Annotated in this window: 48 protein-coding genes (2 of these 48 cut by a window edge); 34 read left to right on the top strand and 14 right to left on the bottom strand. The window is 37.2% G+C overall.

The window, feature by feature from the left end; all coding sequences use genetic code 11:
- The 11 genes from J3U73_RS08610 to J3U73_RS08560 form a co-directional block, all read left to right on the top strand.
- Positions 1–81, top strand: the 3' end of a protein-coding gene (locus tag J3U73_RS08610; protein WP_220220259.1) for a universal stress protein. 387 nt of this gene lie to the left of the window's left edge; only the last 81 of its 468 coding nucleotides appear in the window; its start codon lies beyond the left edge, outside the window; it ends in the stop codon at positions 79–81.
- Positions 82–584: 503 nt separating this feature from the next.
- The gene (locus J3U73_RS08605; RefSeq protein ID WP_267410194.1) at positions 585–1,514 is read left to right on the top strand and encodes a phosphate/phosphite/phosphonate ABC transporter substrate-binding protein; all 930 of its coding nucleotides are present in this window, start codon (positions 585–587) and stop codon (positions 1,512–1,514) included.
- A 315-nt stretch (positions 1,515–1,829) separates the two neighbouring features.
- A complete protein-coding gene (locus tag J3U73_RS08600) occupies positions 1,830–2,759 on the top strand; it encodes a phosphate/phosphite/phosphonate ABC transporter substrate-binding protein (protein ID WP_267410178.1) in 930 nt (309 codons plus the stop codon).
- Positions 2,760–2,777: 18 nt separating this feature from the next.
- Positions 2,778–3,551, top strand: a complete 774-nt coding sequence (gene phnC, locus J3U73_RS08595; RefSeq protein ID WP_220268607.1) for a phosphonate ABC transporter ATP-binding protein — start codon at positions 2,778–2,780, stop codon at positions 3,549–3,551.
- The gene (gene phnE / locus J3U73_RS08590) at positions 3,544–4,347 is read left to right on the top strand and encodes a phosphonate ABC transporter, permease protein PhnE (RefSeq protein ID WP_220268606.1); all 804 of its coding nucleotides are present in this window, start codon (positions 3,544–3,546) and stop codon (positions 4,345–4,347) included. Before phnC ends, phnE (J3U73_RS08590) begins: the two co-directional genes overlap by 8 nt.
- A complete protein-coding gene (gene phnE, locus J3U73_RS08585; RefSeq protein WP_103753021.1) occupies positions 4,347–5,159 on the top strand; it encodes a phosphonate ABC transporter, permease protein PhnE in 813 nt (270 codons plus the stop codon). The genes phnE (J3U73_RS08590) and phnE (J3U73_RS08585) overlap by 1 nt, the downstream gene beginning before the upstream one ends.
- Before the next feature lie 348 nt (positions 5,160–5,507).
- Positions 5,508–6,191: a hypothetical protein gene (locus J3U73_RS08580; protein ID WP_220232398.1), complete on the top strand. Its 684-nt coding sequence runs from the start codon at positions 5,508–5,510 to the stop codon at positions 6,189–6,191.
- The gene (locus J3U73_RS08575) at positions 6,188–6,877 is read left to right on the top strand and encodes a hypothetical protein (RefSeq protein WP_267410177.1); all 690 of its coding nucleotides are present in this window, start codon (positions 6,188–6,190) and stop codon (positions 6,875–6,877) included. Before J3U73_RS08580 ends, J3U73_RS08575 begins: the two co-directional genes overlap by 4 nt.
- A gap of 26 nt (positions 6,878–6,903) precedes the next feature.
- Positions 6,904–7,539, top strand: a complete 636-nt coding sequence (locus J3U73_RS08570; protein ID WP_220220256.1) for an ATP-binding cassette domain-containing protein — start codon at positions 6,904–6,906, stop codon at positions 7,537–7,539.
- Positions 7,529–8,059, top strand: coding sequence for a hypothetical protein (locus tag J3U73_RS08565; RefSeq protein ID WP_267410176.1), 531 nt, complete (start codon positions 7,529–7,531; stop codon positions 8,057–8,059). The genes J3U73_RS08570 and J3U73_RS08565 overlap by 11 nt, the downstream gene beginning before the upstream one ends.
- A gap of 9 nt (positions 8,060–8,068) precedes the next feature.
- Positions 8,069–8,854 (top strand): hypothetical protein, encoded by a 786-nt coding sequence (locus tag J3U73_RS08560; protein ID WP_267410175.1) that lies wholly within the window; start codon positions 8,069–8,071, stop codon positions 8,852–8,854.
- 23 nt (positions 8,855–8,877) lie between these two features.
- On the opposite strand, the gene J3U73_RS08555 is transcribed toward J3U73_RS08560, so the two are convergent.
- Together J3U73_RS08555 and J3U73_RS08550 are read right to left on the bottom strand one after the other, a co-directional pair.
- A complete protein-coding gene (locus J3U73_RS08555) occupies positions 8,878–9,702 on the bottom strand; it encodes a helix-turn-helix domain-containing protein (RefSeq protein ID WP_267410174.1) in 825 nt (274 codons plus the stop codon).
- Positions 9,703–9,855: 153 nt separating this feature from the next.
- Positions 9,856–10,422: a DNA-3-methyladenine glycosylase I gene (locus J3U73_RS08550; RefSeq protein ID WP_267410173.1), complete on the bottom strand. Its 567-nt coding sequence runs from the start codon at positions 10,420–10,422 to the stop codon at positions 9,856–9,858.
- A 219-nt stretch (positions 10,423–10,641) separates the two neighbouring features.
- On the opposite strand from J3U73_RS08550, the gene J3U73_RS08545 reads away from it, so the two are divergent.
- The 9 genes from J3U73_RS08545 (at position 10,642) to J3U73_RS08505 (ending at position 22,155) form a co-directional block, all read left to right on the top strand.
- Positions 10,642–11,127 carry a hypothetical protein gene (locus tag J3U73_RS08545; protein WP_103753013.1) on the top strand — a complete coding sequence of 162 codons (486 nt, stop codon included), beginning with the start codon at positions 10,642–10,644 and terminating at the stop codon, positions 11,125–11,127.
- 53 nt (positions 11,128–11,180) lie between these two features.
- Positions 11,181–12,578 carry a metallophosphoesterase gene (locus J3U73_RS08540; RefSeq protein ID WP_267410172.1) on the top strand — a complete coding sequence of 466 codons (1,398 nt, stop codon included), beginning with the start codon at positions 11,181–11,183 and terminating at the stop codon, positions 12,576–12,578.
- 109 nt (positions 12,579–12,687) lie between these two features.
- Positions 12,688–14,637 carry an asparagine synthase (glutamine-hydrolyzing) gene (asnB, locus tag J3U73_RS08535; RefSeq protein WP_267410171.1) on the top strand — a complete coding sequence of 650 codons (1,950 nt, stop codon included), beginning with the start codon at positions 12,688–12,690 and terminating at the stop codon, positions 14,635–14,637.
- A gap of 19 nt (positions 14,638–14,656) precedes the next feature.
- The gene (locus J3U73_RS08530) at positions 14,657–15,919 is read left to right on the top strand and encodes a carboxylate--amine ligase (protein ID WP_267410170.1); all 1,263 of its coding nucleotides are present in this window, start codon (positions 14,657–14,659) and stop codon (positions 15,917–15,919) included.
- A gap of 298 nt (positions 15,920–16,217) precedes the next feature.
- Positions 16,218–17,090 (top strand): ABC transporter ATP-binding protein, encoded by an 873-nt coding sequence (locus tag J3U73_RS08525; RefSeq protein WP_267410193.1) that lies wholly within the window; start codon positions 16,218–16,220, stop codon positions 17,088–17,090.
- Positions 17,091–17,095: 5 nt separating this feature from the next.
- Positions 17,096–17,854: an ABC transporter permease gene (locus J3U73_RS08520; protein WP_267393703.1), complete on the top strand. Its 759-nt coding sequence runs from the start codon at positions 17,096–17,098 to the stop codon at positions 17,852–17,854.
- Between the two features lie 15 nt (positions 17,855–17,869).
- A complete protein-coding gene (locus tag J3U73_RS08515; RefSeq protein WP_267410169.1) occupies positions 17,870–18,634 on the top strand; it encodes an ABC transporter permease in 765 nt (254 codons plus the stop codon).
- Between the two features lie 256 nt (positions 18,635–18,890).
- Positions 18,891–20,111, top strand: coding sequence for an MDR family MFS transporter (locus J3U73_RS08510; protein ID WP_220268593.1), 1,221 nt, complete (start codon positions 18,891–18,893; stop codon positions 20,109–20,111).
- Positions 20,112–20,205: 94 nt separating this feature from the next.
- A complete protein-coding gene (locus J3U73_RS08505; RefSeq protein WP_267410168.1) occupies positions 20,206–22,155 on the top strand; it encodes a M13 family metallopeptidase in 1,950 nt (649 codons plus the stop codon).
- Positions 22,156–22,334: 179 nt separating this feature from the next.
- On the opposite strand, the gene J3U73_RS08500 is transcribed toward J3U73_RS08505, so the two are convergent.
- From J3U73_RS08500 to J3U73_RS08480, 5 genes are all read right to left on the bottom strand, one after another.
- A complete protein-coding gene (locus tag J3U73_RS08500) occupies positions 22,335–25,562 on the bottom strand; it encodes a Cna B-type domain-containing protein (protein ID WP_267410167.1) in 3,228 nt (1,075 codons plus the stop codon).
- A gap of 330 nt (positions 25,563–25,892) precedes the next feature.
- Positions 25,893–26,528 (bottom strand): TetR/AcrR family transcriptional regulator, encoded by a 636-nt coding sequence (locus J3U73_RS08495; RefSeq protein ID WP_267410166.1) that lies wholly within the window; start codon positions 26,526–26,528, stop codon positions 25,893–25,895.
- A 318-nt stretch (positions 26,529–26,846) separates the two neighbouring features.
- Complete coding sequence (locus tag J3U73_RS08490) at positions 26,847–28,883, bottom strand: KUP/HAK/KT family potassium transporter (RefSeq protein WP_267410165.1); 2,037 nt, start codon at positions 28,881–28,883, stop codon at positions 26,847–26,849.
- A gap of 113 nt (positions 28,884–28,996) precedes the next feature.
- Entirely contained in the window at positions 28,997–29,431 is a 435-nt protein-coding gene (locus J3U73_RS08485; RefSeq protein WP_267393711.1) for a hypothetical protein, read from the bottom strand.
- A gap of 292 nt (positions 29,432–29,723) precedes the next feature.
- A complete protein-coding gene (locus tag J3U73_RS08480; RefSeq protein ID WP_267410164.1) occupies positions 29,724–30,608 on the bottom strand; it encodes a hypothetical protein in 885 nt (294 codons plus the stop codon).
- 213 nt (positions 30,609–30,821) lie between these two features.
- Between J3U73_RS08480 and J3U73_RS08475 the strand changes: the two genes are divergently transcribed.
- The 8 genes from J3U73_RS08475 to J3U73_RS08435 all read left to right on the top strand — a co-directional run bounded on the left by J3U73_RS08475 (position 30,822) and on the right by J3U73_RS08435 (position 39,946).
- Complete coding sequence (locus J3U73_RS08475) at positions 30,822–31,046, top strand: DUF1659 domain-containing protein (RefSeq protein WP_267393715.1); 225 nt, start codon at positions 30,822–30,824, stop codon at positions 31,044–31,046.
- 51 nt (positions 31,047–31,097) lie between these two features.
- Positions 31,098–31,382, top strand: a complete 285-nt coding sequence (locus tag J3U73_RS08470) for a DUF2922 domain-containing protein (protein ID WP_267410163.1) — start codon at positions 31,098–31,100, stop codon at positions 31,380–31,382.
- Positions 31,383–31,851: 469 nt separating this feature from the next.
- The gene (locus J3U73_RS08465) at positions 31,852–33,762 is read left to right on the top strand and encodes an SLAP domain-containing protein (RefSeq protein WP_323848378.1); all 1,911 of its coding nucleotides are present in this window, start codon (positions 31,852–31,854) and stop codon (positions 33,760–33,762) included.
- Between the two features lie 129 nt (positions 33,763–33,891).
- Positions 33,892–34,728 carry a hypothetical protein gene (locus J3U73_RS08455; protein WP_267410161.1) on the top strand — a complete coding sequence of 279 codons (837 nt, stop codon included), beginning with the start codon at positions 33,892–33,894 and terminating at the stop codon, positions 34,726–34,728.
- 231 nt (positions 34,729–34,959) lie between these two features.
- Positions 34,960–35,451 (top strand): sigma-70 family RNA polymerase sigma factor, encoded by a 492-nt coding sequence (locus tag J3U73_RS08450; RefSeq protein ID WP_267410160.1) that lies wholly within the window; start codon positions 34,960–34,962, stop codon positions 35,449–35,451.
- A gap of 121 nt (positions 35,452–35,572) precedes the next feature.
- Positions 35,573–36,799: an SLAP domain-containing protein gene (locus tag J3U73_RS08445; protein WP_220268583.1), complete on the top strand. Its 1,227-nt coding sequence runs from the start codon at positions 35,573–35,575 to the stop codon at positions 36,797–36,799.
- Positions 36,800–36,839: 40 nt separating this feature from the next.
- Positions 36,840–37,967, top strand: a complete 1,128-nt coding sequence (locus tag J3U73_RS08440) for an SLAP domain-containing protein (protein WP_267410159.1) — start codon at positions 36,840–36,842, stop codon at positions 37,965–37,967.
- A gap of 149 nt (positions 37,968–38,116) precedes the next feature.
- Positions 38,117–39,946, top strand: a complete 1,830-nt coding sequence (locus J3U73_RS08435) for a cation:proton antiporter family protein (protein WP_267410157.1) — start codon at positions 38,117–38,119, stop codon at positions 39,944–39,946.
- Between the two features lie 80 nt (positions 39,947–40,026).
- Here J3U73_RS08435 and J3U73_RS08430 read toward each other — a convergent pair whose 3' ends face one another.
- The 4 genes from J3U73_RS08430 to J3U73_RS08415 form a co-directional block, all read right to left on the bottom strand.
- On the bottom strand, positions 40,027–40,995 hold the full coding sequence (locus tag J3U73_RS08430) for a Gfo/Idh/MocA family protein (protein ID WP_267410155.1): 969 nt from the start codon (positions 40,993–40,995) through the stop codon (positions 40,027–40,029).
- Positions 40,996–41,023: 28 nt separating this feature from the next.
- Positions 41,024–41,815, bottom strand: a complete 792-nt coding sequence (locus J3U73_RS08425) for a hypothetical protein (RefSeq protein WP_267410153.1) — start codon at positions 41,813–41,815, stop codon at positions 41,024–41,026.
- A gap of 62 nt (positions 41,816–41,877) precedes the next feature.
- The gene (locus J3U73_RS08420) at positions 41,878–42,660 is read right to left on the bottom strand and encodes a DUF6612 family protein (RefSeq protein ID WP_267410152.1); all 783 of its coding nucleotides are present in this window, start codon (positions 42,658–42,660) and stop codon (positions 41,878–41,880) included.
- A gap of 127 nt (positions 42,661–42,787) precedes the next feature.
- Positions 42,788–43,591: a hypothetical protein gene (locus J3U73_RS08415; RefSeq protein ID WP_267410151.1), complete on the bottom strand. Its 804-nt coding sequence runs from the start codon at positions 43,589–43,591 to the stop codon at positions 42,788–42,790.
- A 157-nt stretch (positions 43,592–43,748) separates the two neighbouring features.
- On the opposite strand from J3U73_RS08415, the gene J3U73_RS08410 reads away from it, so the two are divergent.
- Both J3U73_RS08410 and J3U73_RS08405 read left to right on the top strand, forming a co-directional pair.
- Complete coding sequence (locus J3U73_RS08410; RefSeq protein ID WP_103752988.1) at positions 43,749–44,441, top strand: 2,3-diphosphoglycerate-dependent phosphoglycerate mutase; 693 nt, start codon at positions 43,749–43,751, stop codon at positions 44,439–44,441.
- A gap of 427 nt (positions 44,442–44,868) precedes the next feature.
- Entirely contained in the window at positions 44,869–48,237 is a 3,369-nt protein-coding gene (locus J3U73_RS08405) for a DUF1542 domain-containing protein (RefSeq protein ID WP_267410150.1), read from the top strand.
- A 146-nt stretch (positions 48,238–48,383) separates the two neighbouring features.
- Here J3U73_RS08405 and J3U73_RS08400 read toward each other — a convergent pair whose 3' ends face one another.
- Positions 48,384–49,430 (bottom strand): AraC family transcriptional regulator, encoded by a 1,047-nt coding sequence (locus tag J3U73_RS08400; protein ID WP_267410149.1) that lies wholly within the window; start codon positions 49,428–49,430, stop codon positions 48,384–48,386.
- Positions 49,431–49,542: 112 nt separating this feature from the next.
- On the opposite strand from J3U73_RS08400, the gene J3U73_RS08395 reads away from it, so the two are divergent.
- Both J3U73_RS08395 and J3U73_RS08390 read left to right on the top strand, forming a co-directional pair.
- Complete coding sequence (locus J3U73_RS08395; protein WP_267410148.1) at positions 49,543–51,408, top strand: beta-glucoside-specific PTS transporter subunit IIABC; 1,866 nt, start codon at positions 49,543–49,545, stop codon at positions 51,406–51,408.
- Positions 51,409–51,417: 9 nt separating this feature from the next.
- On the top strand, positions 51,418–53,964 hold the full coding sequence (locus tag J3U73_RS08390) for a hypothetical protein (protein WP_267410146.1): 2,547 nt from the start codon (positions 51,418–51,420) through the stop codon (positions 53,962–53,964).
- A 213-nt stretch (positions 53,965–54,177) separates the two neighbouring features.
- Here the strand turns inward: J3U73_RS08390 and lepA are convergent, their stop codons facing one another.
- Positions 54,178–55,992, bottom strand: coding sequence for a translation elongation factor 4 (lepA, locus tag J3U73_RS08385; protein WP_267410145.1), 1,815 nt, complete (start codon positions 55,990–55,992; stop codon positions 54,178–54,180).
- Positions 55,993–55,997: 5 nt separating this feature from the next.
- Positions 55,998–56,672 carry a TetR/AcrR family transcriptional regulator gene (locus J3U73_RS08380; protein WP_267410144.1) on the bottom strand — a complete coding sequence of 225 codons (675 nt, stop codon included), beginning with the start codon at positions 56,670–56,672 and terminating at the stop codon, positions 55,998–56,000.
- Between the two features lie 334 nt (positions 56,673–57,006).
- Between J3U73_RS08380 and J3U73_RS08375 the strand changes: the two genes are divergently transcribed.
- On the top strand, positions 57,007–57,444 hold the full coding sequence (locus J3U73_RS08375) for a MerR family transcriptional regulator (RefSeq protein ID WP_267410143.1): 438 nt from the start codon (positions 57,007–57,009) through the stop codon (positions 57,442–57,444).
- Positions 57,437–57,671, top strand: partial view of a cupin domain-containing protein gene (locus J3U73_RS08370; RefSeq protein WP_103752983.1) — the 5' portion only. The gene runs 179 nt beyond the window's last position; 235 of the gene's 414 nt are visible here — the first part of the coding sequence; the start codon lies at positions 57,437–57,439; its stop codon lies off the right edge, out of view. Before J3U73_RS08375 ends, J3U73_RS08370 begins: the two co-directional genes overlap by 8 nt.

The raw sequence follows: 57,671 nt of genomic DNA, 5'->3' as shown, positions 1-57,671 counted from the left end.
GTAACTGAGTATGTAAACCAACATGCTTTAGCTGATGTTTTAATCGTTAGAACTGATATTGATAATAAACCAATAAAATAAAATTAGAGGTATCTGACTTAAATCAGATGCCTTTTTTGTCTGTTACAAATCATTGCTAATTATGTTCGTGATTAGCATTATAATAAGGGCTTAATGAAAAGATTACCAGTATTTTATTACACTATTGCGAATATTTATGCTATTATTTTCATGAAATGAACGTAAATTTTGCTAAAGGAAGGTTTAAGATGATGAACTTTAAAAAAGTAATAGCCAGGAACTTTTTACAGCCATCTTTGTCCGTAAGCAGAATTTTAGTTGTTTGTTTTGCTTATAATTATTTTAATTGGGACAAAATGTAATTTGGGTTACATTTTGTCCTTTTATTTTGGTTAGTTTTTGTCGCAGTTAAGAAAGAAGATGAGATCTTAAAATTACTACATGTAAGTGGCTGTCAATTATTTAGTGTTCAGGTTAATTGCCCAGTAAAAGACCTTGGGACTAATCTGCGACATTTAGTAGCAAAAAATAGGTCAAATTTTTTTAGGAGTCAAAAAATGAAAATATCGAAAATCAAGAAGTTTCTGTTAGCAACTTGCTTGCTATTATTAACCTTTGGCATAACGGCTTGTTCAAGTAATAAAACAAGTTCAAAAACCAATGCCACGCCCAAGTCATTAAATGTTCAATTTGTGCCCAGTGTTGCTGCTAACAAGCTTGAAGCACGGGCTAAGCCAATGGAAAAATTATTGTCAAAACGCCTTGGCATCCCGGTTCATGTCTCAATGTCGACTGACTACAATGGTTTAGTTGAAGCGATGAAATCTAAGAAAGTTGATGTTGGTTTCTTACCATCAGATGCTTATATTATGGCGCATAAGCAGAGGGCAGCTGACTTATTATTGCAATCTGTTCGTTATGGCATTAAGCAGCCAGGCGGTGTAGCCACTAAAAAACTGGTTAATTCTTATCGCAGTGAGATTGTCGTTAAAAAGGGCTCATCAATTAAGAGCTGGAAAGATTTAAAAGGTAAATCAATTTCTGTTCAAGACATTACTTCGGATTCAGGTTACGTGTTCCCAGTTGCTGAATTGAAGAAGAAGGGGCTTGATGTCACCAAGAGTTGTAAGATTGTCTCTGTTAAAGGAGCTGATCAAGGCGTCTTGAACGTGCTAAACGGTGATACTGATGCTGCTTTTGTCTTTGAAGATGCCCGTAACAACGTCAAAAGCGATGAACCTAAGATTATGAGTCAAGTTGTGCCAATTTACTTCTCACAAAAAATCCCGAATGATACTATTTCAGTAATTCCTAGTTTACCGAAGGCTTTCCAAAGGAAACTTGCTAAGGCATTTATTTCAATTGCCAAATCTAAAGAAGGTAAAAAGATTATTGAGAGTGTCTACAATCAGGAAGGCTATACCTACGCTAAGGACAGCGACTATGATATTATCCGGCAATACAATAAGATTATTGCATCAACCAAAAAATAGCCTTGTTGGTAATTGTTAAGAAATAGTCATTCTTTTTTGTAAAAAAGAAAGTTTTCCAACAAATTACTTTTCTAAACAAAACATTTCTGATATTATTTGTAAGAATAATTACGGACTGGCGAAGGGAGAGTGAGAAAACATGCAAAAGTATGAATTGCGCGCAGCGTGCATTGGTATTTTTGTTAGTTACTTTTTTCGTTCCCTTACAAAAGAGGGTATTGTTCGTTTCTTAATTAATAATGTATTAAAAGACTTAAAGATAATTTCACGTTAGTGTTATTAGATTAAGTCTTTTTTTATGTCTGGGAGGGCATGATGAAAAAATTTAGAAAATTGTTAGCTGGCGCTGCTGCTTTATTAGTAGCAGTTATGGCAACTGCTTGTTCAGGTAAAAGCAAAAACGAAAAAAGCAGCGGCACACCAAAAGAATTAAATGTTCAATTTGTGCCTAGTCAAGCTGCAACTGAGCTGGAATCTCGTGCTAAGCCACTTGAAAAGATGTTATCCGATCGTTTAGGTATTCCAGTTCATGTTTCAATGTCAACTGATTACAACACGGTTGTAGAAGCAATGAAGTCAAAGAAAGTTGATGTTGGTTTTCTGCCACCAAATGGCTATGTTTTAGCTCATAAACAAAATGCTGCTGATGTTTTGCTTCAAGCACAAAGATATGGTGTTAAGCAGCCAGGCGGTCGTCCAACCAAGAATTTAGTTAACACTTATCGTGCAGAAATTCTAGTTAAAAAGGGCTCTAACATCAAGTCATGGAAAGACTTAAAGGGTAAATCAATCTCTATTCAAAGCCCAACTTCTTCAGCTGGTTATGTTTACCCAATCGCTGAATTAAAGGAAAAAGGGCTTGATGTTAGGAAGAACTGCAAGTTAGTAACTGTTACTGGTCAAGATCAATCTGTGTTAAACGTTCTTAATGGAGATACTGATGCTGCCTTTGTTTTCGAAGATGCGCGGACAATTGTTAAGAAGGACAACCCGAAGATCATGAGCCAAGTTGTGCCAATTTACTTCACTAAGCCAATTCCAAATGACACAATTTCTGTTGTCCCAAGCATGTCTAAGTCTTTCCGTAAGAAGTTAGCCAATGCATTTATTGATATTGGTAAGTCGAAAAAAGGTAAAAAGATTATCGAAAGTATTTATACTCATGAAGGCTATGTTACCAGCAAGGACAGCGACTTTAATGTTGTTCGTAAATACGAAAAGATTATCGAATCAACTAAAAAATAAAGGTAAAGGAAGTTTATAATGGCAGATTCTGCAGTTAAGCCAATAATTGAATTAAAAAACGTTAAAAAAGTCTATGGCAAAGATGTTGTTGGTTTAAAAGACGTCAATTTAACTATCAATAAAGGTGAATTTGTCGTTATTGTTGGGCTATCAGGTGCTGGTAAATCAACACTTTTGCGCTCAATTAACCGGTTAATTGATATTACTGCAGGTGATATTTTAATTAACGGTGAATCAATTACCAAAGCCAAAGGTAAAGAATTGCGGATGCTCCGCCGCAATATTGGAATGATCTTTCAGAGCTTTAATCTGGTTAAGCGCTCCAGTGTTTTGCGGAACGTCCTGACTGGTCGTGTCGGGTATTATCCAACTTGGAAGAGTACCTTGAATCTATTCACGCAAGAAGATAAAGAGCGTGCCTATGATGCACTTAAACAGGTCGACTTGGCTGACAAGGTATATTCGCGGGCTGATGAATTATCCGGTGGGCAGCAACAAAGAGTTGCAATTGCGCGGGTATTGACTCAAGACCCAGATATTATCTTAGCCGATGAGCCTACAGCTTCACTTGATCCGCAAACTTCACGCCGCGTAATGCAAGATCTTAAGATGCTAAACGAAAAACACGGCATGACAGTTGTAATTAACTTGCACAGCGTTCAATTAGCACGTGAATTTGGTAAACGGGTAATTGGCGTACGCGCGGGTGAGATCATTTATGATGGCAAGATGAGTGAGACGTCTGAAGAAACGTTTGATCAAATTTACAGCGGTGGTGATCAAGATGAGTAAGGCAGATCAAGATAATTTAATGGCTTTGCCGAAGAAAAAATTCCAAATTTTAAACTTATTTTGGCTGCTGCTCTTTATTGTTGGTCTGATTGTTTCAACCAAGGTTACTAAAACCAGTTTAGGTGCGCTGTTTAGCAATTTTAGTCAGTTCGCAGATATTTTTCTACAAATGCTGCATCCGAATTGGTCGTACTTAGGAGCAGTTATTCCACTGTTATTAGAAACCATTAAAATGGCTATCTTGGGGACAGTTATTGGTTCTGCTATTGCTTTTATCTATTCTTTGCTTATTGCGCGGAATATCGTGAAAAACAAGGCAGTTACCGGTATTTTGCGGATAATCATGAATATTATCAGAACCGTACCAGATCTGTTATTAGGTGCAATCTTTGTTGCCATTGTCGGAATCGGGCCGGTTGCCGGTATTTTAGCCTTAGCAATTTGTACTTTTGGGATTGTGGTCAAGCTTTTTTACGAAGCAATTGAAACAATTGATCCTGGTCCAATTGAAGCGCTGACGGCTGTGGGTGCCAACAAGCTGCAAATTATTTTCTTTGCGGTTTTACCTCAAGTAATGACGTACTTTATTTCATATTGCTTATATGCCTTTGAAATTAACGTTCGTGCTTCGACTGTTTTAGGTTATATTGGTGCCGGCGGGATAGGACTATACTTGCAAGAAACTCTGCAGGTTTTCGACTACCCAAAGACAGGAACAATTATTATCGTAATTATTTTGGTAGTTGTCTTAATTGATTACGTTTCGTCTAAATCGCGGGAGGCGTTGATGAAATAATGGATACTTCAATGAAAAAATTACCTCCTAAACCAGTTGATATGAAAAAACGTTTGCTGCACTGGGGCGTGGCAATCATTACCGTTGTGTTAATCATCTGGTCATGTACGGGAATTGACTTTGGCGGAATTAAAGAAACAGCTGGGCAGATAGCCGGTGCTATTTTTGCGGGTATTTTTCACCCCGATTGGTCTTATGTTTATAACGGGACAGGCGAGGATCTTGTTTCACAGCTGTGGGAAACAGTCTGTATTGCCTTTTTAGGAACATTCATTTCAGCCATCATTTCTTTACCGTTTGCCTTTTGGGCAGCACATACCAAACATAAAAAGTGGTACGTGTCGCGAACTGGCAAGATTGTCTTGGCAATTATCCGGTCATTTCCAGAAATTGTTTTGGCTTTAATGTTTATTAAGGCTGTCGGCCCAGGATCTGCGGCCGGAGTGCTGGCTTTAGGCTTTCACTCAGTGGGGATGCTGGCCAAGCTCTTTTCTGAAGCAATCGAAAATCTGGACGATGGACCTAATGAGGCCGTAACTGCAGCTGGAGGCTCAAAGACTAATATTGTAATGTTTGCTACATTGCCTAACTTGCTGCCTGCCTTAATTTCTAACACCTTATATCGTTTTGACGTCTCGATTCGTTCGGCTTCAATCCTTGGTTTAGTTGGTGCTGGTGGTATTGGTTATCCGTTGATTATTGCTCTGCAGTATCGTCAATGGAATCGTGTAGGAATTATCTTATTGGGAATCATTATCATGGTAATTGTTATTGACTGGATTTCAGGTTGGATTCGGAAGAAATTGGTCTAAAAAATAAATAAGGAAATTAAATAATGCAGACCCTGAAGTTGCGTTAACTTCAGGGTTTTTATTTTAGCCAAATTAGCAAAGCAAGGTAAACAGATCAACCTAATAACTAGGTTGGTCTGTCTTACCTGCTCACCTTCTTCTTTTAAATAGTTGAAAAAGTATACAAGTTATATTTGATATGAAAATTATGCTAAAATAAAAATAATAAGTCATAAAAAAATAAATGTTCAATTTTTGCACATATTACAAAACAAATGTGGAGTATTATAAGAAGAAATAGTAAGAATTATTAATTTTGTTTAATTGTAATCACAATGACTCATAATCTTATTAAAAGGAGACAAATAATTGCAGCGTAATGTCATTAGGCAACAAACAATTCTCAACCGTGCTTTTTTAAAAAACTATTCTCTTTTTGCCTTAGTAGTTGTTGGCCTTGTATTAGCTGCATTTTCATTTTTAAAATCTACTGTTCCGTCTGAGACCGGATTAATTCAGTCCGTTTTTCAAAGATATAATATTTTTTTAGGAATAATTCCGACTTTTACAATTGTGCTTTTAAGTACGTTAAAGTACCGCATAGCTGATGCATTATGCTGCCAAACACGAAAAGTTTTTATCCTGCAAACTATTTATCGTATTTTAATTCCCATCGTAATTATGGTACTCATTTGGCTAATCGCCATTATTCCGATGATGATTGCCAGTGGTTATTTAGCCGTTTTTGTTAAGTCTTGGCTCGGAATCTTAATGCGCATGATTTACTTGTGTTTGGTTTTACTATCTTTTGGCTACTTAACAGCCACAACTTATTTGCTTTCAAATAAAAAATTAATAACTTTTGTTGTGATTTTTGGTATTAATAGTCTGACTTTCTTGTTAAACATTAATGGTAAGCCATCACTATTCTATGATTTTGTCAAACCAGACTTAGGGATTATGACCTTTTTATCTTCAATCGTTTTAGTGGGACTAATCTTGCTACTAGGTGCCGTATTAAATTTGGTCATAGCTAAAAAGGATATTTTATGAAACATTTATTTTGGGATCAACTTTTGTATTTATGGCAGATAATTCGGTATCGCTTTCTGTTTTGGGGAGTACTAATTGGTCTTTTGATTATTGTTCAATCTGCATTATTTAGGGCTAACCCACATTTTTCACTTTATTTAGCTTGGTTTCGTGGAACCGACTATTTAATTAAATATTTGCCTGTTTCTTGGCTTATTTATTTCATTACGCCACTTTTAATTGTGTTAAACAGCTTTCAGGAGCTTTGGCACGTAAGAGGAGTCCAATTACGTGGGCAACAGTACTCATTATTTAATTTTCTAACTGTCAATCTTGAATTAATTGGGGTAATAGCTGTCGTTTTCACGGTATTGGCAGAACTATTAATGATCTTATGTACTAAGATATTTAATTTACAGGAACTAAGCATTGGTGCTTTTCACGGGGTGCAAGCTCTGCTTCTATTATTTATCGTCAATTTTTGGGGAACATTTTTATTGTTAGTGCTTCAGGCAATTATCAGCCGCTATAACGCACCACTAGGCATTGTTATTCCACTAGTTTTGTTAATTATTACTGCTTATACATCGTGGCCTCTGAATCCATTGAACAGTCTCATGATTTTGCGAGTAGGTAACGCGAACATAATATCAATGCTATGTACCATTATTGTAGTTACTATTTTGTATTTATTTTCTAACCACTAGATCAATTTAGATTAAGGAGAAAACAAATGAGTTTTATCGAGCTAAAACAAGTAAGCAAAACTGTTAAAAAACGGCCGCTTTTACATGATGTCAATGCTAATATTGAGCAAAAGAGTATTACCACCCTAGAAGGAATCAATGGCTCTGGTAAAACTTTAGTACTGAAAACCATTTTAGGCTTAATCAAGGTCTCAGGAACAGTTACTGTCGATAATCAACCAGTAAGAACTGAGGACCCTTACCCCGTTAAAGCAGGCATTTTAATTGAAAATCCTAGTTTAATTGAGGACTTTACTGCAACTAAAAATTTAGAATTACTTGCAAAGCTAGACCCCAATATTTCAAATAAACAAATCGAAGATTTGTTGGACTACTTTGACTTGGCAAGATTTCCCAAACAAAAAGTTAAGAAATTTTCGCTAGGTATGAAACAGAAACTGGGAATAGCGCAAGCATTTTTGGGTAGTTATCCGCTGATAGTTTTAGACGAGCCTACCAATGCGCTTGATACTGAAAGTATTGCGAAATTGAGCAAGCTAATTAAGCAGTATCGCGAAAATGGCTCCACCTTTGTTATCGCTTCACACGACCGCGATTTTATCAGTCAAGTTGCAACCCATCAGCTCTACGTTAAAGAAGGAACCATTAACGATGAAAAATAAAAAGTTATTATGGTGTTTGGCAATACTTGTTGCAGTATTAGTTGGCTGCGCTGGCTTTTACCGTTATCAGCGGGTTAACGCCCACCCAAGACAGCACGGTGTTACACAGGAAGTCATCTTTCATAAAAACGAATGGGTGCATGCATATCACACTAGTTTTATTATTCACAAAGCCGAGGTCCAGAAAACTGGGCGGGAAGTCAAGGCAACAATTCAACTTTCAATTAAACAAAATGGCCAGCCTAATTATGGGATGAAGAAAAATAATCAAGATTTTCTAACAAATATGTTCTTGAATAATCCTTATGGGATTAGTAACCAAAGTAATGATATTTATGATCAGAATCAGCGCCGAGTTGATCCAAGTAAGGCTCTTACTAAGAAACTTTATAAGCAGCCTTACACAATATATTTCACAATTCCTCGCAGTTCTTATGAGTTGCGGGAACAAAAACTGCGTTTCAGCTTTTTAGTTCCTGTTAAAAATCACTTTGTAAAATATTCATTACTTTTAGAATAAGGAGAAACTATGAAATTCTTATGGTCACGTCTTGAAAAGCGCTGGTTCTTTTTCGCTTTAGTCCTGGCAGTATTTATTAGTGGATTACAATTTTTCCCGCTTAAAACAATTCCACCTGAAGATTCGCCATACACACGCTGGTTAGGAATTGATTCCTTTAGTTTTGCACCAATTGCCTTTTTTATTTTGTTGCCGCTATTGGCCAGCATACCTGCAAGTACTTTATTAAAAGACGATTATCAAAGCGGTTTGCTATCCAAGTTTAAGCTCAATGAACCGCTCAATCGGGTATTACGCCAATATGTTAGTATTGCATTTATCACGGGCTTTATTGTTACTGCTATCCCGTTACTAATTAATTTATGCTCATGGTTTATGGTTTTACCTAACATAAGGCCTGACAACTTGCTTAATAAAAATATTTTGGTAATCAATATCAATACGATGTTTGTCGCACTTTATTATTCTCATCCGTTATTGCACGCTTTGTTATCAATTATCTTTGCCAGCTTTTGGGGCGGTCTGTTTGCTATTTTTGGTGTAGTCACTTCTTTATGGATAAAAAATAGGTTTTTGGCAATGTGTTCAAGCTTAATTTTACAAACTGTCCTGTTATTACTAAATGCCTTTATTAAATTACCTAATCTTGTTAGCTATGCACCCGCAGATTTTTTACATGAAACTGCTCCAACTGCAAATGTTAGCTTATTAGTTACTGGTATTGTGACTTTGTTACTTGTACTGTACTGCATAGTAATGTTTCAAATTGATAAAAAACGGCTAGTAAGTTTATAAAACGCGCTTTAATAGAAACGAGATTAAAGATATTCCTGTATTTCTTGTTCTAGTGCAGTTGCCAACCTATTGGCATCTATTTGGTGAAGTAAATTCACTTGCTTCAGCGCTTTAGCCTTATTACCTTCACAAATTGAAATTCTGATATTTGCTACAAGTAATTTGTCATATTGTCTGAGTTTTTTTAGGGTAGGTTTTAAGTTAATTAAGGTACTTACAGCTGATTCAAATTCTTGCTGCTGCATTTGAATTGAAGAAAGATTTAGCATAATATTAGCTCTTAACGCTTTTTTAAATGGGTAATGAGTATCAATTTCATAGCTAATCCTTTTGATAATATCCTTTGCAGTTTGGTAGTCAAAGGCATACAAAATCGTATTTAAAATAGCAATATCGGTAATAGTGAGAAGGTCGACTTTCGCAAGGTAATCATACCAAATTGGCTGAACCAACTTTTTGGCTTGGTTAATACCTCTAGGCTGATTCAATAGTAGTACTGATTGAAGAACTTTGATAATTCGTGAGATATCATTATCGTTTTCATATTTAATGCAATCATCTAATAATGCCTCAACTTTGTCTGTTTCGCTACTATCTTCTAAGTTGAAAAAGCGATGTAAAAGCTGATTTTTGTTATTAACATGGTAGTTGTCACAAATATATTCAAATTCGTTAGGTGTAAGTCCTAAACGCCTAATTAATTGAATCTGGTTTTCATAAGAAGCTTCTAATTGTTCATGTTCAATTTTAGAAAGAGAACTACGATTAAAAAGATCCTTTGCTAACTGTTCCTGGGTTATTCTACGTGAAACTCTAAGTTTACGAATCGTATTACCAAAATTATTCATAATATTATCGTCCTTTTTATTTGTATTTTTGCTGAGATAATAGTGAAAAGTTTACACATAATGTATATCATTTTTAATTTTAACGATATTAATAGGTCAGTATCGGTTTTTCTCAGAAACGTGTGCAACATATACGATTTAGTTAGAAGAAATTCATCCGTGATACTTAAACGGGCAATTTTCCAGATGGTCATTGACTAAGCCAACGGCTTGTAAGAATGAGTATAAAATTACGGGTCCGACAAAAGAAAAACCATCTTTTTTCATTTGCTTAGCCATTTTTTGCGCAATTTTATTTGTGTTAGGAACATCTTCTTGTGTTAGCGGATGGTGCACAATCGGTGTTTTACAAAAAGCCTGCAGATAATGAGCAAAATTACCGTACGTGGCATCGATGATCAAGATCGCCCGGGCATTCTTAATTGCTGCCGTAATCTTTTGTCTATTACGGACAATGGAATTATCCTGCATTAAATCATTAATGTCATTTTCATCCATTTGAGCGACTTCCGCCGGGATAAAATTGTGAAAATCACGGCGAAAGTTTTCCCGCTTATGCAGGATGACTGACCAATTAAGTCCTGATTGAAATAGTTCTAATGTCAGCATTTCGTATAAGTAGGACTCATCTAAATTAAGTTTACCCCATTCATGGTCATGATATTGCACCATTAAGGAATCGGTGATGCTGCTCCAAGGACAACGTTCTTTTTCTTGCATGTTGGTTTCTCCTTTAATTAAAAAATTTTCTTGTTATAACTAATTACGCAAAAATTGTCCTTTTCCTTTTTTTAGTTAAAAAATGGTGCAATATTTGCTTAGCTGACAATTTTCTTTATCTGTTGCTGAATTCGGCTGTAAAAGAATAAAAATTTTGTTCCTGAAAAGTGCAATACTAGTTTTTTTGGTATAATATAGACTAAACTTTAGGAGGATACCATGGAAAAGTTAGATACAGTGACTCTGGCCGATAACTTGGCCGAAAATCAAGAAAGTATTTTAAATCAAGAAACAGATTTTGACGCAGAGGCTGTTTATCAAGCAATTGATAACCTGCATGTATTGCATAATCCGATTAAAGATTACTTTGAAATGACGGAAGATCAGTACTATGAAGCTGAGAGTGATCATAAACTAACTTTGATTGACTTGTCAGATAAGTTGACTGATTTACACGATCGAATTTTAACTAATCATGTGGATGGTTATGCTAATAAGGATCAAATCAATCTGACATATAATCATGAGGATCCTTACGAAGATGATTTTTATAATGAGTCAGTTGATTTACATGTAGTAATTTATAGTTTAAAGGTAATTGGTGCGGTTCAAGCAATTGCACCTAAAGTGTTACAAGAAGTATTGTCTAAAGATGCAGTTTTGTCAATCGGTTTAGCAGCCCACGCATTGGCAAGCAACGCATAATTTTTGGAGCTGCGGCAGGTGCCCAGCTTTTTTCTTTGGGTTGAGGCAAGATGATGAGTGTTTTTAAGTATGCAATAGGTTTATTTGATCGTGCTAGTGGGGCTAAGCTGCACCACTTATTTAGTGAAAAAAATGTTCCGCTTGATCCGATGCAGGATTACTTGACGGTAGGGGAATATCACGTTGATGGCGAGCAGCATACGCCTAATAATCAACCGTATAACCTGACTGTCTATAAGGATGAAGACGAAGTTTTGCACCAAGCACTCAGTTTAGAAAAGACTGCCAACTTGGCACCGGAATATGTTCGTGAATTCAGCCCTGAACTTGAGCGTTACCGCGCTTTTGTTAGCCGTAAAACCGGTCGCCGGTATATCGTTGAAGAGTACCTGGACGAATTTCTTAAGCGTGTCAAAGGTCATATTCGGGCCGGTAAAAATTCGGTTAACGTTAGTGTGATCACCGATACGCATTATAAAGACCGCAATAGTACGGACTTTTATGGCTGGAATGGCTTAACGCACGTTAATGAATTTTCTTACTTGGATGATTCAGGCCTGTTAGATTTAAAAGTCCATCTTGGTGATTGGATTGATGGCTCCGACACCGGCTTTTTAGGCGAAAGTGAATTAATCAAACTGCGCAACTCATTTAGGTCGGATAAGGTTCCTTACTTGATGATTAAGGGTAATCATGATGAAAACGATAAGTACGATGAGCGACATGATTTAAAGGCATCTTTTCCCGAAAATGAATTTGAAAAAATCATGTGGCCAGCAATGTACCGTCAAAAGGGCTTACATTATATTTCACGCCAGCACGGTGTCTGTTACTTTGATGTAGATAATGTTCGCTTTATTTCCGTCAATACTTCGGATTTGCCGTATATTTTAAATGCACAAGGTCAAAAGCGGTATGATGCAAAGATTACGTTAGCAATCAGGGAAGATCAGATTGAAGAAATCATTGAGATTCTGCAGCAATCTTCCAACAAAAACATTGTCTTCATGAGTCATGGTAATCCAATTAACCGCAAAGGCTCGAATGCTTTGAAGTATAATGGGCGTTCACTTCACGAATTGCTTGTTGCCTTTAATCAGGGTGAAAAAGGGCAAATGCATTCAAGCCGTGGTATTCCGCCAGAATTTCGCTTGGCAAATGACTTTGACTTTACTAATGTCAAAAATGCCCGCATTATTGCTTACTTTTGCGGTCATCGGCATGTTGAAGACCAGTTTAGGATTAACGGTATTCAATATATTTTGTTTAATTGCTCGGCGTTAATGGGTCCTAACCATGTTTTAACGACTAAGTACAATAAGAACTGGAAGCGGCAAATTGATCATCAAACTGAATTCGCAGGTTATATTGTCAATATTGACTCTGATCGGCATTTTATTCAGGTCTTTGGTTACGGCGCTGCCAGCAAGAGAAGAATTTTTTATATTTAATTAAAAAAGACGGGCAATTTGGTTTTTGCCCGGCTTTTAGCCTATAATAAGAAAGTTAAACTAAAAACATAAATTAAAAGAATAAACAAATATTAAGGAAAGATAAGCTATGTGCGGAATTGTCGCATTTTATAATCCAGAAATAAATGATAAACAAGCTGCTATCGGCAATATGATGGCGGCAATTAAGCATCGTGGTCCTGATTCAGATGGTCTCTATACCAATGATAAAGTTGCTTTAGGCTTTCGGCGTCTGTCAATTATTGACTTACGTGGTGGTAGTCAACCGATTTATAATGAAGACAAAACGCGGGCAATTATTTTTAATGGTGAAATCTATAACTTTAAGCCGTTAAGAAAAGAATTGATTGCGGCCGGTCATACTTTTACCACTAAATCCGATACAGAAGTACTTCTTCATGGCTTTGAAGAGTGGGACATGGATGGCTTGCTCAAACGGGTTCGTGGCATGTTTGCTTTTGCCATCTGGGATGATAATACCCAGACATTGTATGGTGCACGCGATTTCTTTGGAATCAAGCCGCTATACTATAGCAATGAAAACGGCCATTTAATGATTGGTTCAGAAATCAAGAGCTTTCTCGCTTTTCCAGGCTTTAAGAGACGCCTTAACATTGAAGCTGTTAAGCCATACTTAATGAACCAATATAATGATTTAACGGAAACTTTCTTTAAGGGAATTTACCGTTTTCCTGCTGGTCATTGGTTTGAATATAAAGATGGTGAAATGAAGACGCACCAGTATTGGGATGCGGAATATAAGGCTAACACGCTTAGCTTTGAAGAAACCGTCAATAAGATCAATGAGGACTTGCAAGAAACAGTTAAGCTCTATCATAATGCTGACGTTCCTGTTGGTGCTTTCTTATCTGAAGGGGTTGATTCAAGTTACATTACAAGTATCTTGAATCCAGACGACGTTTTTTCAATTTCTTTTGATGATGCTACCTATGATGAGGCCTCCAAGGCTAAGGCACTGGCTGATATGAAGGGGTGGAAGTTTTTCTCGGATAAGGTAAAAGCCGATGAAGCCATGCATGATTTTGCGGAAATGCAGTATCACATGGATGAGCCTGACGCCAATCCGTCAATTATTCCACTGTGGTATCTGTGTAAAATGGCCCGTAAGCATGTCACGGTTGCACTTTCTGGGGAAGGTGCGGATGAATTGTTTGCCGGGTATGTCAACTACGGCATGCACACGCATAACAGCGTTATTAAGGCTTTTACTTCGCAGTGTAAGAAGTTGCCGAAGAAGAGCCGGGTCAAATTAGCGCACAAGATTAAGAAGATGCCTAACTTCCCCGGCAAAGTTCATCTCTACACTAATTTGGCGGAACCGAGTGAATTCTATGTGGGTCAATCCGTGATCTATGATATGGATTACCCGACGATTTTTACTTCTGAAGATGCCAATAGCATTTTGAAGCCGTCATACCGCAACAAGCTAACGGTGAATGGCATTTACCAAAGTGACTTTAAGAAAGTTAAAGACCTTGATAATGTGCGGCAAATGCAATACATCGATTTGCATCACTTTATGCTTAATGACATTGAGCAAAAGGCCGACAAGATCTCGATGGCACATTCTTTAGAATTACGTGTCCCGTATCTTGATAAGAAGATTGCGGAACGGGCTAATTCGATTCCAACGGATTATTTGGTTAATAAGCATGATACTAAGTATGCTTTACGTAAAGCTTCAGAAAAAGTTTTGCCAGATGAATGGGCTAAAAGGCCAAAACTTGGTTTCCCAACACCAATTAAAGAATGGTTGCAAGAACCACGTTTTTACAAGCAAGTGCGGGAACTATTCAGCGAAGAATTTGTTAAGGACATTTTCGAGCAAGATAAGATTTTGCAGTTGCTAGATGATAACTATCAAGGTGATGGTTCACACCGCCGCCAGATTTGGACCATTTATACATTCCTTGTTTGGTATAAATTATTCTTTGTTGATTATGAAGAAACGGTCAAAAAATACCAACACGTTCAGCCGGAAGTAGCCAGCTTAATTGAACAAGGAAAATTAGTTTAATTGGGAGTAGATTTTTCAAATGAAACAAGATTTTACACCTATCTTACTTGGCAGTGATATCAATGTTTATGGCATGGCCAGGTCTTTTAACGAAGCATACGGCATTAGTGTTAAGGCACTGGCTGATACACAATTAGCGCCTACGCGTTATTCCAAGATCGTTAACGTTGAACTGCACCACGGCTTTAGCGAAGACCCGACCTTCATTGAAGTAATGCGGGAGCAAATGAAAATTTACCAAGATCACGATGAGCCGGTAATTTTGATTGCTTGTGGGGATGGCTATGCTGAACTGCTATCAAAGCACCAAGATGAACTAAAACAAGTTTTCGTTGTTCCATATATTAAGTATGATCTTTTGCAAAAACTGATTTCAAAAGAAGGTTTTTACAAGATTGCGGAAGAATATGGCTTGCCATATCCAAAAACAAAGATCATTACGATGGCTGACTTTAAGGCTGGTAATTACTTGGAATTCACCTTTGATTATCCAATCGAATTAAAGCCGGAAGATCCAGTTTCTTGGCTAGATGTTCATTTTGAGGGACGGAAAAAGGCCTTTACCATTCACAATGAAACTGAGATGAGTGATATTGTTGGTAAAATCTACGGCAACGGCTATCAAGCCGACTTAATTGCGCAAGACTTTATTCCAGGCGATGACTCCAATATGCGCGTTTTAAATGCTTATGTTGATAAAGACCATCACGTGAAAATGATGTGTATGGGTCACCCGCTTTTAGAAGACCCAACGCCGCAATCCATTGGAAACTACATGGCAATTTTGCCAGAATACAATGAAAAGCTATACGAGCAAGTCGAAGCCTTTTTGGAAAAATTGAATTACACGGGGATGGCTAACTTTGATATTAAGTACGATACGCGAGATGGCAAATACAAGTTCTTTGAAATCAACTTGCGTCAGGGCCGGTCAAGTTTCTACGTTACCCTAAATGGCTACAATTTGGCTAAGTGGTATGTTGATGACTATGTCTATGACAACTTGAAAAACAAGGAAACGGTCTATGGCAATAAGCTAAAGTCAAAGCACGTCCTTTGGCTAGGAATTCCGGTTAAAGTCTTTAAGGAATATGCGCGCGACAACGAAGCCAAGAGTTTAGCGGAAGAATTAATTCATGAGGGTCGATGCGGAACGACTGTCTTTTATGACAAAGACCGCAACTTTAAGCGTTGGCTGTTGATGAAATACATGTTTCATAATTACTATGGTCGTTATAAGAAATACTACCAAGTTAATAAGGGCCAGTTTTTTGATAAATAAGTTGGTTCGTGGACAAATTTGACTACTAATAATTTAGATAAAAAGCATCAGGCTTATTTTTGAGCTTGATGCTTTTTGCTTACAATTTTTTAATAACTGAGATGATCATTTTAAGGCATCTCTTTTTATTTTGTAATGAGCACATTTTTAGCAACAAAAGAGCACTTGCACCAATTATACATTTTGTGGTAATGTAATAGTGTAATACATAAATATTACACTATTTGATGCTTAATATTTAAAAGCTGGAGTTTCTTTTTAGAAAGTGACCAAGATTATGAAAACAGAATCTAAGACAATACTCAATATTGAAAATGTCAATACTTATATCGGAAAGACCAAGATCATTCACGATGCATCTTTTAGTATCAAGGCCGGCGAAATTGTAGGACTAATTGGTCCTAATGGAGCAGGTAAAACTACACTTATGAAAACCATTTTAGGACTAATGAAATTTACCGGTGCGATTACAATGAGTGGAAAAAAAGTAACAGAAAATGATCATCAGGCGCTAAGTAGTGTAGGAGCTTTGATTGAACACCCGGCAATCTATCCTTTTCTGACAGGCTATCAAAATCTTAAACTATATGCACATGAAAAAGAAGACTTGGACAACATCGTATCTGTTTTAGGAATGAACTCATACATTAATAACAAGTCAAAAGGCTATTCTTTAGGGATGAAACAGAAACTGGGCATTGCAATCGCATTGCTCAATCATCCTAAACTAGTTATTTTAGATGAACCAATGAATGGCCTAGATATTGAAGCCACGATTGGCGTGCGTAAACTTATCAAGCAGTATGCGGATCAGGGCACAGCATTTTTGATTTCTAGTCACGTTTTAAGTGAGCTGCAAAAGGTAATGACTAAAGTCGTTTTAATTAGTTCTGGCAAAATCATTGTTAACCAAGAAATTGAAAAGTTTAATGAGATTAGCCGGCGAAAATATAAGGTGATTACCGAAAATAATGAGGCGGCAATGCGCATCCTGCAAAATAATAGTATTGCCTATTCTCTGCAAGATGACTACTTAACTGTTAACAGCCAAGATATTTTTCAAATTCAAGACGAGCTGTTTGAACACCAGATTCACTTAGAAGAAATGGCCCCAATCGAAGCTAACTTTGAACAAATTGTTGTTAACATTTTGGACAAAGAAAGGGGTTAATCATCATGGGTAAAAGTTTAAAAGAAGAAGTTTATAAATTTAATCATGAAAAAATTTCCATTTATGGTTTGCTAGTGCTGCTATGTGCCATGCTATATAACATTCTGACCAGTAAGGCTTTAGACCGCAGGTTCTTAATCTATGGCTTTGATGCAATTGAGTGGATCCCGCTAATTATAATTACAGTTGGTTCGGCCTTTTTTGCGATGGAATATAAGAACAGAACGATTATGATGATGATGTATAAAAGTTCAAGTAAGCTAAAGATTTACTTAGCTAAGTTTTTGATCATTTTCTTTTACAGTATTGTTCTTGCTGTAGCGGCAATTCTTCTTACTTTTTTGTTTAGTTTTCTTTTTACTGGCCATAAATATGACTGGGTTGCCATTATTGACGGGCATTCATTAATTATTGACCTTTTGACTAATATGCTGGGGGCAATTATTTACTCCTTTTTTATTACCGGTTTATCTTTTATGCTGTGCATGTTAACCCGAAATAACGCGGCAGTAGTCTGCATCGGAATCGTTTTAGCCTTTTTTGGCGCAGGTTTTTCAAGTGCACTGATGCAGGCTTTTCCCAGTGCAGTAAGAATTATCAAATGGAATCCCCTGAGCATGATTTTTATATCACAGCAACTGACAAGGACATCGCTGATATCAACTTCGCACTTGCTAGATAGTGAACTAATTATTGCCAATATCGCTTATGGGTTGATCTTTGCAGTACTTGGTTATTATTTATTTAAAAACCGGCGCGTTTAGGAAGGAGGTTTTAAAATGACTTATAGTATTAAACAAGAACTCTATAAATTGACTCATCGTAAAATCACCTGGATTTCGGCCATCTTGTTATTGTTTCTGATGATTTTTACAGGTTTTTCTTTGAGTGATGAAGTTAAAAAACTGTTATTGACACTAACCTTTGACTCCTCTGACTTTATCATGTTTATCTTGGTCATTGTTGGTGCAACTAGCTTTTCGATGGAATTTCAAAATAATGCTATCTTGACGCTTTTGTACAAATCAGCGAATAAGATTGAAGTTTATTTATCGAAATATCTTGCAATATTTATTTACGATATTTTTCTTCACGTTCTAGCTATTTTTTATACCATTGTTTTGCGTTACACAATCTTTAGATACAATGTAGATTGGAATACGATTTATCTCTATCATCAACCGGTTTGGATTAACATGCTTGCAACTTCTGCAATTGACCTAATCTCAACAATGTTAATTATTACGATTGTCTTCCTGCTGTCTTGCATAATTAATAACAATGCGATTGTCATTACAGTCAGCTTGTTGGTTACATTTATGGGACAGAGCATTTCTGCCAGTTTAATGAACAAACATATGCTAATTCGAGTGATGAAGTGGAATCCCTTTAACATGATTGACTTGACTAGACAATATGCCAATTACAGTATGTATGTATTGACGACGCATTTGAATAACCTACAAATTTTGCTTGGCTCCTTAATTTATATCATGATCTTTTTCATCATTGGCTATCTAATTTTTCGAAAAAAGCGCTTCTAGCATGTGATTGTAAAAGTTGCTTGGCCTTTTCAGACATAAGCTTTTTGAGAAAGTAATATATTTTTAAAAGTTAATTTTTATTAAAAGCAGGTCGCAAAAGATGATCTTGGTTCTGAACTGAGTATCATCTTTTTTTGTGCGTAAAAAAGTCAATATGCTTTTCACGTTAGTAGTAAGGTAAACTCGGGGGGTGTTCTTTTAGCGCACAACTTGTTAAACTGGTTAATGGAATTCAACTATAGAAAGGACTGAATAAATGAAACTTAAACATGGATCAAATAATGAAACAGAAGTTAAGTTGCGCTGGCTGCTGTTAGGGGAGCTAGCAACATGGATTGGGTCAAGCTTTGTTTGGCCCCTCACTTCGGTCTATCTAAATAAGCAATTGCACATCAGTCTATCAGTAATTGGACTGGTATTATTTTGCAATTGTGCAAGTAACGTACTAGGCTCTTTTATAGCTGGGCGTTTATATGATCGCTGTAACCCTTATCCACTGATTGTTGCTGGTCTGGGGACTGATGCACTAGTCTTATTTTTTATGGCCTTTTTCCACGGTTGGCCAGCATATTGGATTTGGCTAATTATCACCGGCTTTGTTAGTGGCTGGAACGGCACAATGATTAACTCAATTGCAACGAGTTTGCGTAATTACTCGGGTCGATATGTTTTCAACTTAATTTACTTCGCTCAAAATGTCGGTACAGTAACGGGAACTTTACTTGTTGGTTATCTTTATGATTTTTCGATAGAATTTTTATTCTTACTGGCCGCATCACTATTTGCAATTGCCTGCATTAACGCGGCGATTCACTATCGGCCAATTATTAACTTTCATAAACAGCGTCAACTTAAAAAAGCTGAAGTTGGAGAAAAGCAAAAGGCGGAGCCAATGCCTAAGCATAATATGATGTTGATGGTTGGTTTTCTTGTTTCGTTAGCGGTAACGTGGCTGATGTATATGAACTGGGAATCCAACCTTTCCGTTTATATGGTGTCATTAGGGATCCCGTTCCATTTATACAGTTTGTTATGGACGTTAAACGGTGCAATTATTGTTACAGTGCAGGTTATCCTAGCTAGATTCCCTCATCTGTTTAAAAATTTATTCCAACAAATTATTTTTGGAACAATAATGTTCGCAATCTCCTTTGCAACACTTATTTTTGCCCGTGATTTTGCCCATTTTGCCTTGTCGATGGTTATTCTAACATTAGGCGAAGCAACTGCTTTTCCGGCTGTTCCGGCTTACATCAATGATTTATCACCAATCAGCAGTAAGGGTAAGTATCAAGGTGAAATTAATGTTGCTCGTGGGATTGGCCAGGCCTTTGGTCCATTATTTGGCGGAATGGTTATTGATCGAGCTGGGTATATCCCATTCTTTATCATTGCTGCTACGGGGATCTTTTTAATGGTTCTGTTGTTAATCCCACTTCATGCAAAACTACGTAAATATATCAAACTTTTTAAGTAATTTTGTAAAAGCTTTTTAATATCTGCTGCTTGCTTAAAATGATAATATTAATTTAGTCTAATTTTAATTTTAATAAAAAGGAAGGACTCTTTTGATGAATAAATTTTTTGCAGTTCGCGGCGGTGGCGGCAACATCATTGAACCCAAGGTTGGTACAAGACCTCAGGACAACCTTTACTTAGCCGTTAACTCAGAATGGCTTGAAAAAACAAAAATTCCTGAAGATCGCTCAAGAATGGCAGCTTTTGATGGTATTGATGTGAACGTTGAAAAGCTCTTGATGAAAGATTTTGCTGAATTTGCTTCTGGTAAAAAAGAGGTACCAGATGTGCCTAATCTAGATGAAGCGGTCAAGCTTTATCAACTTGCATGTGATTTTGATAAGCGTAACAGCGACGGTGCTGAACCAATTGAGTCTGACTTAGCCTTGCTTGATAGTATCAAGGATTTCTCTGATTTTAACCTTAATGCACCTGATCTCTCAACTTTTGCATCATTGCCATTTGTTTTTGATGTTGAACCAGATTTAAAAAATGCGAAAATTAACGGCTTAAACTTTTCTGGTCCTGGTACTTTTCTACCTGACACTTCAACTTATCAAACAGATGATGCTGCAAGTTTGCTTGCTATTTTGCAAAAACAGTCAGTTAAGTTGCTCGAAATGGCGGGGATATATACCAAGAAAGCAGAGGAATACGCAGAAAATGCGATTAAATATGATGCTAAGCTTGCAAAGGTAGTTAAGTCCTCAGAAGAATGGGCAGACTATCCAGCTTGCTACAACCCAATGAGTATTGCCGACTTTAAGGCTAAATTTGGTAAATTCCAGATTTCTTATTATTTAAAAGAAATTATTGGCGAAGAGCCTGAACAAATTATTGTTCAGGAGCCACGCTATTTAGATCACTTTGCTGAATTAGTAAATGAAGATAATTTTGCCGAAATTAAAGGCTGGATGATTGTCAACTTTATTAATGACGTTGCGTCAACATTATCGCAAGAATTCCGTGAAGCTGCATTTCCATTCAGTCAAGCATTATCAGGTCAACCAAAGCTGACTAGTGGCGAAAAGCAAGCATACCACATTGCTAATGACACTTTCAGTGAAGTCGTTGGTGTTTACTATGGTAAGACTTACTTTGGTGAGGATGCCAAAAAAGACGTAGAAGACATGATTGACCGGATGTTGACGGTTTACAAGGATCGTCTACGTAATAATAATTGGTTATCTGAAGCAACTAGAAAACAAGCCGTTACTAAAGTTGAAGCTTTGGAACTAAAAATTGGTTATCCAGATAAGGTTGAAGAAATTTACAACCGCTTGAAGGTTATTCCAGCAAGCAAGGGTGGCAGCCTTTATTCAAACGAACGTGCATTTGCTTTGGAAGAGCAAAAGTACAATATTGAACAGTTACATAAAGAAGTTGATCGCTCAATCTGGGCAATGCCGGGCAACTTGGTTAATGCTTGTTATGATCCTACTAGAAACGACCTAACTTTCCCTGCAGCTATCTTGCAGGCACCATTTTATGACTTGAAGCAAGACAGAGCTACTAACTTTGGTGGAATTGGTACTGTGATTGCTCACGAAGTATCTCATGCTTTTGACAACAATGGTGCAAAATTTGATGAGATTGGCAACATGAAGAATTGGTGGACTGATGAAGATTACGCTGAATTCAAGAAGCGTACTCAAGCTGAGATCGATTTGTTCGATGGCATTCAATATGGACCTGTTACCATTAATGGTAAGCAGGTCGTTTCGGAAAATATTGCCGATCAAGGTGGCTTAACCGCCGCGGTTGAAGCAGCTAAGAATGAAAATGATGATCTTAAGAAGTTGTTTGAAAACTTTGCCCGGATTTGGGCCAACAAGCAAATGATTGAAGCAATTAAGAGTCAAACTGCTGTTGATGTGCATGCGCCGGGTCCATTACGTGCTAATGTACAATCACAATGTCAGGATGAATTTTACCAAGTCTTTGACGTTAAGCCTGAAGACGGTATGTGGCTTGATCCTGATAAACGTGTTCATATTTGGTAATTAGTTTTTAATATAAAAAAGAAGCACTTCTCTGACAAGGGGAAGTACTTTTTGGATTGAAAAAAGTTATTTTTAGGCTTTTCATATTTATAGTAATTATTCGATCATCTGATGTAAGTATCGTTTTATCGAGTAACAAAAATGCCCGAAGATAAGGCCATCCTCTGGATGATCTTATTTTATTTTCTTTTATTAAATTTAAATACGTACAAGCAACAGGCAATAAGCAGTAATAAGAAGCCAATCAGCACGATGCTTATTTCGATAACTCTTCCTGTATTTGGTAGATGATCTTCTTGTTCTTTTTGTTTAGGCTCTGGTGTCGGTACTTTTTCTTTTGCAGATTGCTCAGGCTGTATAGGTGTTACTGTTGGCCAAGTGGGAATGATGGGATTAATAGGTGGAAAGTTGCCATCATCGGTTGGTGGAAGGGGCAGAGTATTGCTTGCGTCATTATTACTATTTTGGTAGGTATTAGTAATAATGAAGGTCTTGCCATTTGTCGAACTGGTACTTGAACGGTATCCAACCGGAACATCTGATTCTTTGACTGTGTATTCAACTAACTTGCCATTTAAATATTCTGGCATTTTTTCCCAACGATAAATCCATAAGTTTTCTTGGTTTAATTCAATCGGTTCAGTTACTTTTTGGTCGTTTTGGAAAAGCTGTACAGTAATTTTGTTCGGTCGCTTTCGATCTTTGTTATTGTCGTCGTTCCAGATTTTTGCGACAGTTAGTGTTATCGTTGCTGGGGTATGGCTATTAGTAATAATCACATTGCCAGAATTGGTATCATTAACTTGACTAGTATAGCCTGCGGGAACCGTTACTTCTTTTACGCTATACTGAATTTTTTGACCATGAGTACTTACAGCTAAATTTTGCCAAGTATGGGTCCATTGATTATTATCATTCAAAGTGATGGGTTCACCTTGCTTTTGATTATCAGCTAAAAGTTGCACGGTTACGTTACTTGGCCGAAGATTATCTTGATTAGAATTATCCTGCCAATTTTTCGTTACCGTTAAGCTGGTTTTATTTGGAGAATATGTATTAATCACGTCGAAGCCCTTAATCTCTGTACTGTAGTCTGCTACGCTATCTTCTGCAATTGTGTAAATAATTTCATTCCCATTATCAAGCAAAGGCAGATTATCAAATTCATATTTCCAGCCAGTGGCGGCCGTTACTTTTTTAGTGGCCTTAATCGTACCATTTGCTAATAGATGAACTGTTACTTCACTAGGTCGTGCTTTATTAGCATCATGATTATCTTGCCACAACTTTTGTCCCCTGATAGTTTTGGTTCCAATGTAAGTATTAATGATGTCGAAACCTTCAATTTGCTTTTGATAGTTTGTTGGAACCTCCTCTTCATCAATGGAATATAGGTATTGCCTACCATTACTATCATATTTTTCGACATCTTTAAATTCATAAGTCCAATTGTTATCCTGATTAACTTCTTGTGCGTTAACCCATTCTCTTTCCTCGTTAGCAGCAGTTTGCCGGTATAAGTGCACCATAACGAAATTTGATCGTTCGTCATACCGATTATTGTTATCGTGCCATATTTTCTTGCCAGTAATGGTTAGCTGTGAGTTTAATTTATTGGTTAAAATGCCGTCATCGAATTTAGAAGTATATCCGGTAACATTGTCCTTAATTTCATAAGTGTAAAAATAACCATGGTTGTCTTGAACATCTAAATTTTTAAATTCGCCTAGCCAAGGATCATTTTTGTCCTTCCCGGGGAAAACTTTCTGGCTGGCGATCGGAGTTGGTGGCTGCACTTCTTGATTATTTTCATCTTTAGTACTTTGATATAGGGTTGCCGTGATACTTTTAGGTCTCGTGTTAAATAAATCATTAAAGTCTTCCCAGACTTTGAGAAACGGCAAGTCACGCTGTTCAACTGTCGTGTTGACTTCGTTAGAATTTTTGACAAAGGTTTTATTTTCAGAAGTTATTTTAGCAGTGGCAGCATTCGTGTAGGAATAAAAATTTTCTCTGATAGCAGTTTGGGGTTTACTTAGATCTATTTGAACAGTAAATTCAATGCGGTAAGAGTTGTAATAAAACCCAGGACTAGCTAAGAAATCTTTTTTTGCCGAAACCGTATAATGATTATTTTCATTGTCAATATTAAAGTCTTCAGTGATATCTTGTTCGGAATCATCGTAGACTTTCACTTGCTTTACTTTTAGATTGGGATTGATCTGATCATCAATTGTAAAGTCATTATAATAGTATTCGGGATATTCATCTGGAACAGTTTGGTAGATAGAGTATTTAAACGGCTCATTGAAATTAAACAGACTATTAAATTCCTGATTGATTTCATCCGTGTCGGTCACTTTCTTGGTCGGAGCATCGGGTTCCGTTCGCGCGATTTTTTTAGCAGTAAAACCTAAAAACTCACCATTTCCTAAGTCGGCATCTGGTGATATGTTTGAATAGTCCTTGCCCCACTTGAATCTGACTTCGCTCACGTTATCAAATAGGGTGGTAAACATTGCTAATTTATCATCATCATCTGTGTCTTTAGCTGACGAAGCAAAAAAAGTTGTCCCAAATGGGTCTTCGTTTGAATACTGGATTTCATTATCCTTCAAAACGTAAATGTGGGTAATCTTGTTAATTGCCTGTTGATCGAAGGTTATGTATTGGAGCTGATCAATGTCATACCAAGTCATAAAGGTACTAGACAGCTGTGCCTTTTCACCATTTTGATATTCGAGCTTCCACGTTTGATCGACCCAGTTAAACTTCTGAGTCGAGGTACCAATCGTATTTGTGCGGTATTTTATCAAACCATTTTTAGTTGAAAATTGGGACCAGTCATTGACTATAATTCGCAAGTTAATAATCTGGCCGTCGTAAGTTCCGACGTTTTTATATAGGACGCCAATTTTACCTTTTTGATCCGCATGACTTGCACCAACGAAGCCGACTTCGTTACTCGCAACAGCAGTCCAACCTTGACCAAAGGTTTCAACAGTCGTTTTTCCGGGAATAAACTTTAATGCAAAAGAGCCAGGAATTGTCATACCCTCGCTTGGTACAATTGTCTTTTCATATTTAGCGACTGGCTGCCCTTTAAAGGACCGCGAACCGGATCCTTTTTTTAGATTACTGGTTTTTGGGTGATCAGTATCAGCTTTCTTTGCATCCTGATCTTCGGTATCATTTTTGTTGCTGGTTGGCTGATTATTTTCAGCTGTTTTATCTGGTTGCCCTTGTTGATTTTGATCAACTGGCTGTGATGTCATAGTTTGATAACGTTCTCCTTGTTCTGTCTGGGCAGAACTTTGTGCGGGAAAATTGCAAATTACGATGGTTAATACACCAAATACTGATAGAAATTGTATAAACTTGTTGAGAAAAATTTTTTCTAGCTTCATGTTCTTTATCCTTCTTTTTAACAAGCCGGCAGCCTGCCTCTATTTTAGCAAAAAAGTATAAAAAAACAAACTAAGATTATTTGAACATGAATAGTAAAAATTATTCTAATAATCTTAATGAGCGTAGCTAAGCGCCCAGTTATCTTTCCTTCAAGTTCAGGCTTTAGTTAAATTATTAGTAAAAGTTCTAGGCAAAAAACAATTCATAATTAAATAGCAGTAGTGATTGTATTAAAAAAACTGGAAAAATGCGTTGATTGAAACGCTATTTTTTCAGTTTGTGCGGTTAGAGGATTTGTACCCCAAATTGTTGATTAAATTGGTTAGGTTTTATTGCTTGATTTTTAGCCAAATTTCCTTTAATGCTTGTCCAAGCTTATCATCGATTAAGGGAATTCCTAAGTTCCTGAGCAAGTTATCTAAATAAGTAATTCTCTCTTCAATGTCGTCTTTTGGTTGCTGATAAAAGTTTGGATTAAACCAGATATTCAAGGTAAAGGAAAGAAGCTCCGCCGTATGAATGGGGTCCTTGACGTTAACTGAACCGTCTTTGTTACCATTTAGAATTAAATGATAGTATAGGGGAGTTGTTTTTTCGGAAAGCTGTTTTAAAAAGATCGATAGAAACTCTGGCACAATCATCAGCTGAAAGAATAATAGCTTTTGGGAATTTTGGTTGATGTCAGTTAGCGCTTGATAAATCCATTCATGCACATTTTCTAAAGTAGTGCGTTGTGAATTATTTAGTATTTTTTGTTGCCGTTTCATGCCATCTTCAAATAGATATTCTGGTAAAGCATACAGAATATCTTCTTTTTTTGGAAAAAAGTAATAAAGCCCACCACGGGATAAATTTCCAGCCCTTAATCTAATATCATTAGTAGAAGTGTTGCTATAGCCTTTTTCTGCAAACAAGTCTAAAGCACTATCAAGGATTAACTTGCGTGTTTTATTTGGATCTTTCAAAATGATAGACCAACTTTCTATATTAAATTCTGCTGAACCGAAGCCCTGCAAGTAGATAAAATTTACAGCTACTTTCGCTTTTCAGCGCTATTATAACATATTAAAATTTAGCCACTGAATTTGTGTTGAATGAAGATGCACAGCAATTTTAGAAAGCTTGCTAATGATACAGTTGGATAGGGCAACGACTGCAGCTTAATTAGAGATAAGACACTGTGAGAACGGTAAAATTTGCATTTTCAATGGCAAGCACTAACGTCTAAATTATCGAAGATACATAAAAAGGACTGGAGAAGTTAATCTCTAGTCCTTTTCAATTTAATTATTATCAATTTCCTGGTCTTTTAAATGAGAGTAGTCGCGTGGGGCAACTCGTCTAATATGTAGGTTTTTCTTTGGTCGACCCAGAATTAGAGGTACTTGCTCGACTACCGTATCTGTGAATTCAAGGCCAAACCATGAAGCAGGGTTGGATGAAAGATTTTGCAACCAAATGCGTGCCTTCAAAATCCATTTTTCAAAGCCCTTGAGTTTAGTGAGCGGACTAACAACCTCATTAACGATGACAAATGAGAAATCGCCCACTTTGCGCCCAGGAGTGGTCGTGTATTCTTGCGGCTGCGCCTCGATTGTGCCGTCTTTAATCAAATCCTGTACAATCTGCCGTAAGTAGACGTTAACACTGGTTTGCTTTTTAAAACCTAAGAACAGTTGAACGTTGATGACATTTTTGGTCCCATACGTATTAACAGCGTATCTGGCCGTAAATGGCTCATTCGTAATGTTGACGGAAACGAACCAATAGGCAGCAGCACGTTTTGGCCGTTTATCCAAAATTGAATAGAGAATCTCGCGCTTAATGAACTTATTGTACTTAACTTTCGCCATGTAGACTAGGTTAGTGGCATAGGTCGGGTAATCATCATCGTGACTTAGGTCTGTCAGCATATCAGTATATTCATCTAACCGGACATAAGTGCTTGCTCCTTCATGCTTATCGCGAACCCGGTTGCCAAAGTACCAGATAAACATAATAACACCGATAAAGCCCGCAATTAAGACGGTAACATAACCGCCGTGCATAAACTTGGTCAAGCTGGAGACAAGGAACATGCCTTCAATAAAGCCGAAAATTACTAAAAAACAGAGGCGTAATAATAGTGGTCTGTTTTTGGAACCTAGATACTCGAATAAGAGCAAAGTAGTCATCAGCATTGTGACCGTGATGGAAAGACCATAGGCTGCTTCCATATGTTCTGAGGTTCTAAAGAAAATAACAATAGCAATTGTTGCCACGCAGATCATTTTGTTAACAGATGGGATATAAATTTGACCATGCTCGGTTGTTGGATAATTAATTTTCATCCGTGGCAAAAACTTCAGACCGCTGGCTTCGGAAACAAGCGTGAATGAACCAGTGATTAAGGCTTGTGATGCAATAATTGCCGCAATTGTCGCCAAAATAATTGCGAACAATCGCAGATCAGTTGGAACAGTTTCAAAGAACGGATTGAGTTCAGTACCGTGAGCTTGGTAGTGCGGATTTTGTAAAATCCATACGCCTTGGCCGAGATAGTTTAATGACAGGCAGAGAAAGACATATGGCCATGAACCACGAATGTTGCCTTTGCCGACATGACCGACATCGGAATATAGGGCTTCGGCACCAGTTGTTGCCAGGAAAATAGAGCCAAGAATAAAAATACCGGCCTTGTTAGCTGGGCTAAATAAGATCTTGATTGCCCAAACTGGGTTAAGAGCTTCAAGGATTGACCAATCATTGGCCATATTCAAGACGCCGATTATCCCTAAAAAGGTGAACCAGACAAACATGATTGGTCCAAATGCTTTCCCAATGCTGCTAGTTCCGAGCATCTGAATCGAGAATAGTACCAGCAAAATTGCGATTGTAATAATAATGACGGAATTTTGGTTGGGCACCGGGATGCTAGAACCAAAACGCATATTTTTCAACCCTTCGATTGAGGTCGTAACCGTTACGGCTGGGGTTAGCGTTCCGTCAGCCAGCAGTGCGGCTCCTCCGATTAATGCCGGCATTACCAGCCATTTAGCCCGTTTACGAACTAAAGCATACAGGGCGAAGATCCCGCCTTCACCACGGTTGGTTGCTCTTAACGCAATCAGCACGTACTTGACAGTCGTCAGCAATGTGACTGTCCAAAAAATTAAAGAAATTGAACCCAAAATCAATTCACGGTTAACGTTAGCTATTCCGCCGTTACCGTTCACGATTGACTTCATTACGTAGAGTGGACTAGTTCCGATATCCCCGTAAACGATTCCGATCGTGATTAGCAGACCAGCTGCCGAAATCCGTTTCTTTTTCTGATTCATAGTAATCTCGTACTCCCATAGATTTATTAATATTTTAAAGTAAAAAAGAATGTCAATTGGCATTCTCTTTTAAGTATCTATTTTGTTCTTTTTTTAATAATAGTACAAGTAAATTATGATAAAGAAGTAGAAATATTATCACGCCGATTTTCATACCAATTATCCCAGTCTTTGTATGAAGTCATCTTTTCAGGCTCAACTTTGTCCTGCTTAACAATCTCATCAACAATACTTTGGAAGTTATTTGCATGGTATTGCAGAGCGTGCTTAATTAATTCTCTCCGACCAAAATTAATGTTATCAATCACGTAGTGGTTAATATCAACCATGTTTGAATTGACATCATACATGTTCATGATTTCCAAGTCGCGTTGATTAAATTTAGCAATATAGAAGTCGGTGAAAACCTTCAAATAATCTGGTTGCTCGTCAAACTCTTCATCGGGCATAGTAGTCCATTCAGCATCTGGCATGACAACCTTAAGGTCTTCATTTTCTTGTTCTTGTTCATTATCTTGCTCTTTGATATTATTTTCTTTTTCAGTCAAAGCAGACACTCCTTTATTAAAAATAGGAAACATGAAAGTCAATAGTCATTTTACAGAGTTTAAACTGTAAAAGCAACTATTATAACGATTTGTACATAAATAGTAAATCTTTTTGCTCGTTTAGCTAGGAAAATTATAGCATCTTTTGTAGCACCGATTAAAGTGTGGGGCGGTATGCTCAAATAAAAAATCGTCCCGCCAGTTAATGGCAATAGACGATTTTAAAATTAAGTTATGTAAGTGCCAGTAAAAGCAACAACTTATTAATTTTTTGAAGAAAGCTACATGAATGTTAATTACGCGGTTTAAGGTAATCTGCGACATCAGATTTGGTAATCTTAGATGGTTTACTGCGGCCAGATTTGCGGTAAAGGTCGATCAAATCCTGGGGACTAAACGACATTCCGTCATAACCAAGTTTAGTTACTCTTTTACGCAGTTGGCTAATTTGACTATTAGTAACCGTCTTACCGTGAACTTTATGGTCGCCCACAGCACCTTCACCGGTCTTGCCAGCATTACCAGTATCTTGATTTTGCTTTGCTGAGTTTGAGCTTGAGCGGTAACTTCTTGTTAAAGCACCAGCACCATTATCATTTTCGTCGGCAAGTTTCTTATTCTTATCAACGCCCTTTTTAGCCTGCTTCTTGTATTTAGCATAGTATTGACCGTTGATGTAAGGCAAATCTAACACCTTTTGGTACTGGTCAATTGCCTGCAGATATTGCTTATCATCTTCAGCTTGCTTGGCATTATCAAAAATCGGCTTGATCTCGTTTTCGTAGTTGTCTTGCACGTCTTTAATAGTAGATTTTAATTTGCGCCCCTGCTTAGTTAAGGTAGCGTAGCCATTATTTGCAGTAACTACATTATTGACGTTAGTCAGTGCATCATCGTACTTGCCATCTTTAGTTGCGCCAATTGCCGAAAGCATATTATCTGCTTGGCTCTTATAGGCTTTAGCCTGGGCAGTTTTCTTAATGCCGAGTGCTTTATCAAAGGCGCTGCTTGCCTTGGAATAATTCTTATCAGCAACTGCATCTTTACCTTGCTGCATTGCACTATTATATGAAGCATTAACTTGATTGCTATTGGATTTTTGCGTTGCGTAAAAGACGCCACCACCGATAGCAATAATTACTACTGCAACAATCGTCCAAATCGTAGATTTTTTCATAATCGGAATTTGTCCTCCTTATTAATATTCATATTAATTATAGATGGTTTAGGGTGTTTTGACTACTGAAGCACGTTTTTAAGGCATTAGAAACAACTTTTTTAGTAAATTTGTTACACTTTGGCGTTTCAATTCGTTAGTAATAGTGTAAGACATCTAGCGCGCGGATAGCTTACAGTAAGTTTTAGAGTTAACTAAGAAAGGCTACTGATAATGAGTTTCGAATTACTAGACCAATCAATCCAATATAGTTTTTACAATCCTAAATATGGTAAAGAAAAAACCAAGTCACGAATTTTTCGTAATCTGAAAAAAGGTGCCTCTGCTGCTGGACTTGCCAAGGTCGGGGATGCATTGGCAATGCTGCAAGGGGATGAGTTAATAGCGGCAACACTGATTCAGAAACAAGCAATTCCATTAATTAATGAAGGTAACTAAAGTTAATCGCAAATATGATCAAGTATAGGAAAGAAGAGAAAAATAGTTAAGATGGTAACCAGAACAAAGACCTTACAATTGGTATTTTTAAACGGCAAAGCTAAAAAGGTTAACTTAACCGTGCAAAGTGCGGCGGAAGACCTTGACTCAGAGACAGTTAAGACAGCGATGAAGACGATTGCGCAAGCAGATGCTTTTGCAAAAGAGGGGGTGGATCTTTATCAGGTTCCTCAGTCTGCTTCATATGTTGAACGAGTTGTTACTGACCTGTTCGATAATTCTGCAGCTGAATCTAAGCAGTTTGTGGCTGGTGGAAGTAATAGAGCGAATCATTAGTAAAATTAAGCAGCTATTTAATTAGCATAAAAAAGTTTAATGAAAAAGTCATCGCGTGGTGACTTTTTCGTTTTGTTATTATTTTGTAAAATTTTTGTTGTATAAAACAAGTTATTTGACATTATTGAAGCTCAAAAGCCCCCAATTAATTGATGTATTAGCGTTTAGCAATCATGCAAAAAATTACATTTTTAACGTGAAGCTGTAAGCGTTTATTACAAAAGTGTGTAAAATAACTCCGTGCCTTGCAATTTAAGACAAAGGTAGGTACAATATGAAATGTGGTAAGTAATAGCTATGCTTCAGGTTCGATTGCCTGTACGCATGCGCGTTCTTCAGCCTGAAAGCTACCTCATAAGAGTTATAAACTTATGAATTCGGCTTGAAGGATGTTGTAACAATGTAGGCTCAATCCGACTGAACCTATAGCCTATTACTATTTTGTATATACACAAGGAGGAAAGACCACATGAAGAAAAATTTAAGAATTGTTAGTGCTGCTGCAGCTGCATTATTAGCCGTTGCACCAGTTGCTGCATCTAGCGTATCAACAGTATTTGCTGATATCGATATGAACGGTCAAGGTGGTGTAGCTTCTAATGGTGCCAATGTTAAATTAGCACTAACTGTTAAGAACTCACTCAACCTAGTTAAAAATGATCCAGCTTCTAAATTGGCAGCTACTTTATCATATCCAGTTTTGCCAGCTGGCGCTCAGGTTACTACTGCAACGGCTTCAAAGACAGCAGACATCTATCGAGCTGATCAAGTAGAAGTAGCTACTACAGGTGATAACAAAGGTAGATTGAAGCCTAAAGCTGCAGACGCTACTGATTTACCAGCTGCTACTACGCAATTTACCGATGAGACCGCAAAATATGTAGCAGTTGCTCATATCACTATTATTGGTTTGAACAAAGATACAACATATAGTATTGACCTTGGTGGTACAAATGTTAGTGTTAAGCCTGACGCATCAGGTGTTATTGCTGACCTGGCTGTAATTAGTCAACCGTTTAGCTTGTCAGATGCAAAGCTTTCAGGTGCTCCATATTTGAGACTGAAACCTGTTGCAGCTAATGGTACTACACCAGAAGTTAAGGCAAAAGCTGTTGCTTCTGGTTCTGTAGATCTTACAAAATACACTACTGCTGCTCTCAATGATGAAATTACAAAGAAGTATGAGCCTGCAACTACTACTCAAGAAATCGCTGATACTGTAAGTGCTAGTGCAGCAGGTCAACCTGGTGATGGAATTGCTAAGTCTAGTTTCGTCGATTTGGATCAAGATGTAACTGATGCCTTGAAGGCAGCTGGTGTAACTGTTAAGAATGATGGAAGCTTTGACAAACCTGCTACTACCTTTACTGTTAATGTTAGATTACAGTCAAGTAACGGTCGTACTAATACTGTTCCAGTTGTTGTTGATCCAAATCCTACAAAGGGTGATTTTACTTATCCAGAAATTAGCTGGAAAGTAAATGGCACTAAGGTTCCTAAACCAGCTTATGGTTCAGGCAACACAATTGATTCAATAGACACAATTGATGGTTCATCATTCAACTATGTTCCTGTTAACGGAGTTGTTGATACTACTGCTATTAAGAATGCCTTTACAGTTCAAGTAAGTGGTACTGATAGGACTCCTCTTCCACTTAATGTTGATACAAGTAAGGTCAACACTAAAGTGGCAGGAAAATACCCAGTAGAAATCTCGGCAACTAATGCTGATAACAAGAAGACTACCAAGGTAACTTTCTACATTACTGTTGGTGCAAAGGGTGCTACTTACAAGACTGTTCAATCAGATGGTGACGTTCCAGTTTACAAGATTGAAGGTAACACTGTAACTGATACTAAGACTACTGTTAAGAACGGTGACCAAATTGCTGTCTTTGGTGACGCAATCAAAGTTGGCGACAAGTCATACACTCGGATTAACAGTGCTGATTCAAATCTTTACGTAGAAACTAAGTATGTTGACGGTTCATTCAAGCCTGCTGATAAGACTTCTAAGACTGTAATGCACAATGCTTACATCTACGACAAGGACCACAAACGTGTTGGTACTAACATGTTACGTGCTTACACTAAGGTTGATGTTCTTGGTGCAGCAACTAAGCTTGCTGATGGTAGCTTAGTTTACCAAATTGGTGACAACCAATACGTAATGGCTGATAACATTGATGGTACTGTTCGTACATTATCTCACAACGCTTACGTATACAAGACCAGCAAGAAACGTGCTGACAGCCGTGTATTACGCAAGGGTGCTAAGGTAACTACTTACGGTTCACCTTACACATTCAAGAATGGTAAGGCTTACTACCGTATCGGTGGCCCAAGCAAGCAATACGTTAAGGTTGCTAACTTTAACTAATTCTCATTAGTTAATTACAGGAAACGGAAACGACTATGTCGCTTCCGTTTTTTGTTTGCTTTTCTATGAAAGCGATAACTTTTAAGGTATAATCATATATATCAAAGCCAATAGAAAAGGAAACTAGCAATGAAAGAATGTGAGCATTACAATCTCCCGCAAGGTCAAGAATACCGTGTCTGGTCAAAAGCTATCCTGCGGCAGAAGGTGGGTCATGACCAGGTCTTAAATGATTATCTTGTCGAAGATGGGCATTACTCGATCAATCAAAAAACTTTGGCACTTTATGAATTTCAGCAACAGCCTTTGCTTGGAAAGTATAAAAGCGTCATCTTTGATATTCAGGCGGGTATTATTCTCAGCTATAACAGTACCCGGTCACTTTTCACTGCTTTTAGTAAGGAATGCTTATTAGCGGGACTAGAATTTCAGCGCGAATTTGCCCGTAAGATTAACCTTAAAAGTCATAATACGATTGCAACGGGCCGGTTGGCCTACTTTTCTACCCGAAGCTACAATTCAGGCAATATTGATTGGGTAGCCTTACATCAGATGGTTGCTTTTCAACCGCTTAATTTGTCGGCCGTTGCTTTCAAGACTGTTCCCTGTGCTGACTCTGATTATGTTTTTGCTTTTGACAATTGTAGTCGTTACATTAGTGAGCAAATTGACAACGGTTTGTTTTATAATCATGCCCTTTATCAGCTCGCATCTGTTCATTTGGAACGTATTTTGGGTTGGCACGTGACGGCAACTAAAGGAAAGTCACTAATTGATCAGCCAGAATACTTTCATCCACACGAGCCATTGACCAACCTTTCCTTAAAGCACATCTTGGTTAATTTACTAGATAAAAAACAACAGCGATATGGTCATTATTTGGCTAATTTTTATGAGTTTCCAAAATTAGTTGAATCTCACCGTATTATTAGGCAAATAAGTCAGAGACCAGATACGCTTTATTAAGAAGAGCCCAAATCGAATTCGATTTGGGCTTTTTTTTCATTTTTTTCAGCCATTACTCAGATTAAGAATGCGCTTACATATAAATAAAAATAATTATATTAGTTTAATAAGATAGCTATTATACTAACCCTGCTGCTCCCTTTTATTAGCTTTTTTATTTTGCGTCTAAATTGCTAATCTAAACATGCACAAGCGCTTGTGACACTCACAATAAAGGAAAAGGTCACAACAATGAAAATCAGTCAGCAAGCATTTATTACAGCATGGGAAAATCAAAAATTAGTTAGAGGCGCCATTAAGTGTGCTCACGTCAGTCAGGACTATACTAACTATGAAGACTTTCTGCAAGAAGGACTATTAATTTATGCGCAAATGCTAACCGAACAGGCTAATTTACCACGTAAAGAGGTCGATCGGCTCAGCTTTCGGAAGGTTCTCTGGCATACAGTTGACTTACTGCGCCAAGACAAGCGACATAATGAGCAGCAGACAAGTCTCGTAACTAGACAAGAAATTAGTCAAAGCAGTCATTGGGATAACCTAATTACGTTACAAAAAGAAGTCACCAAGATGTCAGCTTTAGATCAGCAGATTTTTGTGCAGCATTTACTATTGCAAGAACCAATTAGCCAGTTGGCTAGCGAGTTGAAGGTCAGCCGCGTTCAATTACAGCGCGTTAAAAAGAGCCTTTTGCAAAATCTGCGAGTAATTTTGGAACGTTAAATTACTACTTGTAACAAATGTCTGTCTATATTACTTTTTGACTACAAATAAACAGCATCTATTGTTTATCAGGCAATTGCTCGTTACAATAAAGATGTCGATTAAGGAGGAAATTATTTTTATGAAAAGAAGACTTATCACTGGTTTTTCAGCTGCAGTCCTTGCTGCATCGGCTGTTATTCCGGTTACCAACAACTTAATTGCCGCTTCGCCAGCGCGGGCTGAGAAGGTTTCAGCAGCGACAGTGAGTGAGACAACTTTTTTAAATACTGCTGTTAGCCAAGCACAAAAGGTTGCTAAGAAGTATGGCTTGTACCCATCTGTGATGATTGCTCAGGCAATTGTTGAATCGAATTGGGGTCAATCAGGCTTAGCGGTTAATGCTAATAATCTTTTTGGCATGAAAGCCGATGATAGCTGGGCAGGCGCTGTTTATTCCGCTAAGACGCGTGAAGAAGATAAGAATGGCAAGAGCTATTACGTGGTTGCTAAATTCAGAAAATACAACAATTACCAGGAATCATTCGATGACAATGGTAATAAATTGCGGAATGGCGTTTCTTGGCAACCCGACCGCTACCAAGGTGCGTGGCTTGAGAATGCCGCATCCTATACTGATGCAACTAAGGCCCTGACAGGTACTTATGCAACAGCTAATAATTACAATACGATTTTAAACACTAGAATAACCTCCAGCAATTTGACACAGTATGACCCGAAGATTTCCAACGCTTCGAAGTCTTATGTTGTTAAAAAATCAGGCGCAACTTATGCCTGGCCAACTGACCACTCAGTTTCTGCGAAGACTGACTCTGTTAACAAGGGTGATGCCGTCACTGTTACTAAGACAATTACCTTTTATAACGGCAGGAAGCGGATGTACATTTCCGGCAAGGGCTGGGTTAACGACACTTTACTAGATGCAGGCAGTGCATTGCCACCAGCTTCACAGGCTCCTAAGGGCGATGAGAAAGTCAACAAGACTTTGATGCATAACTCATTTGTCTATAATGATAAGGGCAAGCGCGTCAAGGGTATGAAGGCTCTTAAGTCAGGTGATGAAGGAAAGGTAATTGCCACTTATGGCACCAAAACAATCAACGGTAAAAAATATTACCGTATTGGCGAAGATCAATATATTGCATGTGGCAATATTGATGGTACCTTTAGAACTTTGAAGAAGAATGCCTTTGTTTATAATGATTACGGCAACCGTGACAATAAGAAGGTCATGAAGAAGAATAAATCAGTAGCAACTTATGGTGCTGTGATTAACATTTATGGTAAGAAATATTACCGCATTGGTATTCATCAATACATTAAAAAAGCTAACTTTAAAGCTGAATAATAGTTTTTAACAAATAGAAATGAGGAATGAACGTTTAGCAATGAAGATCAAGAAACTAATAACTACTATTGCTATCGGAGTAGGTTTAGTTGCTCCTGTTGTTAATATTAATCAGCCGCGTGCAGTTGAGGCGGCTTCAATCAATTCAATTGCCAAGCAAAATAGCTATGTTGGCGAAACTTACTTGTATAAAATGCTGCAAACAGCCAATATTAGGTACAATAAGTTTTATGCTAACGGCAATATTATTCGGTACAGAAAGGGTAAGCCAGAAGGAATCGTAATTCATGAGACCGCAACACCAAATGCTTCTGCTTACAATGAAGCCATTTACTTTAACCGTGAATGGATGAACATGTACTCATATGTCCACGCCTTTGTCGACAGCAAGCAAGTTATCCAAATGATGACGCCAAATTATGGTGTCTGGGGTGCTGGTGCTGTTGCCAACAACCGTTTTATTCAAATTGAACTATGTGAAGAAAATACGCGGGCAAACTTTGCTAAGAGTGTCAGCAATGATGCTATTTATGCTGCTAAGTTGCTTCATCGTTATGGCATTACGCCGGTTAATGCCTCCAATACTGGCCAAGGAACGATCTGGTCACACCACGCTGTGTCTCGCTTTTTAGGCGGAACCAATCATACTGATCCTGATGGTTATTTCGCTAAGTGGGGCTATTCAATGGATGACTTCTTTGCTTTACTGAAGTATTACTATAATTTACAAGCAGGAGACACTGCAGCAGAAGCCCCAACTGATCCTTCAGCTAGCGATTCAACTGCTGGTGACAATGTTTCGCAAGCACCAACAGGGAAGAAGACTTTGATGCACGATGCTTATGTTTACGATGAACAAGGCAATCGGACTAATGCGGAATTAAAGACTGCCGGAACGGATGTGACCGTTGCGCAAGAAAAGGTGATTAACGGCAGAAAGTACTTACAGATTGGTGAAAACCAATATGTCGTTGCAAGTAACATTCTGGGTACTGAACGAGTACTGTCTCATAATGCTTATATTTATGACACTACCGGTCTTCGCGCGGATAGTTCCAAGCTGTTGCGCGGTGCAAAAGTGCGGACTTATGGTGGCCGGGTTAACATCAACGGCTCCATGTATTACCCAATTAGCGCTACCCGCTTTGTTAAAGCAGCGAATTTCTAATTAAAATAGATTAAGTTCATGATCTTGGATCATGAACTTTTTTTATGCAAAAAAATAATGATCAGTCTAAGATAATGGTAAAAGCAGTGCTTTTAATTACAGGTGTTATCGAGTATAATCTTCACAGTATTTAAGGAGGGCAACTTTGCATGGCTCAGTTATCTTTATTTCTCGTTATCTTATTTGCGCTAATTGTGCCACTGTTAATGGCTAAGTTAAGGGTTAACGCGGTGCCAACTGCAATTGCGGAAATTATCGTGGGGATCCTTTTAGGAGCTAGTGGCTTCAATGTGGTCGGAGTAACACATGATTTATCCTTTTTATCGAACCTAGGCGTGATTCTGTTAATCTTTTTGTCCGGAATGGAAATCGATTTTAATTTATTAAAACCACATAAGGGCAAAAAGAAAAATAAGCAAGCAGTTAATCCAATGCGGATTGCGGTTGGCTCATTTTTAAGTATTAGCGTGGTGGCTGTCTTCTTAGGTTGGTTATTAAAGTGGTTTGGTTTATTTAATGATGTTGCACTGGCGGCAATTATTTTTATGACCATTGCTTTAGGAGTTGTGATTGCTACACTAAAGGAAAAGGATATTTTGCGCAGACCAATTGGGCAGACAATTTTACTAACCGCAGTTTTAGGCGAAGTAATTCCTTTGATGCTATTAACTATTTATGCTGCTGTCAATGGCGGCAACACCAAGCAGTTGTGGTTGATCATTCTACTGTTCATGGCTGCGATTGTTTTGCTCTGGCGTTCTAAACGGCTATACCTCTGGTTCAATGACGTTACCAAAAACACGACTCAGCTAGATATTCGACTAGCATTCTTTCTGATTTTTGCGCTTGTGACGGTGGCTGAAAAAGTGGGCGTGGAAAATATTTTGGGCGCCTTCTTGGCGGGGATAGTGATGAAATTGCTAGAGCCAAGTCATGAGACTAAAGATAAGCTGACTTCAATCGGCTATGGCTTCTTTATTCCTATTTTCTTTATTATGACGGGAGTTAAGCTCAATTTACGGTCTCTTCTGGCACATCCCTGGTCATTAACATTACTGCCCGTCTTAGTCGTCTTCTTGTTGATTGCCAAATTACCGGTCGTTTTAATTTATGCTAAAAAATTTGGTTATCGTAATGGGCTAGCTGGCGGTGTCCTAAGTGCAACGACAATTACGATTGTTTTGCCTACCTTGGCAGTAGCACGTAAACTGCGGGTCATTACTTCGCTGCAATCTGATGTCTTTATTCTGGCGGCGGTTATTGTCTGCATTTTTTGTCCCGTAATCTTCAATGCGATTTTTAAATTGCAGCCTGAAGACCGGATTAAAGAAAAAGTTGTGCTTGTCGGGGCAACTGCTCTGACCGTACCAGTTTTACTTGATTTACATGATAAATGGTACTCGGTCAAGATGATGACTAGTGATGAGGAAGACTATAATCTGTATAAAAGTCGTGTTCCTAGTTTGGATTTATTACCCGAACTAACTGAAGCTAAATTAGAACAAAATGGTGCGTTTAACGGCAATATTTTTGTTGCAGCATTAATGTCAGATAAGGAAAACTTGCGTTTAGCTAAATTAGCACGGCAAAAAGGCGACTTTAAGCGAATCATTGTTTGTCAGAAGCGAATGGCAAATGAGGAAGCGGCGCAATTGGCGGAAAAAGGAATCGAAATTTTTAATCTCGGCAATGTCAGTGCTGCTTTATTACGTGCATTGATTGAGTCACCTGCTGTTTACCGGGTTTTAACTGATACCAAGAATGCACTATATTCAGTAGTAGTGCGCAACACTCATTATACGGGACGGCAATTAGCCGACTGGGATGTGGCACATGATATCACGGTCGATCGCATTCACCGCGGGCAAGAATGGCTTGTTCCGCACGGCTATTCAGTTATTGAAGAAGGCGATGAACTGATTTTTTCGGCCAAATCACAGGCAGCTGACCGCGTGCGCAAGGTAATCGGTCGCAAATAAATTAAAAAGCAAAAATAACCATCTTGAAAGCTTGCACGCTTCAAGGTGGTTATTTTACTTAGACATGTTAGTGTCAGTGTTTAGTTTTTAACTGATGCTTTAGCCTGGGCTAAAACATCCATTACTGCCATGCTGTGGTCATACAGCTTATTAGCTTCTGCCACATCATGATGGTCAATAATATCTACGAAAGCCGCAAATTCGCTAGCCATCCGGTGCTCGTATTGATTAAAGTTAAACTTATCGGTATCGCCACCCCGATTGTCAACGGTGAAGTTAGCGAGTACACCAGTTGAACCATCAAAGTAAATCGTTCCGTTTTCGCCTTCAATAAAAGAACGTGGATTAGTGTAGCAGTCCTTAGAGGCAATTAGAGTAGCCTGCTTGTCGCTGTAAATCATTGCTAGAATACCGGATGTATCAATCCCTTTTTGCATTACTGGGTAATATTGAACCGCTTGGGGTTTGCCAAAAAGACCAACGGCTAAATGAATGTTGTAGATATTCAGATCCATTAACGTCCCACCATCCTTAGCAGGATCAAAGACAGGGGCGATTTTGCCTTTTAAGAAGTCATCATAGCGGCTGGAATATTGGGTATAATTTAACGCGATAATATGAATTGGGGCAATTTTTTTAAGTGCCTTTTTGATCGCCTGGAAGTTGCCTAAATGAATATTGGTAATTGCTTCGACAATGATTACGTGGTGTTCATCAGCAATCTTTTTGAGTTCCTTAGCCTCAGCCACTGTTGACACGTAAGGCTTCTCACAAATGACATTTTTGCCATTCTCAATTGCTTGCTTAACCACTTCGTAGTGAAGCGAGTTAGGCACAGCTACGTACACGGTATCGACGTTTGGGTCGCGGAATAAAAGATTATTATCCGCAAAAACTTCTTTGATATCGTATTTCTTAGCTAGATCGCGTGCGATTGTCTGACTTCGTTTAGTAGTTGAAATTGCTGCTAATTCTAGGTTCTCAATCTTATCCGCTGTCGTTAAAAAGTCATGAACAATTTTGCCACTGCCGATAATCCCAAGTTTCATAATATTAGCTCCCACTTAATAAAAATAATTATTTATTTGCGTCAATGTCAGCAGGCTTAGCTGCTTTCTTAACGTCATTTGGTACGGCCAAATCAGCGTATTCACCGAAATGACTAACCTTAAACGTCATTTTGACTGTTGCCACTTTAATTATGACATATTTGACGCTTGACTTCGAGTCAATTAGATGATCATCTTGCAGGCGATGGGTGGCATAAATTGTACCTAGCTTAGTGTACTTGTTCAAGTAGTTCAGTTCTTTTTTGCTAAACTTCACGCCGCTAGCTATGCGAGCCAGTTTAAGTCCAGTTTTGTATGCCTGATTGCCGTTAGCTGCTGTTTTTAGAGTATAAGTACCATTTTGCTGACTAAATTTACCATTTTTGAGTAATTGGTCAAAGTTGCTGGTCTTAATAATGTTACTTGTCAATTGGTCATTTCGACTGCTATTGAGAGATTGATATTCCCATTGATCGCCAATATATGTGTAAAGTCGGTTTTCCTTTTCATCTGCCCAAAATTCAATCTTTTTTGACTTGCCAACATAAGCAGTCGGAACATAACCACTCATGTGGACTACATTTTGGTTGAAACCGCCGGTAAGGCTAAATACTGTAGCAGGAATTGCCCTGCCTTTTTTCAGGTGCGGCTCGACAGATACTGTGAAATCAAGCTGACCGTTGGTCTGGTCATTTTGCTTAATGATGTCGATCGCCTGTTGTTTATCTAGGGCAGCCGCAACAGGCTTAGCTTGGGTAAGGCCCCCAGTCAATAAACTAAAGGTTAATAAAACACTAGAAATAATTTTTTTAACTTTCATTTTTCTTCTCCTTATAAAAAGATTGCTTTTAAGGTCAAAACTTCGTTGCATATGCTAATAAACTACTTGTCGGTTTTAACTGGGACAGCATTTTTAACATCATCTGGTAAAGCTAAATTACCGTATTCGTTAAAGTGACTAAAAGTTTCGCTGATCTTGATTGTTGGGCCTTTCTTAAGTTTAGCGGTAGTCTTACCTTGTGCACTGACTACTTTTTGATTGGTTAAAGTGAAGTTTAGCTTGATCTTGCCAATTTTCACGTTCTTAGTGAAAGATTTGATATCTTTGTTTTTAATGTCGTTTTTCAAGATAACTTGCATAACGGGCTTGACATATTTTTGACCATTAACCGAGCCGGTTAATTGATAGACGCCCTTTTTATGTGTTAACTTACCGTTCTTTTCTAAATTTTTAAAAATTGAATTTGATAGATTAACGAGTGATTTTTGACCCGTAAGATCATTAATTAATGTTTGATAAGCATCTGGCACCTTTTCATATTCCCATTTATTCTTATTAAAATTATAAAGGCGGTTATTCTTACCGTCCACCCAGACATTTACTTTGTCTTTTTTATTGCCATATTTAATCGCCCCATTTTCGTTTACTAACTTGCTGGTATTATTATAATACCCATCAATCGTTATTGCTGTTTTGTCATTTTTAAGTAAAGTAGTTGTGGTTGAATGCATTTTTCCGCTGTCTTGCTTTTTATTATTTTCTTTAATTATTGCGACTGCCTGCTTTTTGGTCATAGCTGCTGCAACCGGTTGAACTTGACTTAGACTACATGCAAATAAGGTAAAAGTCAGTAATATCGAAGAGATCATCTTTTTTGTTTTCATCGGAGTACTCCTTTGTTTAATCTTACTTAATTATATTTTAAGGACCATTTTACCCTATATTTAATAATATTGTTTTAATTTTACTAAAAAAGCATTATTTCATAGTGAAATAATGCTTGGTGCGTAATCATTTTTTATTATTTGCTTTGGGTAAAGGCTTAGCATTTAAAGCGTTTGATGGTAACTTGAGGAAATCACGGCTGCCAATATTGGCATAGCTTTGACCGGCACTTAATCTCATCAGCTTACCAATCTTTAAGTTGACATTGTACTTGAAGGTAGCAAGTTTATTACCTTTAACTACAAGCTTAACGGTCATGTCTTGGAATTTACCTGCCTTAGCCAATTTATTGTAAATTTTCTGTTGTTGCTGGCTCTGGGTATTGGTTTGAAAAATAGGAGCAACGGCAGCTTTCATCACTTCTTTATCAGTAATCTTAGCTGTTAACGTGTAGGTTCTGCCGCTTCGCTTCATTTGATATGCGTTAATGAGCTTAGAAGGTGGATCCATTAACATTTCGTTATTAAGAATGGCATCAAGCAAGTCGGCATATGTGTGACCAGTTGTTTTCGCAACTTCTGCTTTATACCAAGTACTTTGACCGTTGATATATAGATTTCCTGTATTGCTAATCCACTCATCCATGCTGTGGGAATTCTTTTTGCTTTGATTATTTTCAGTCTGATAATTTAAATGAAAAACTGTTGGGTCGCCACCGAAAGTAAAGTTTGAAGCCACAACCTGACTGGAAGTGTCAGTTCTAAGGTTAACAACTTGCTTAGCCTGACCACTTTTAAAAGTTTTCTGAGCTTTTTTGATTACCTGGGTTTTGGTTAAAATAGGTTCAGCTTGCTTTTTTTGTTTAGAGCAACCACCGGAAATTAGTGCCGCTACAACGCCCATACTTAGCAATAATTTTTTAAATTTCATTTTGGTTAGATATTCACTTTCCTTATAGTCATAATATTATCTATTGTATCGTAAAATAAAGATTAAAAAAATGATTTTTAATCTTAAACCCTATGAAAACAAAATCTAAATGTGTAAAATAGTAAGTGAAGCTTTTAATTTGCAAAGGAGATATTTCATGTCGAAATTAGTTTTAATCCGTCACGGACAAAGTGAATGGAACCTTGAAAACAAGTTCACTGGTTGGATTGATGTTGACTTGTCAGAAAAAGGTGTTGAAGAAGCAAAGAATGCAGGTAAGTTAATTAAGGAACACGGTCTTAAATTTGACCAAGCTTATACCTCAGTTTTAACTCGTGCGATTAAGACTTTGCACTTCGCTTTGGAAGAAAGCGATCAACTCTGGGTTCCAGAAACTAAGTCTTGGAGATTAAATGAACGTCATTACGGTGGTTTGCAAGGTTTGAATAAGAAGGCAACTGCTGACAAATATGGTGACGAACAAGTTCACATTTGGCGTCGTTCATACGATGTTTTGCCACCAAAAATTGAAGATGATTCAGAATTTAGTCAAGTACATGACCGTCGTTACGCAGATCTTGACCCGAACATCATCCCACGGACAGAAAACCTTAAGGTTTGTCTTGAAAGAGTTATGCCATTCTGGGAAGATCACATTGCTCCAGACTTATTAGCTGGCAAGAATGTCATTATTGCTGCTCACGGTAACTCACTTCGTGCTTTAACCAAGTACATTGAAAACATTTCTGATGCTGACATTATGAACTTGGAAATGAAGACTGGTGAACCAGTGGTTTACACCTTCGATGAAAAATTAAACGTAACTAACAAAGAAAAGTTAGACGATTAATTTAAAGTTTAATAACTAAAATAAAAAAGTCATTTTAGAAGAAATTCTAAAATGGCTTTTTTGCATGAATTGGTTTTATCGGTACCTATGTTCTTGACCTTTTCGTTATTTCCTAAAAACATTTTAAGCCAGCATATTTACATGCCTAATATAATAATATTTTAATATTTAAAGCCAATTACTTTAATTATGATTAATGCATTAACTATGAGTTAGATACGATAATATCAAATGGATTAGCCGATGTTAGCTTAAGAACACTATCTTGATTATAATTCACTATCCTTTTAAAACTATATTATTTTTTTTTTTTTTTGTATATAGTGTTCTAAAGATCGAGGTTTAGCATTATGATTAATGAGAATGCTTTTAGTAACAGTAGTTAAAAGCAAGTGTGTAATAAAAATATGAATGAAAGGTTTAAAAAATGAATAAAAACAATTCGTATAAAAAAGTAATTGTTTCACTATCGGGTGCAGCATTATTAACGGTTGGGCTAGGTCAGATGCCCAATAATGTTTTAAATAATATGCCTGTTGAGGTTAGTGCCGCTAAAAAGACCAAGGTAATTGGTGCCAATTCTGCTATTTATAGATTAAAAGGCAAGAAAATGGTCAAGACCGGTACAGTTCTTAAAGTGGGCAAAAAGGTCAGTGTTTCAAGCAAGAAGACTGTCAAAGGCAAAGTTTACTATAAAATTGGCAAGAACCAATATATCAAAGCTGTAAATGTTGATGGCAAGAACCGCAACGCCGCTAAAAAGACAGTTTTATATACTCGTAAAGGTAAAGTTATAAAGAGCAGTAAAATCGCTAAAGGTCAAAAAGTAACAATTTATGGTGCAGCAGTAACCATCAAGGGTAAGAAGTATTACTCAACTAAGTTAGGTTATATTAAAGCAAGTGCTTTGGCTAAGAAGGAGCCGGCAATTGATAATAATGATGTCGAAAAGCCAAACGAAAACACTACAACCCCAACTGATAAACCTGATTCAGGTAATAATACAGCTTCAACTAATAATTCTAATTCAACCAGTGTACCTAGTACTGGTGGCTCAAGCTCAACAAATCCAAGCGTTCCAACAGTAGACCCTGTGCAAGCAGCTAAGGATAAAGCTGTTGCTAAGATCAAAGATGCAGCTACAGCCGCTAAAGCCCAAATTGCAGGCAATAAGAACTTAACAGAGGACCGACAAAAAGCAGCGACTGATGCAATTACTGAAGCAGTAGATAAAGCAAATACTGCAGTTAATGCTGCTAAAACTGCTGATGACGTTACAAAAGCCGAGAAAGATGCGACTGATGCAATTAACAACGCTGTAAATAAAGCAAATGATGAAGCTAATAAGAATCTGCAAGATGCTAAGGACGCAGCTGTTGGTAAGATTAAAAATGCAGCTAAAGCAGCCCAAGACAAAATTGCTGGTAACAAGAATTTAACAGAAGAGCAACAAAGTAAGGCTAAAGCAGATATTGATAAAGCAGTAAAAGATGCAACCGATGAAAAGACTGGTGCAGTTAATGCTGCTAAAACTACTGATGATGTTACAACAGCCGAGAAAGATGCAACTTCTGCAATTGACGAAGCAGTAAAAGATGCAACCAATGAAGCTAATAAGAATCTGCAAGATGCTAAGGATACAGCTGTCAAAGACATTAAAGAAGCCCAAGATGATGCTGTTAACTTAGTTAAGAGTAGTCCATTAACAGATGCTGAAAAAGAAACAGCCATCAATCAAATTGAAGATATTGTTAAGGCCGCTTTAGGTGAGCAAAAAGATGGCAAAAGTGGCTCAATTAATGCTGCTAAGACTTTAGCTGACGTTAAAAATGCCAAAGATGAAGCAAAAGCAAGATGTGAATTAGTTGGAAACAAGTTAGTTTCAAATGACTTGGCAAAACAGGAAGGCGATTTTGTAAAGGATGCCGTAGCCAAGATGGATGACGGTGACGCTAAGACAGCAGCACCAGATAAAATTGCTAAAGCAGTAAAAGATGCTAAAGACGCAATTGCAAGTGTTAAAACGCAAGCTGATCTTGACAAGGCAGAAGCAGATTTCCAAAATGCACTTAACGATGCAGTACCATTTGCTAAGCAGCAAGAATATGCTATTGACACAATTAATAATGCGGTCAAAACAGCTAAAGACGAAATTAATAACGATGATTGGATGTCAGAAGATGAGAAGAATGCAACACTTTCTGAAATTGACACTGTTGTTAAATTAGCTTTAGGTGAAAACCAAGATGGCACTAGTGGTGATGTTCATGATGCCACAACAACGAGTGATATTTTTACAGCCGTGAACACTGTTTTAGCTACTTGCAGAGTGAAACAAACTAGTGACTCACTAAAGAAACAACAAGAAACAGCTATCAAAGAAATTAACCAAGCAGCTGATGATGCAATTCAAGCAGTTAAAGACACGCCTGCATCAGCAGAAAATAAGCAAGCAGCTATCGATAGAATTAATGCTATTGTTAAGAATGCATTGGGTGAGCAAAAAGATGGCTCAACAGGCGATATCCATGATGCCAAATCTGGAAGTGAAGTTAGCGTAATTAAGAATAAGGCTATCAAGGCATGTAAATTAGAAGAAGATAAATTGACTTCTAGTGAGCTTGTAAGTCAAGTGTCAGACTTTGCTTCTGAATCCGCTACAAAGATGGACGATGGTGATGCTAAGACAGCAGCACCAGATAAAATTACTAAAGCTGCTAAAACAGCTAAAGACGCAATTGCAAGTGCTAAATCGCAAGCTGATCTTGACAAAGCAGAAACTGATTTCCAAAATGCACTTAACGATGCAGTACCATTTGCTAAGCAGCAAGAATATGCTGTTGATACAATTAAAAAAGTAGCTGAAGATGCTAAGACAGTAATCAATAATAATGCTAATCTATCAAAAGATGAAAAGGATGCAGCACTTTCTAAAATTGATACTGTTGTTAAAGTAGCTTTAGGTGAAAAGCAAGATGGCACTAGCGGTGATGTTCATGATGCCAAAACAACGAGTGACATTTTTACGGCCGTAAATATGGTTTTAGCTACTTGTAAAGCAGGGAAGACTGATAGTTCATTAAAAGAGCAGAAGGATGCAGCTATTAAGGAAATTAATCAAGCAGCTGACGATGCAATTCACACAGTAACTGGCTCGCCTGCATCAACAGAAAATAAACAAGCAGCTGTTGATAGAATTAATGCTATCGTTAAGGATGCATTGGGTAAACAAAAAGATGGCTCAGCAGGCAGTATCCATGATGCCATGTCAGAAGATGAAATTAATACCATTAAAGAACAAGTTACTAAGGAATGTGAATTAGCAGGAAAGAAATTGTCTTCTAGTGAATTAGTAAGTCAAGTGTCAGACTTTGCTTCTAAGTCTGTTGCCAACATGGATGATGGTGACGCTAAGACGGCAGCACCAGATAAAATTGCTAAAGCTGTAAAAGATGCTAAAGACGCAATTGCAAATGCTAGATCGCAAGCAGAGCTTGACAAGGCAGAAGCTGATTTCCAAAGTGCTCTTAATAAAGCAGTACCATTTGCTAAGCAACAAGCATATACTGTTGATTCAATTAATAATGCAGTTAAAGCAGCTAAGGATAAGATTAAGAATGACGGGTTACTAACTGATTCTGATAAGGAAGAGAAACTTGCCCAGATTGATGCTGTAGTTAAGGCAGCTTTAGGTGACCAAAAAGACGGTACTAGCGGTGATGTTCACGATGCTACAACTACAAACGATCTTTTATTAGCTCAAAACTCCGTTATCACTGTCTGCAATCAAATCTAATGAATTAAGAAGTAATTACGCTTTAAAAATTTGAATTAGTAAAAATAATTTTAATATCAAGTATTACTAAGAGAGCTTGATATCTAGCACTAGGCCAAAATGGCCTAGTGCTTTTTGTATGCTCAGAACTGTGTACTAGGTAGAGCTTATTCTTTGAGTAGCCAATTTAAATCTGCATCATTCGTAGAACGAATTTTTTTATAATAATGACGATATTCGGTTGGCGTACAACTCTCTTTTTTCTTAAACTTTTGATAAAAATAAGTTGAATTAGAAACATTTACGTTATCAAGAATTTCCTGAATAGGAAGATCCGAACTTAATAACATGTAATTGATATATTTAAATTTTTTCTCTAAAACTAGTTGCTTAAACGTCTTACCCGTTTTGTTATGAATCATGGTTGATAAGTAATTAGGATTAAAGTTAAAATGCTTTGCACATGCGTTTAAAGTAATATTTCTAAAATTCACGGCTATATAATCTAAAAGCTTGTTTATTTGTGATTGATTTGAATTATAAATGTTGTATGAATTGCTTCTTAGTAATCTTAGAAAAAATATTTTAATTAGCATATCAAGTATTTCCTCTTTATTTGATTTGTTAACATACTGTTCTCTGATCATTTCTAAAATAATGGGTTTGATATCATGACAATTTTCAACAAGAAAAAAGTCTGGCTGATTATTTTCTATTGATAAGCAATTAACAAAAAATGCTGCTAGAGGAGCTTGGCTGGGGAAAATACTAATAATTTGGTCACTTAAAAATTCCTTTTTTATTAAAATATTAATTGCGATGTCTTTTTTGGTAGTCTTCCCAATTTTGTGAATTGTCTGGGTGTTGAGAAATACGATTGAACCAGTAGTTAAGTGAAATTTCTTTCCTTCAATAATTTCATCTAGACTTCCATGCATGACGTATGTTATCTCAATATAGTCGTGAATGTGATATGGGACATAAGAATAGCGTGAATGCTTTTGCAACATAATTGCTGGTTTATCATTTAAAGAAGCTAAATTTAGTAAGTCAGCATATTTTGTAACCAAATCATCATAAGCAAAAAGGTAAACTTGGTTATTCCTTATTGTTACTTTTGGTATATGTGCATAATAGCTTTTAGATTTGTCATGCTGTTTTTTATGGCGCAATTCTGATTTGCTTAGTTCAAAAAGTGCAGTTTCAATTTTCATATATCTCACCTAAACTTTTGTTGTACTAAAAGTTAACTAATGCTCTAGTTAATAGTAGCGCTTCCAATTATTATAATCAATGTAGGTGAGTTGAAAGAGGAGTGAAAAAGATATGGATACACAAAAACTAGCTGATAGTATCGTAATGGAGGTTGGCGGTACTAAAAATATTAAGGGTCTAATTCATTGTGTAACCCGTTTACGGTTTTACTTAATTGATGAATCTAAAGCTAATACTAAGGAAATTGAAGCATTGGAGGGCGTCATTTCTGTAGTTAAAAGCGGTGGCCAATATCAAGTTGTTATTGGTAATCAAGTTAGTAAAGTATTTGATGCAATTATGGCCAAGTATGATATTAATGGGGATGGCCAAGATACTAATTCCCAAGTTAAAACAAAAATTGAGAAAAACTGGTTTAATCGTTTTATGGCATTAATTGTTGCGATTGTCAGCCCTGCCATTCCTGCTATTGCCGTCGCTGGTATTTTAAAGGGTTTATTAGCACTACTGACATCAACAAATATGTTAAGTGAAAAAGCACCTACGTACATTATCATGTATGCAATTGCTGATGCGATGTTTTATTTTTTACCAATTATTGTTGGGATAACAACAGCTAAGCATTTTCATTCTAATCAAATTATTGGAGCAGGCATAGGAGCAAGTCTTGTTTACCCAACAATTGTTAACGCATTTAACGCTAAAACAGCAATGAACTTGTTTGGTATTCCTGTAATTTTAGCAAATTATACATCATCACTTTTTCCAGCAATTTTTGCAGTTTGGCTGGCTTCGATTGCTGAGCACTATCTGGAAAAGCATATTACTCCAGCAGCCCAGGTGATTTTAGTTCCACTATTTTCATATTTGGTTGGAACAATTCCCACTTTTTTAATTGCAGGACCGATTTTATCGTACTTGTCTAAACTGCTATCTGTTGCAGTTATTGGTATCTATAATTTTGCACCTGTATTGGCCGGAATTCTTTTGGGTGCATTTTGGCAAGTAATGGTCGTATTTGGATTGCATTATGCGTTTATCCCAATCTTAATGAATAATATTACAACGATGCACCAAGATCCAATTAACGCAATACTAGGAGTAACTGTTTTTGCACAATTTGCAGTTGCATTAGGAATTTTCTTAAAAGCTAAAAATAAGAAAAACAAAGAAGTAGCTGGTGCAGCAGCAATCACAGCTTTTCTCGGCGTGACTGAGCCAGCAATTTACGGTTGCTCGTTAAAATATAAAAAAGCATTTGCGATGTCCTTTATTGGTGGTGGAGTTGGTGGTGCCATTATGGCCTTAATGAACGCCAGAACATATGCATTTGGCTCAAATGCTATCTTTGCTGCACCTTTATATATTAATCCTAAGGGAATAGACTCTAGTTTTTGGGCTTACATTATTGCAGACCTTGCAACAATTATAATTACTGTTGTTTTAGTAATGATGTTTGGTTATACCTCTAAAGATGATAAGGTTGAACCAATACCAACTAAATCAGCGGCTAAGATCACTTTGAACAATGTCGGAATTATTTCCCCTGTAAAAGGTAAAGTAGAAAGTTTAACGGAAGTAAACGATCCGGTATTTTCCAGTGGTACGATGGGGACAGGATTTGCAGTAATACCTAATTCTGACGAAGTACGGTCTCCAATTAATGGTACAGTTTCTACAGTTTTTGACACCAAACATGCTGTTGGTCTGATTTCTGATAATGGAGTCGAATTACTTATCCATATGGGAATTGATACGGTCAACCTGAAGGGAAAATATTTTAGTATATCAGTCAAAAAGGGTGACAAAGTCAAAAAGGGACAACTGATTGCTAATGTTCAATGGGATGGGGTTAAAAAAGCAGGTTATGATACCACAACAATGGTTATTGTGACTAATTCTGCTGAATTTAAGCAAATTGACACAAATATTCATAATGAAAATAATCTGAGCAACCCAATATTAGTAATTAGATAGGCGAAATTGATGAGTAATATTAGTAACATTATTAACTATCAGGTCAATAACAAAATTTATCCATTTTTATGGTTACATCATGAACCAAAAGAAAAATTAAAAAATACAGTTGATGCTATATTTAATTCCGGAGTAAATGGCTTTTGCATTGAATCAAGGCCTCATCCCGATTTTTTAGGAAAAACTTGGTGGGAAGATCTTGATTACATTTTAAATTTAGCCCAACAAAAAGATATGAAGGTCTGGATCTTGGACGACTCTCATTTCCCTACAGGATATGTTGATGGTCGTGTACCTCGGAACTTGCAAAAGAAGTTCTTATATATTAAGCAATTAGATTTTGCCGGTCCAATGACTAATGCCAAAATACTTCTTAAATACGTAAATCCAATTTCCTTTAATGTTAAAAAGAAGAAGACAGATCAAATTTTAAAAGTTTTAATGGCACAAAAGACTGCAGATAATCAGATAGATAGTCGGACAATTTTAGATGTAACAAAAAAATTAAATCAAGATATTCTCAAAATTAATTTACCAAAGGGCCAGTGGCGTATTTTCGTTTTAGTACAAACATATGATGGCGGAGAAGAAGAAACAGAACACTATCTTAATCCAATAGTTAAAGAAGCTACTAACTTTTTGGTTAAAACGGTCTATGAAGCACATTATCAGCATTATAAAAATCTCTTTGGTAAAACAATTTTAGGCTTTTTCAGCGATGAGCCACGCTTTGGTAATATTCATGGAGCACTAAACCAAATTGGTCAAACCGATATGGTATTGCCATGGCGTGACGATATGCTTAATGACTTTTTTAAAGAAGATTATCAATTACTGCCATTACTTAGCCAAACAACAGATGTACATCATGCAGAATTGAAGATTAGATATAAATACATGAACATAGTATCTAAACTTTATGCTGAAAACTTTTCAAAAGTATTAGAAACGTGGTGTGAGAAGCACGGTGTAAATCATATTGGTCACTTACTAGAAGATAATGGGACTCATGCAAGATTAGGTTATGGTCCAGGTCATTATTTTAGAGCTATGAGTGGCTATAATATGGCTGGCATTGACGTTGTACTCAATCAAATTATGCCAGGTTTAGATACTGGTTTTTATAAATCAATGACTAAATCTGGATGGAATGGCGAATTCTTTCATTATGGTTTAGCCGATTTAGCTAATTCAAATGCACAATTAGATGCTTCTAAGAATAGACAGTCAATGGTAGAACTTTTTGGCGCATATGGCTGGGCAGAAGGATTGCCATTAATGAAATACCTTGCCGATCACATGATGGTAAGAGGAATTAATCATTTTGTACCTCACGCTTTTAATTCTTATCATTTTCCTGACCCGGATTGTCCACCACATTTTTATGCCGATGGACATGAGCCAGAACTGAAATTTTATCCTATTTTATTCAAATATATGAATCGGATAAATGCCATTCTAGAAGATAGTATGGAGGTTTGTCATGTTGCTGTACTATATCATGCAGAGAATGAGTGGTTAGACTCATCGGCTATGCCGTTTGAGAAAATAACAAAGCAATTGTATCAGCATCAAATCCCTCATGAATTGGTTCCAATTGATTACTTGAAAGAATGTGATATTAATGACGGTAATTTTATGATTAATAATCATTCATTCAAGTATTTGCTTATACCTCAGACTAAATATATAACGGCAGAATTATTTGCTATAACTAAGCGATTAATTAAAAAGGGAATTAATATCTTATTTATAAATAAATTGCCAGAATATGATGAGAATTATAATGAAATTGAGTATCATTCCGCGAATGTTAGAGTTGTTCAATTAAACCAACTAACTAGATACTTAAACTATGTCACAGATATTGAATTAGCAGAACCAGACAAAAACCTTCGTTTGTACCGCTTCAAAAATAATAAGTATAATGGTGCATTTCTTTTTAATGAAAATACTGATCAGGATTTGACGGTACAAATTGATTTAAAACAAAAGCATGATATATATTTATTTGATCCGATGACTTTAAAAATAACTTTGTTAGGAAAACAAATGATTCGTTTTCCGTTAACCTTAAAATCAAGTCATACTTGTTTTATTTTATTTGATTTAAAAATCCACTCAAAAACATTAGTACCTTTAAAAAAGCTTGCGGAAAAAGAAATTGATCATTGGGACCTAGAAATAGAAAATAAAAAGATAACTAATTTTCATTTGGGTGACATTAATGAATTACCGGGTTTAGAAAATTATGCCGGTAAAATTATTTATACATCAGTAATTAACTTGCAATCCTTATCTTCAAAAATTGTGATTAATTTAGGACAATTGGGTGAAATTGCTCAGTTAGGTATTAATAACAAAACAGTAGGAAAAACAATTGAGCAAAATCAAAGCTTCGATGTTACATCCTTTTTAAAATTAGGTCAAAATAAAATCACAGTAGAAGTAATTAATAATCTTGCTATTAAAATTCAGGATCCAGAAACCCAATTTAGTGCTCTTAGACCTGCAGGATTACTTGGACCAGTTAAACTTAAATTTTTTGATAACTAAGATAAAAAGTCATTTTAGAAGAGATCCTAAAATGGCTTTTTTGTTGCAGTATTTTCAAGCAAAATAAATTGTTTTAAAACAGTTTATTATTTTAGACGGAAAAAGTCCTGTTAAAAACGGGACTTTGAACAAATATTATGCCAAAACAGTAACAATAATTATTTTTGCTGACGCATAGCTTGGTAAAAACTATGCCAGTTATTTTGACTTTTTTTAATTTTCTGAATCTAAATTTAACACTGCATCAAATACGCTTTGAGGAAGTTTAATATCACTGCGGGCAGCTTGTCGTTTGTTCAAGCTTTGTCTGCGCAAAAGTTGTTGCTTTTTGGAAATGCTGCGCTTTTCACCGTTAACTGCTGCATTTTTGCGCAAGGGCGGAACATCAACTCTGGCAATTGCTTTGTTTTCCACAATTGCTTGCACAGGCATCGGGTAAAGTCTTCGCGGAACGGTATACTTTAATTTTTCCACTAGTTTATGTGCTATTTGGGCAGCATTTTGTCGTGGGACTAAGATATCCAGTGCATCTACCGGAGCGTAATTGATTTGAATCTGAATTTTGACTACGTCAACTAGTTCAAAGTCAAGAAATTCAGTATCCAAGGTGGCATAACCATGCGTAATTGACTTAAGGCTGTTGAAAAAGTTATAGGCGATTTCGGAAACAGGCAACTTATAGGTAAGTGTGACTAGTTCCTGTTGATTATCTAAATCCACCATTTCACCAAAATGTTGTTCACATAACTTCATAACCGCACCTAAATAGTCATTAGGAGTTGTTATTACGGCTTTAACGTAAGACTCAGTGACGTAATCAATTTTCGCAAAGTTGGGAAACTTGGCCGGATTAGTAATGGTTAAATACTCTCTTCTGGCATCTGGCTCTTTGAGGTAAACGTGGTAAGTAGCGTTGGGAGCGGTGGTCAAGACCTCAATGTTATATTCATCATGCAACCGTTCTTGGATGATCTGTAAATGGAAAATTCCTAAAAAGCCACAACGAAATCCCGCATCTAGGGCTTCTGACTGCTCTGGAGTGTAATGAAAAGCTGCATCGTTAAGAGCTAATTTGCTAATAGCTTGCTTTAGTGCTTCATAACTTGTTCCCTCTTTAGGATAAAGTCCCGCATAAACCATTGACTGTGGTGGCTGAAAGTTAGGTAAGGCCTCTTGGGTGGGGTGCTCAAAGTCTGTGATGGTTTCGCCCACCTGAATGGCATTGATGTCCTTGAGCCCAGTAACCAAATAGCCTACTTCACCAGTTTTTAGGGTTTTAACTGCTTGCATATTAGGACGATAGATTCCGACAGTCTGGGCAGTGAATGTGCTATTTTCATTCATTAGCAATAATTTTTGTCCCGCTTGCAACTGACCCGCAATCAGCCTAATTTCTGCTATAATGCCTTGATAAGGATCGTATTGGGAATCAAAAACTAAAGCTTTTAACGCTTGGTCATTGCCTTCAGCTGGTGCGGGAATTCGCTGATAAATAGCCTCAAGAACTTGGTGAACATTTTGTCCGGTTTTAGCAGAAATTTTTAGGATCTCGGTATCTTTAAATTCTGGTCGAAGTGCCCGCAATTGTGCTTCCGTAGCAGCAACATCGGCTGAAGCACTATCGATCTTATTAATGACGGGAATAATTGTGAGTTTGTGTTTAACAGCCAGTCGAAGGTTGGCAATCGTCTGTGCCTGCACTCCTTGGGTTGCATCTACTAGTAAAATTGCACCATCGGTAGCCGCCAAGCTCTTTGAAACTTCGTAGGAAAAATCAACGTGTCCTGGCGTATCAATTAGGTTGTATTCATATTCTTGACCATCATCGCCATGGTAAAAATTGCGGACAGAGCGTGATTTAACGGTTACTCCATGTGCCTGTTCAACTTCCATGCTATCCAAAAGCTGCGCACTAAGTTCACGTTCACTAACCGTTTCTGTTTGTTCCATAATGCGATCAGCCAAAGTAGATTTACCGTGGTCAATATGGGCAATAATCGCAAAGTTTCTAATATTTGCAGTTTTCATTTAAGTTAATCCTCCAGTTCTTGTTGCAATCCCTGTAAATAAAACTTTAATAACTGATTTGCTTCTGTTTCCAGATCAATTTGAAAAACTTTGAAGTCGACCGGTAATTGATCGTGATTAAATTCATCGAGGTTCATCATGTTCATCAAGCCACTAATGATGGCACTTTGAATGACAAAAAGGTGACTAGCATCTTTGACGGATAATTCGGGTATTCGGGATGCAATTGCACGCCCTAGGTCGCGGTTAATTTGATACAATTTTTGGCGACCAAGCAGGGTCTGCTCACGATCAGCAGCTGCTTCTAAAATTGGTCCCCGAAGAGCGTTTAGCCGCAATAAATCTGCTTTTTGGTGAATCAGCAAGTGATTTTCAGTTGTTAAAAAAGTGGTTAACTCGTTCCATGTAGTTAATCCGGGCTTTTCTTGCCAGCGCTTGAGAACTTCTTGTAAATAGTCTTGGTAGCCTGAAAGAAGCAGGTACATGAAGATATTTTCCTTTGTCTTGAAGTAGTTAAACAGTGTGCCCTTGGCAACACCAGATTCACGGGCAATTTGCGCCATTGAAATGGTATTAAAATTATGTTTTTGGAACAGCTTGCTTGCAGATGCCGCAATTAGCTGCTTTTTTGCTAGTTTTTCCGCTGGCGTTAAGACATGCATCATATTCTCCTTTTTCAATAATGACCACCGGTCATTTTACAAATGTTTTCTCTTTTGTGCAAGTTACAATTTGCTAAGAAAACGCTTGACTTAAAGTGCACTTTAAGGCTTATTGTAATTATTAAGAGCTAAAAAATGATTGAAAAATAATCATTTTTAACTCGCTTGCATGGCTATTTTGTTTTAATTGCGTGCACTGCCAATAGCAGTTATGAGAAAGGCCGCTATTTCAGTGTAGCTGGCAAACAGCAATATCTGCTTGGCGTTAGTATTTTCTATGTAAATGTCTTCGACCTGAATAAATTTAGTATTGAAGTAATTAATAAATGGTTAACCAAAGATGGATGAATTAATGACTAATGAAAAAAAGTACCATATCGGTGAATTTAGTAAAATGGTAGGTCTTTCTTCCGCCACCCTCCGGTATTATGAAAGTGAGGGGCTGCTGGTACCGCAGCGTGACCGCCAGGGGCAACGCTTTTATACCGAGGCTGATCGGGATTGGCTGCTCTTTTTGTTGCACCTCAAAGGTACGGGCATGACAATTAGCGAATTAAAAAAATACATTGCGCTGCGCGCTCAGGGAGATCAAACAATTCCGGAGCGTTTAGCTCTATTAAAGAGGGTCCAGCGAAACGCCGAACAGCAGGTTAATGAACTACAAAATAATTTAAAGGTATTAAAGCATAAAATTGCTTGGTACGAGGGCAAGCAAAGTCATCAGATTGCCGCAAGTGAAACCTTTGCGGCATATTTAGCAAAAATAAAGGAGAAGAATCAAAATGGATAATCATGAGCAAGAAGTTAAAAATGGTCTTTTTGCACTGGGCGACAAGAATGAAGCCTTTCAAAAATACTTCATTGGTCAAAGCTATTTACAAAATTTGGTGAATGATCCAGACCTTAATGTTGGTGTAGCTAATGTCAGCTTTGAACCAGGGTGTCGCAATAACTGGCACAAGCACAATAACGGTTTTCAAATTTTGTTAGCTACGGCTGGTGAAGGCTGGTATCAAG

The sequence above is a fragment of the Lactobacillus sp. B4005 genome (assembly GCF_026536045.1).
Classification (GTDB): domain Bacteria; phylum Bacillota; class Bacilli; order Lactobacillales; family Lactobacillaceae; genus Lactobacillus; species Lactobacillus panisapium.
This window is presented reverse-complemented; position numbering and strand designations above follow the sequence as displayed.

Coding starts and splice junctions, on each gene's coding strand:
- J3U73_RS08555 (WP_267410174.1), bottom strand. CDS start 9,702: ATGAATAATTTTGGTAATACGATTCGTAAACTTAGAGTTTCACGTAGA.
- J3U73_RS08435 (WP_267410157.1), top strand. CDS start 38,117: ATGGCTCAGTTATCTTTATTTCTCGTTATCTTATTTGCGCTAATTGTG.
- J3U73_RS08455 (WP_267410161.1), top strand. CDS start 33,892: ATGAAAGAATGTGAGCATTACAATCTCCCGCAAGGTCAAGAATACCGT.
- phnE (WP_103753021.1), top strand. CDS start 4,347: ATGGATACTTCAATGAAAAAATTACCTCCTAAACCAGTTGATATGAAA.
- J3U73_RS08545 (WP_103753013.1), top strand. CDS start 10,642: ATGGAAAAGTTAGATACAGTGACTCTGGCCGATAACTTGGCCGAAAAT.
- J3U73_RS08540 (WP_267410172.1), top strand. CDS start 11,181: ATGAGTGTTTTTAAGTATGCAATAGGTTTATTTGATCGTGCTAGTGGG.
- J3U73_RS08520 (WP_267393703.1), top strand. CDS start 17,096: ATGGGTAAAAGTTTAAAAGAAGAAGTTTATAAATTTAATCATGAAAAA.
- J3U73_RS08420 (WP_267410152.1), bottom strand. CDS start 42,660: ATGAAAACAAAAAAGATGATCTCTTCGATATTACTGACTTTTACCTTA.
- J3U73_RS08445 (WP_220268583.1), top strand. CDS start 35,573: ATGAAAAGAAGACTTATCACTGGTTTTTCAGCTGCAGTCCTTGCTGCA.
- J3U73_RS08375 (WP_267410143.1), top strand. CDS start 57,007: ATGACTAATGAAAAAAAGTACCATATCGGTGAATTTAGTAAAATGGTA.
- J3U73_RS08410 (WP_103752988.1), top strand. CDS start 43,749: ATGTCGAAATTAGTTTTAATCCGTCACGGACAAAGTGAATGGAACCTT.
- J3U73_RS08570 (WP_220220256.1), top strand. CDS start 6,904: ATGAGTTTTATCGAGCTAAAACAAGTAAGCAAAACTGTTAAAAAACGG.
- J3U73_RS08465 (WP_323848378.1), top strand. CDS start 31,852: ATGAAGAAAAATTTAAGAATTGTTAGTGCTGCTGCAGCTGCATTATTA.
- J3U73_RS08530 (WP_267410170.1), top strand. CDS start 14,657: ATGAAACAAGATTTTACACCTATCTTACTTGGCAGTGATATCAATGTT.
- J3U73_RS08515 (WP_267410169.1), top strand. CDS start 17,870: ATGACTTATAGTATTAAACAAGAACTCTATAAATTGACTCATCGTAAA.
- J3U73_RS08470 (WP_267410163.1), top strand. CDS start 31,098: ATGGTAACCAGAACAAAGACCTTACAATTGGTATTTTTAAACGGCAAA.
- J3U73_RS08575 (WP_267410177.1), top strand. CDS start 6,188: ATGAAACATTTATTTTGGGATCAACTTTTGTATTTATGGCAGATAATT.
- J3U73_RS08450 (WP_267410160.1), top strand. CDS start 34,960: ATGAAAATCAGTCAGCAAGCATTTATTACAGCATGGGAAAATCAAAAA.
- J3U73_RS08480 (WP_267410164.1), bottom strand. CDS start 30,608: ATGAAAAAATCTACGATTTGGACGATTGTTGCAGTAGTAATTATTGCT.
- J3U73_RS08395 (WP_267410148.1), top strand. CDS start 49,543: ATGGATACACAAAAACTAGCTGATAGTATCGTAATGGAGGTTGGCGGT.
- J3U73_RS08565 (WP_267410176.1), top strand. CDS start 7,529: ATGAAAAATAAAAAGTTATTATGGTGTTTGGCAATACTTGTTGCAGTA.
- J3U73_RS08505 (WP_267410168.1), top strand. CDS start 20,206: ATGAATAAATTTTTTGCAGTTCGCGGCGGTGGCGGCAACATCATTGAA.
- lepA (WP_267410145.1), bottom strand. CDS start 55,992: ATGAAAACTGCAAATATTAGAAACTTTGCGATTATTGCCCATATTGAC.
- J3U73_RS08430 (WP_267410155.1), bottom strand. CDS start 40,995: ATGAAACTTGGGATTATCGGCAGTGGCAAAATTGTTCATGACTTTTTA.
- J3U73_RS08475 (WP_267393715.1), top strand. CDS start 30,822: ATGAGTTTCGAATTACTAGACCAATCAATCCAATATAGTTTTTACAAT.
- phnC (WP_220268607.1), top strand. CDS start 2,778: ATGGCAGATTCTGCAGTTAAGCCAATAATTGAATTAAAAAACGTTAAA.
- J3U73_RS08425 (WP_267410153.1), bottom strand. CDS start 41,815: ATGAAAGTTAAAAAAATTATTTCTAGTGTTTTATTAACCTTTAGTTTA.
- J3U73_RS08600 (WP_267410178.1), top strand. CDS start 1,830: ATGAAAAAATTTAGAAAATTGTTAGCTGGCGCTGCTGCTTTATTAGTA.
- J3U73_RS08500 (WP_267410167.1), bottom strand. CDS start 25,562: ATGAAGCTAGAAAAAATTTTTCTCAACAAGTTTATACAATTTCTATCA.
- J3U73_RS08400 (WP_267410149.1), bottom strand. CDS start 49,430: ATGAAAATTGAAACTGCACTTTTTGAACTAAGCAAATCAGAATTGCGC.
- J3U73_RS08490 (WP_267410165.1), bottom strand. CDS start 28,883: ATGAATCAGAAAAAGAAACGGATTTCGGCAGCTGGTCTGCTAATCACG.
- J3U73_RS08550 (WP_267410173.1), bottom strand. CDS start 10,422: ATGCAAGAAAAAGAACGTTGTCCTTGGAGCAGCATCACCGATTCCTTA.
- J3U73_RS08440 (WP_267410159.1), top strand. CDS start 36,840: ATGAAGATCAAGAAACTAATAACTACTATTGCTATCGGAGTAGGTTTA.
- asnB (WP_267410171.1), top strand. CDS start 12,688: ATGTGCGGAATTGTCGCATTTTATAATCCAGAAATAAATGATAAACAA.
- J3U73_RS08415 (WP_267410151.1), bottom strand. CDS start 43,591: ATGAAATTTAAAAAATTATTGCTAAGTATGGGCGTTGTAGCGGCACTA.
- J3U73_RS08560 (WP_267410175.1), top strand. CDS start 8,069: ATGAAATTCTTATGGTCACGTCTTGAAAAGCGCTGGTTCTTTTTCGCT.
- J3U73_RS08405 (WP_267410150.1), top strand. CDS start 44,869: ATGAATAAAAACAATTCGTATAAAAAAGTAATTGTTTCACTATCGGGT.
- J3U73_RS08390 (WP_267410146.1), top strand. CDS start 51,418: ATGAGTAATATTAGTAACATTATTAACTATCAGGTCAATAACAAAATT.
- phnE (WP_220268606.1), top strand. CDS start 3,544: ATGAGTAAGGCAGATCAAGATAATTTAATGGCTTTGCCGAAGAAAAAA.
- J3U73_RS08510 (WP_220268593.1), top strand. CDS start 18,891: ATGAAACTTAAACATGGATCAAATAATGAAACAGAAGTTAAGTTGCGC.